Genomic DNA, 55,488 nt, shown 5'->3' on the forward strand with positions numbered 1-55,488 from the left:
ATGGACGAGCCCTGCTCGGCCCTGGACCCGATCTCCACCGCCGCGATCGAGGACCTCATCCACGACCTGAAGTCCGACTACACGATCGTCATCGTCACCCACAACATGCAGCAGGCCGCCCGCGTCTCCGACGACACCGGCTTCTTCAACCTGCGCGCCACGGGTGAGCCCGGCCAGCTGGTGGAGTTCAACCCCACCAAGAAGATGTTCACCAACCCGGACAACGAGTCGACCGAGTCCTACATCTCCGGCCGTTTCGGCTGAGCCGCCGCCCCTCCTCGCCTCCCCGGCCCCCTCCACCCGTCCGCGGTGGTGGGGGTCGGTGTGCATGCGGGGGGACTGGGATACGACCCACCACATTCGTGGTTCTCGAGGGTAGGAACCACGAATGTGGTGGGTCGTATCCCCCTGCCCCTGCCCCTGGCCCCCGGCCTGTGGATGACCGGATGCGCAGGAGCGGCGCAGGGCGCAACCTGGGCGGGTGCCCCGCCCCGTCCCGCCGCCCGTGTCGTGGCACCCAGGTGTGCCCGGGGTGGAGCGTGCGTACCGGTCCGACCTCACCGGCCGGGGAGGGCCGACGCCCAACGAGGCCCGAGGGCCGCGCTGGGTGTCGGTGGGACGCGGGTGCTTCCGACCGGTGGAACCGGCCCCCTCCGTCCTGCAACGCATCGCAGATGCCTCCTACCGGCTGCCGTCGGCGCCCTCGGGCATCACGGGCTGGGCAGCGCTGCGGTGGCTGGGCGCCACCTGGTTCACGGGCGTGGACGTCGGCGGCGAGCTGCGACCGGTCCCGCTGGCGACCGCCGGGTCGACCGTCCGCCCCCGGTGTGGGGTCGTGGTCAGCGAGGAGCGCGTGGGAGCCCACCAGCTGGTCGAGGTGCTGGGACTGAGGGTGACGGACGCGCTGCGAAGCACGGTGTACGAGATGCGGCACGCCCCGAACCTGGCCGGCGCCGTGGAGGCAGCGGACATGGCCGCCACGTCCGACCTGGTCAGCCGAGACGAGCTCGCCCTCGCAGTGGCCGCTCATCGGGCCTGGACCGGTGTGGAGCAGGCGAGGCGGGCCCTGGCCCTCATGGCCGAGAACTCCTGGTCCCCGGCCGAGAGTCGCCTCCGTCTGCGCTGGCTCCAGTGGTCGGGTGAACGTGCGCTGCTGTGCAACCAGCCTGTCTTCGATCTCCAGGGCCGGCACGTCGGTACGCCGGATCTCCTCGACGCCCGAGCCGGGGTGCTCGGTGAGTACGACGGGGACGACCACTGGAACCGGGAGCGTCGGCGGGGTGACCTCAGTCGACTCGACAGGTTCCAGGACCTGGGGCTGGAGGTGGTGACCTTCGTGGCGGGTGAGTCCGACCGTGACGTGGCCGACCGGCTGCGCGGCGCCTATGGGCGGGCGGCGCTGCGTCCCGCCGCTGACCGGGCGTGGACGCTCCGCGCGCCCACCTGGTGGCAGCCCACCACCACCGTCGCCCTGCGCCGCAGCCTCGAACCCGCCCAGCGAAGGCGCTTGCTCGGGCGTCAGCAGCCTGCTGCGTGAGGTCGGTCGGAGGCGGTGGCCTGGGTACGACCCACCACATTCGTGGTTTCGGGCGGGCAGAACCACGAATGTGGTGGGTCGTACCCCGACCCGTCCGCCCGCCCGGTCGTCAGGGACTGCCCGAGCCTCAGGGCAGGCCGACGAGGCTCAGCACCCCGTACGCGAGGGCGGCGAGGAGGGCGGAGCCGGGGAGAGTGAGGGCCCACCCGATCGCGATGGAGCGCGCGACGCCCCAGCGGACGGCGGTGAGCCGCCGGGTCGCCCCGGCACCGACCACAGCGGAGGTGATCGTGTGGGTGGTGGAGACCGGGGCGTGCAGGGCCGCCGCGACGTACATGACCGAGGCGGCCACCGACTCGGCGGCGAACCCGCGGGGCGGGTCGAGGTCGATGATCCGGCGGCCGAGGGTGCGCATGATCCGCCAGCCGCCGGCCCAGGTGCCGAGCGAGATCGCCGTCGCGGCGGCCAGCACCACCCACAGCGGCAGGTCGCCGGGCTGCGCGTACCCGCCGACGATCAGCGCGAGCACGATGACGCCCATCGTCTTCTGCGCGTCCTGCAGCCCGTGACCCAGCGCCATGGCGGCCGCCGAGAGGGTCTGCGCCATCCGGAAGCCGCGGTAGGTGCGCTGGGGCGCCGAGCGTCGGAAGACCCACATCAGCGCCACCATCACCAACATGGCCAGCGCGAAGCCGACCAGTGGGGAGAGCACCAGCGGCACCACGACCCGGCCGAGCACCACGCCCCAGTGCACCAGCGAGCCGCTGACCAGCGCGGCGCCGAGCAGACCGCCGATCAGCGCGTGCGAGGACGAGGAAGGCAGACCGCGCCACCACGTCCCGATGTTCCACGCGATGGCGGCGAGCAGGGCGGCCATCACGACGGTCAGCCCGTGCGAGGCGCTGCCGCTGGGGGTCACGACCTCGGAGATCGTCACGGCGACGGCCTGCCCGAGCAGCGCGCCCACGAAGTTCATGACGGCGGCCAGCGCCAGCGCGACCCGCGGGGTCAGCGCCCGGGTGGAGACCGAGGTCGCCACCGCGTTGGCTGCGTCGTGGAACCCGTTGGTGTAGTCGAACACCAGCGCGATCACGACCACGGCGACGATGATCGCCAGGTCCACCTCAGGACTCCTTGACGACGATCTGCTCGACGATGTTGGCGACCCGCTCGAACGCGTCGATCGTGTCCTCCAACGACTCCACGACGTCCTTCAGCTTCAGCACCTCCAGCGGCGCGTACTCGCCGGAGAAGAGGTGGGCCAGCAGCCGGCGGTGGTTGCGGTCGCCGGTGTTCTCGAGCCGGTTGATCTCGATCCAGTACTCGTCGAGGTCGCGCAGCCCGCGCAGCGACGGCATGGCCGCGGCGGTCACCTCGGCGCACCGGCCGATCACGTCGACCTGGTCGGTGAGCCCGGTCGGCAGGTCCACCACGCCGTAGAGCAGCATCCGGTCCACGGCGTCGTCGATGCCGTCCATGACGTCGTCCAGCGCCGCGGCGAGACGGTAGATGTCCTCGCGGTCGAAGGGCGTCACGAACGTCGAGTTCACCTTGCGGATGAGCTCGTGGGTGCGCTCGTCGGCGGCGTGCTCGGCCTCGCGCATCCGCGCCGCCACGTCCTCACGGTCGGCACCGGCGGTGACCATCTCGGCGAGCAGGCCGGCGCCGCCGACCAGGTGTCGGGCGGAGTCGGTGAGCATCGTGTAGAAGGCGCCCTCGACCGGGCGGAACCGCAGACCCACGAGCCACTCCTCGTCCACAGGCACGCCGGGGGTGCGCGCTCACCCCGAAGGGTAGGGCGGACGACGGCCGGGCAGCCAACCAGCGGGCCGCCGGCGTCCGCCCCACCACCGCGGGACGTGACGGCCGTCTCAGGCGTTCTTGGCCGACCCGCGCCGGCGCCGCTGCCGCTCGATCAGCGTCTCCTGGAGGTGCACCTCGCCCTGGCTGCGGGTCCACTCGCCGTCGGCGCCGAGGACCCAGGCGTCGGTGTCGGCGTCAAAGGCGAGGTCGAGCACCGCGGCCACCTCGGCCAGCGAGTGCGCGTCGGGCAGCCGGACGAGCACCTCGACGCGACGGTCGAGGTTGCGGTGCATCATGTCGGCCGAGCCGATCCAGCACTGCGGCTCCCCGCCGTTCTCGAACCAGAAGACGCGGCTGTGCTCGAGGAACCGCCCGAGCACCGAGCGCACGGTGATGTTCTCGCTCAGCCCGGGCACGCCGGGACGCAGCGAGCAGATGCCGCGCACCAGCAGCTCGACCGGCACGCCCTCGCGCGAGGCCAGGTAGAGCGCGTCGATGATCGCCTCGTCGACCACCGAGTTGGCCTTGAGCCGGATGCGGGCCGGGCGCCCGGCCCGGTGGTGGCCGATCTCGGTGTGGATGGCCTCGACCAGGCCCGAGCGCACCGAGTCGGGTGCGACGAGCAGGTCGTCGTAGGAGGCGTTGCGCGACCAGCCGGAGAGGTTGTTGAACAGGTGCCCGACGTCCTCGGTGATCTGCTCGTTGGTGGTGAGCAGGCCGAGGTCCTCGTACATCCGGGAGGTCTTCGGGTTGTAGTTGCCGGTGCCGACGTGGGCGTAGCGGCGGATGCCGTCGCCCTCCGAGCGGACCACCAGCGACAGCTTGCAGTGCGTCTTCAGGCCGACGAGGCCGTAGACGACGTGGCAGCCGGCGTGCTCGAGCTTGCGGGCCCAGCGGATGTTGGCCTGCTCGTCGAAGCGGGCCTTGATCTCGACGATCACCAGCACCTGCTTGCCGGCCTCGGCGGCGTCGATGAGGGCGTCGATGATCGGGGAGTCGCCCGAGGTGCGGTACAGCGTCTGCTTGATCGCCAGCACGTGCGGGTCGGCGGCCGCCTGCTCCAGGAACCGCTGCACCGAGGTGGAGAACGAGTCGTAGGGGTGGTGCAGCAGCACGTCGTGGCGGCGCAGCGACTTGAACACGTCCACCGGCGCGGCCGACTCGACCTCCGCCAGCCGCGGGTGCGTGGTGGGCACGAACGCCGGGTACTTCAGCTCCTCGCGCGGCAGGTCGGCCAGCCCGTGCAGGCCGCGCAGGTCGAGCGGGCCGGGCAGCCGGAAGACCTCCGGCTCGGAGATGTCGAGCTCGGAGACGAGCAGCTCGAGCACGTCGTCGTCGATGGACTCCTCGACCTCGAGGCGCACCGGCGGGCCGAAGCGGCGGCGCAGCAGCTCTTTCTCGAGCGCGGCGAGCAGGTTCTCGGCGTCGTCCTCCTCGACCTCGAGGTCCTCGTTGCGGGTGACGCGGAACGTGTGGACCTTGAGGATCTCCATGCCGGGGAAGAGCCGGTTGAGGTGCTCGCCGATCACGTCCTCCAGCGGCACGAACCGCTGGTTGCCCAGCGGCACGAAGCGGCTGAAGATCGGCGGCACCTTGACCCGCGCGAAGTGTTCCTTGCCCGTCTTCGGGTTGCGGATGAGCACCGCGAGGTTGAGCGAGAGCCCCGAGATGTAGGGGAAGGGGTGCGCCGGATCGACGGCCAGCGGCGTGAGGACGGGGAAGATCCGCTCCTTGAACATCCGCTTGCAGTACTTCTGCTCGTCGCGGTCCAGCGCGTCCCAGCGCAGCAGCTCGATGCCCTGCTCGGCCATGCCGGGCAGGACCTCCTCGGTGAAGACCTTCGACTGCCGCAGCGTCAGCTCGTGCGCGGTGGACCAGATCTGCTCCAGCACCTCGCGGGGCATCAGGCCGGACGCGGCACGCACCGCCACGCCCGCGGCGATGCGCCGCTTCAGGCCGGCCACGCGGACCATGAAGAACTCGTCCAGGTTCGAGGTGAAGATCGCCAGGAACCGGCAGCGCTCCAGCAGCGGCAGCGAGTCGTCCTCGGCCAGCTCGAGCACCCGCTGGTTGAACCGCAGCCACGACAGCTCGCGGTCGAGGAACCGGTCGTCGAACTCACCGATCTCGCTCACCGCCTCGTCGTCGGGCACGTACGGGGGCTCGACGTCGAACGGCTCGTTCGGGGCGGCGTCGGCGTTCTCCACGATCTCGGCGGACATGGGCCCATCCTTCCACCTCGCACCGACGTCGGGCAGCCGCCGTCGGGGGTGGCGGACGGAGTCGGAGGACCCGTCGTCCAGCGTTCACCGGGCGTTCACGGCGGGCGGGTGAAGGTGCTGCCGACTCGGCGGAGGGCCCTCGGGAGAGGGCTTGAGGGAGAGGGGAGCGGGAGAGGGGAGGGGGAGAGGGTCAGAGGGACGGGCGCCAGCGCCGCAGCTCGCGGGTGAACTCCTCGGCGTCGACCATGGAGCGGTCCACGCTCATCGGCTCCAGGCCCGGGCCGGAGAGGTCGACCCGCCACTGCCGGGTGCCGGGTTCGCCGACCATCTCGACGCGGGTGGCGCTGTCGTAGGCGTCGAAGCGGCCCACGTCGTCGCGGTGCTGCACGGTCACCACGCCCAGGCTGTCGATGCGGACGGCGGCGGCCGGGCGTCGCACCACGAGCGCGACCACGAGCAGCACGAGCGCGAGCGCGGCGGAGCCGGCCAGCAGCGGGTCGCCCGAGACGGCCTCGGCCGGCGGCTGGGACCAGTCGGCCAGGAACGCCGAGTACACGGCCACGCCGGCCGCCACGGCCGCGAGCACGAGCAGCAGGGAGCCGAGCACGTTGCTGCGCTGGCCGGAGACGGCCACGGAGGCCTCGCCGGGGTCGGCGGAGGCAAAGGTGGAGGCAGGGGCAGAAGCCGGCACGGCGGACGAGGCGTGCGCACCGACGCTGCCGGCGTCCTGCGAGCCCGCGGCACCGGCGGGGCGCTCCAGGCCGCGCGGCCCGAGCCCGGCCTCGGCGGCGCGCAGGCGGGCGGTGACCTCGGCCAGCTGGGCGCTGAGCTCCTCCAGGCGGCGCTCGGCGGCGAGCCGGTCCTGGTAGGCGCCCTCGACGAGCTCGTGGGCGTGCCGGACGGAGGACTCGACGGCCTGGCGGTCGAGCTCGCGGGCGGCGAGCGCGTCCTCGGCCTCGCCACGCAGGCGGGCGGACTCGGCCGCGGCGTTCTCGGCGGCGACCCGGGCGGCCACGGCCGCGGCCAGCTCGTCGGCGTGCCGCTGCTCGGCGGACGCGATGTCCTCGAGCGCCTCGACGGTGCGCTGCTCGGCGGACTCGCGCTCGGCCTGAGCGCCGGCGGCGGCCTCGGCCGCGGCGCGGGCGGCCTGCTCGGCCTCGCCGCGCAGCCGGGCGGCCTCCGCGGCGGCGGTCTCCGCGGCGGTGCGGGCGTCGTGCGCCTCGCCGGCCAGGCGCGCCTGCGCGGCGGCCTCGGCCTCGGCGGCCGCGCGTCCCTCGTGGGCCATCCGGGCGGCGTCGGCCTCGTCCTCGGCGGCGCGGTGGGCGGTGGAGAGCGCGGCGGCGGCCGCCGCGGCGGCCACGGCCTGCTCGCGGGCGGACTCCTCCGCGGTGCGCCGCTCGGCCTGCGCGGCCTCGGCGGCCCGCGCTGCGGCCTCGGCGGCCTCCTCGGCGGCGCGGCGCTGCTCCTGCGCTGCGCGGGCGGCCTCGGTGGCGGCGGTGGTGGCCTGCTCGGCGGTCTCGCGCACGGTGGCGGCGACGCGGGCGGCCTCCTCAGCGGCGCTGCGGGCGTCGTGCGCCTCGCTCGCCAGCCGCGCCTGCTCGGCGGCGCCGGCCTCGGCTGCCTCGCGGCCCTCGTGGGCGAGCCGGGCGCGCTCGGCCTCGGTGCTCGCGGCCTCGCGGGCCTGCGTCAGGTCGAGCGCGGCCACGCGGGCGGACTCGCCCTGGGCGGCCGCGGCCTGCTCGGCGGCGTGCCGCTGCTGCTGGGCGGTCTCGGCGGCCTCGGCCGCGACCTGCGCGGCGGTCTCGGCGACCTCGCGGGCGGCCAGCGCGGCGGTGGCGGTCTCGGCGGCGGCGCGGGCGGCGTCGTCGGCCTCGGTGCGGCGGCGGGCGGAGTCCGCCGCCGCGGCCTGCGCGGTCTCGTGGGCGGCGTGCGCGGCGGCGGCCGCCTCGGCCTGCTCGAGCGCGCGCTCGTCGGCGGCCTGGCGGGCGGCGTGGGCCGTCTCCGCGGCGTGCTCGGCCTCGGCGCGCTGGGCCTGGGCGGCCTCGGCGGCGGCGACGGCCGCGGTGGCGGCGGCCTCGGCGGCGAGTCGGCCGGCGTGCGACTGCTCCGCCTCGTCCGCGCGGGCGAGGGCGGCCTGCTCGGCGGCCTCGCGGGCGGCGTGGGCCTCGGTGGCGGCCCCGGCCTGGACGGCGGCGGCCGACTCGGCCTGCGCGCGCGCCTCGATCGCCTCGGCGGCGGCCTGCTCGGCGGCCTCCTTGGCGGCGGTGGCCTCGGCGGCGGTGGTCTCGGCGGCCTCGCGGGCCTGCGCGGCAGCGGCGGCGCGGTCCTCGGCGGCCCGGGCGGTGTGCTCGGCGTTCTCGCGGTCGGAGTGCGCCTGGGTGGCGGCGCCCGCGTGCGCGGCGGCGATCTCCTCGGCGGCGAGTCGGCCGGCGTGGGCCTGCTCCGCCTCGTCCGCGCGGGCGTGGGCGGCCTGCTCGGCGGCCTCGCGGGCGGCGTGGGCCTCGGTGGCGGCGTGGGCGGCGTCGGTGGCGCGCTGCTCGGCCTCGCGCTGGGCGTCGGCGGCGGACGCGGCGGCCTGCTCGGCCTCGGCCCGGGCCTGCTGCGCGGTGGCCAGCGCCTCGGACGCCTCGGCGGCGCGGCGCTCGGCCTCCTCGCGACGCTGGGTCAGCTCGCCGACGGAGGCCTCGACGGCCTCCCGGGCGCGGACGCTCTCGGCCAGGGCCTGCTCGGCGGCCTCGCGGGCCTGCTGCGCCTGCTCGGCGGCGCGGGCGTGCTCGGCGGCGGCCTCGTCGGCGGCGGCCCGGGCGCGGGCGGACTCGGCGGCCGACTCCTCGGCCACCAGCCGCTCGGCGGCCTGCTCGCTGGCGGCCTGCTCGGCGCTGACCCGCAGCCCGGTGGCGCGCTCGGCGGCGGCGGTCTGGGACGCGATCCGCGCCTCCAGCTCCTCCAGCGTCGGGGCGTCCGCGGGGGACTCGCCACGACGGCGGCGCCAACGGCGGGCGGAGTCACCCGGAGCAGGGTCGAGGGGCGGCTGCGAGGGGCTGTTCATGGCGGCCTCAGGCTATCGCGACCGGCCCTGCGACCCCGCTTCCCCCGCCACCCTCGTCGGGGGTGGGCGGGGGTGGGCGGAGGCCCGAGGGGATACGACCCACCACATTCGTGGTTCCGGGGCCTCAGAACCACGAATGTGGTGGGTACCCCGGCCCCGCCCGCCTCCGACCCGGCCCCATCCCGCCCGCGACCCGCCCGCCACGAGACGGCGCAACAGGCGGGGGAGCGGTGCGCAGGGGGTGCCGGGGTGGCGGCAACGGACGCCGGCAGGCGGCCCGTTCCGGCGCAACCCAAGCCGTCGACGGGCGGCACCGGCGCGAAACACCGCGTTCCTAGCGTCCTCGTCACTCGCAGCGGGCCGAACGAGGCCCACCCCGATGCAGAGAGGCACGCACCGTGACGGAGAAGTTCCACCTCGGTTGGTTCACCAACTTCGCCCCGCCGATCTGGGAGGGGGCCTTCAGCGGCGACATCGGCAGCACGTGGGCCGACGGCCGCTTCTACATGGACTTCGCGAAGGCGCTCGACCGGGCCGGCTTCGACTACATGATGCTCGAGGACTCCTCGATGGTCTCCGACGCCTACGAGGGCACCTCGCGCGCCGACCTCAAGCACCACCTCTACGCGCCCAAGCACGACCCGCTGGCGCTGGCCCCGCTGCTGGCCTCGGTGACGACGAACCTCGGCATCGTGTGCACCGCCTCGACGAGCTTCTACCCGCCGTACCAGCTGGCCCGGGCCATGTCGACGCTCGACCACCTCTCCCGCGGCCGCATCGGCTGGAACATCGTCACGTCCTCGGAGGACCGCGCGGCCCAGAACTACGGCCTCGACCACCTCTACGAGCACGACGCCCGCTACGACCGTGCGGACGAGTTCGTCGAGGTCGTCGACAAGCTGTGGTCCTCGTGGGAGCCCGACGCGCTGGTGATGAACCGCGAGACCGGCCACTACGTCGACCACACGAAGGTGTCGACCATCGACCACAAGGGCCAGTTCTACTCGGTGCGCGGCCCGCTGAACACGCTGCCCTCGCCGCAGAGACGCCCGGTCATCTGCCAGGCCGGCGGCAGCCCGCGGGGACGCCAGTTCGCGGCCGAGCACGCGGACACGATCATCACCCAGTCCCGCGGGAAGGAGCGGATGAAGGCCTACCGCGACGACATCCGCGCCCGCGCCGAGCACGCCGGCCGCAACCCCGACGACGTCAAGCTGCTCTACATCGTCAACCCGGTGCTCGGCGAGACCGACGCCGAGGCGCAGGAGCGCCGCGCGGCAGCCCTCGCGCAGACCGACAAGAACGTCGAGCGCGCCCTGGCCCACCTCTCCGCGCTCACCGAGGTCGACTTCTCCCAGTTCGACCTCGACGCCCCCCTGACCCAGGACGTCGAGACCAACGGCCACCGCACGACCCTGGCCGAGTTCCTGCGCCTGGGCGAGAACGGCGCCAAGACCCTGCGCGAGGCCGCGGCCGGCTGGAACATCAACGCCGTCGACCTCATCGGCTCGGTCGAGACGGTCGCCGACCAGATGCAGGAGACGATGGAGTTCGTCGGCGGCGACGGCTTCCTCATCTCCGGCCCGATGACCCGGCAGTACATCAGCGAGGTCACCGACGGCCTCGTGCCCGAGCTCCAGCGCCGCGGCCTGACCCGCACCAGCTACGAGCACACCACCTTCCGCGACAACCTCCTGTCGTACTGATGGGTGCGCCGATGGGCAGCTCGCAGCGCATGCGCCTGGCCTGGTTCGTCAACTACCTGGTGCCGGGGTGGAACATCCCGTGGTCCGGCAACGCGGGCGCCGAGTGGATGAACGGGGACTTCTACGTCGACATGGCCCGCCGCCTCGACGCGGCCGGGTTCGACGCGATGATGCTCGAGGACGGCAACTACCTCTCCGACGCCTACGGCGGCACCTTCGAGGCGGAGCTCAAGCACACCGTCCGCGGGCCCAAGAACGACCCGCTGCCGCTCCTGCCGGTGCTCGCGGCCGCCACCGAGCGGCTCGGGTTCATCGCCACGATGTCGTCCAGCTTCTACCAGCCGTTCCTCCTGGCGCGGCTGGTCACGACGCTCGACCACCTCACCGGCGGCCGGGTCGGCTGGAACGTCGTCACCTCCTCCAGCCCGCTCGCGGCGCAGCAGTTCGGCATGGACGCGCTGCCCGACCACGACGAGCGCTACCTCATCGCCGAGGAGTTCGTGGACGTGGTGAAGAAGCTCTGGCGCTCGTGGGACCGCGACGCCGTGGTGATGGACAGAGCGACCGGCACCTACGTCGACCACGAGAAGGTGCGGCCGATCCACCACCACGGCACGTACTTCGACGTCCGCGGGCCCCTCAACGCGCTGCCCCCGCTGCAGGACCTGCCGCCGATCTTCCAGGCCGGCGGCAGCCCCACCGGCCGCGAGTTCGCGGCGCGCTCGGCCGACGTCATCGTCAGCTCGGCCAAGGGCATCGACGACATGCGCGAGTACCGGGCCGAGGTCCGTCGCCGGGCCGAGCTGAACGGCCGCAACCCCGACGACATCAAGATCCTCTTCATGATCTCCCCGTTCCTGGAGGAGTCCGACGAGCTGGCCCGGCGCCGGCGCGAGGAGCGGCTGGCGATCACCGACGAGCGGGCCGAGCGGCGGCTGCTGATGATGAGCGACGAGATCGACTTCTCGCAGTTCCCGCTCGACCAGCCGTTCCCGACCGACCTGTCGACCAACGGCAGCCAGTCGCTGCTGAAGCAGTTCGCCCAGTGGGCCGGCGACCGGCCGCTGCGTGAGGCCGCGGCCGGCGACGAGTTCGAGGCCTTCCCGGCGTTCGGCACGCCCGAGACGGTCGCCGACGAGATGGAGCACGCCTTCCGCGAGGTCGGTGGCGACGGCTACCTCATCTTCGCCGGCGGTGGCGGGATGCTCACCCGCCGCTACGTCGACCAGGTCTGCGAGGGCCTCGTGCCCGAGCTGCGCCGCCGCGGTCTCGTCTGGGACGCCCCGCCCGCCGGGCTCGGCCTCAACGAGCGGCTCGCCTACGACCAGCCCGCCCCGGACCAGCGCGCCGCCGCGTCCGCCTGACCCTCATTCCCCGTCCGTAGATCCACGAGAGGACCCCTCAGCGCCATGTTCCACCTCGGATGCTTCGTCTCGTTCCGCCCGCCGGTGTGGAACAACCCGCTCTTCGACAACGCCGACGCCGAGTCGTGGCCGGAGGGCGACATCTACCTCCACCTGGCCAAGCAGTACGACAAGGCCGGCTTCGACTACCTGATGTTCGAGGACTCCTCGATGGTCTCCGACATCCACGGCGGCACGATGGAGGCCGACCTCAAGCACTCCCTCTACGCGCCCAAGCACGACCCGGTGCTGCTCGCCCCGCTGCTCGCGGACGCCACCAAGGGCCTCGGCATCATCACCACCGTCTCGACCAGCTTCACCCCGCCGTTCATGCTGGCCCGCTCGATGAGCACGCTCTCGCACCTCTCCTCGGGGCGGATCGGCTGGAACATGGTCACCTCCTCGGAGGACCGCGCGGCGCAGAACTACGGCATGGACGCGCTGCCCGACCACGACGAGCGCTACCAGCGCGCCGACGAGTACGTGGACGTGGTGAAGGGACTGTGGGGCACGTGGGACCCTGACGCCGTGGTGCTGGACAAGGAGACCGGCACCTTCGTCGACCACGAGAAGGTTCGCACCCTCGACCACGAGGGGGAGTACTTCAAGGTCCGCGGTCCGCTCAACGCGCTGCCGCCGTTCGGTGGTCAGCCGGTGCTGTGCCAGGCCGGTGCGAGCCCCCGCGGTCGCGACTTCGCCGCCCGCAACGCCGACACCATCATCGCCAGCGCGCAGGGCCAGGAGGCGATGAAGGCGCTGCGCGACGACATGCGCGAGCGTGCCGAGAAGTTCGGCCGCGACCCCGACTCGCTCAAGGTGATGTTCGTGGTCACCCCGATGCTGGGGGCGGACGACGCCGAGGTGGCGCGGCTCAAGCAGCTGGCCGAGCGCCCCGACGACGTCCGGGTCGAGTCGACCCTGGGCCACCTCTCCTGCCTGACCGAGAACGACTTCTCCACCTTCGACCTCGACGCCGTCGTACCGGAGGTGACCACCAACGGTCACCGCTCGACGCTGGAGAACTTCCTCGTCCGCGGCCAGGGCAAGACGCTGCGCGAGATCGCCTCGACCTGGGGCCTGGACTGCGTCCCGCTCGAGGGCACCCCCGACGCCGTGGCCGAGCGGATGGGCGAGGTCATGGACTTCGTCGGCGGCGACGGCTTCCTCATCACCGGCCAGGTCAGCCGCGCCCACATCGACCGGATCGCCGACGGGCTCGTCCCCGCTCTCCAGGCCCGTGGCCTGACCCGCACCGAGTACACCGGCACCACGATGCGGGAGAACCTCATGGCCTTCTGAGCTCGGTACTCATCGGTGCGGGCCGAGGGGGTACGACCCACCACATTCGTGGTTTGGACTGCCCGAAACCACGAATGTGGTGGGTCGTATCCCCTAGCCCAGGCCCCCAGGGGCCCCGACCCCGCTCAGTACACGAGCGCCTGGACCCCGTCCGCGAGGACCTCCTCGGCGAACACCGCCGCACCGCGGATGGTGACGCCGGGGAGGGTGTCGGCCTCGCCGATCTCGCGACGGGCGGCGCACTGCCCGCAGATGGTGACGGTGCCCATCTCGAGCACGATCGCGATGAGCTGGTCGACCTCGGTGGCGTACTTCAGCGACAGCGACCGGCCGTGGTCGGGGGTGCCCCACCAGGCCGACTCGCCGGTCAGCCACAGCGACACGTGGGCCCCGGCGGCGGCCGCCGCCGCGGCGACGGTGAGGCCCTGGTTGGCGCGCTCGGCGTCCTGGGGGCCGGCAGTGACCTTGAGCACGAGCGATCGCATCCGCCCAGCGTAGGGGCGTGCGGACAAGGTCCGAGCAAGGGACCAGCGATCCTTTACGTGTCGGCCGGACGCAGCTGGGTAGACACCTGTGCAGTGGACGACGTCGTCCACGACGACAGCCGAGATCGACGGCGCCCGCGTGATGCTCCGCGGTCGCCTGCACATGGGGGAAGCAAGCGTGGCCGAGGAGTCTGCGCGCCCGAGCCTGTTCACCGGGCTCCGGCGCGACATCCAGGGTGTCCGCGGTCTCGGCGTCAGCCTGGTGGTGCTCGGGCACCTCACGGCCTGGCCCCCCGGCGTCTTCGCGGCCCTCGACATCTTCTTCGTGCTCTCGGGCTACCTGATCACCACGATCCTGCTCACCCAGCTGCCGAAGTACGGCGCGAGGATGCTGCCGGTCTTCTACCTGGGCCGCGTCCGGCGCCTGTTCCCGATGGCGCTGCTCGTGCTGGCCCTCACCGTGCTGGCGACGTGGTGGCTCTACTCCGGAGTGCGCGCCGGCGACGTCCTGACCGACGCCACCTGGGCCGCCTTCTTCGCCGTCAACTGGCACTTCGCCGCCGACGGCACCGACTACTTCTCGCCGCAGTCGGAGTCCCCGCTGCTGCACTACTGGTCGCTGTCGGTGGAGGAGCAGTTCTACGTCTTCTGGCCGGCCCTGGTGCTCCTGGGCATCGCGCTCGGCGCCCTGGCCCTGCGGCGCCGCCAGAAGAGGCAGGACGCCGGCAGCGCCGCTGCGTCCGCCCTCGAGCCGGCCACGGAGAACCGCCTGCGCGGCGGCTGGCCGACGCTGCTCGTGCTCGGCGCGCTCACGCTCGGCACCTTCGCGTTCTCGCTGTGGCACTCGGCCGCCAACCCGACGACCGCCTACTTCAACACCTTCGACCGCGCCTGGGAGTTCGGGGCCGGCGGCATCCTGGCGGTCGTGGCGCCGATGGTCGTCACCTGGCCGCGGCGGCTGCGGCACGCGCTGGCCTGGGTGGGGCTGGTCGGCGTGCTGACGGTGATCTTCCTGATCCAGTCCACGGTCCAGTTCCCGGCGCCCTGGGGCCTGGTGCCGGTCGCGGCCTCGCTGCTGCTGATCACCGGCGGCCTCGACGGGCACACCCGGTTCATCTGGGCGCTGGACAACCCGGTGATGCGCTACCTCGGCGACATCTCCTACTCGATCTACCTGTGGCACATGCCGCTGATCGTGCTGGGCGAGCCGTTCTTCGCCGGCCACGAGTGGGCGTTCTACGTGGTCGTGCCGGTCGCGACCCTCGTCCTGGCGTCGGGCTCGTACCACCTGGTCGAGCGGCCCCTGCGCAACGCGCGGTTCTGGATGACCGCGGCCGAGAAGAGGCGCAAGCCCCCGCGCGACCCGCGCCCGCTGGGCGAGAAGGTGCGCGGCGCGATCGGCGGCGGTGGCCTCGCCGGGCAGGCCCGAGGCTTCGCGATGGTCGGCACCGCGGTGGTGGCGATCATGGTCGCCGCCTCCGTGCTGCGCGGCCCGGCCGCGGAGGACGCCGCCGGCGCGGCCGACCTGGCCGACGCCGACCTCCAGGCCTCGATGCTGAGCTCGCTGGAGGAGGACGGGTTCCCCGACTTCGACCCCTCGCTGGCCTACCTGCGCAGCACGGACTGGGAGTCCGAGCAGGCCTCCTACGGCTGCGGCGAGACCCCGGTCGACGACCTGTCGTCCTGCCTGTTCAACAGCACCGGGAAGAAGGACCAGCCGGTGGTCGCCGTCTACGGCGACTCGGTGGCGGCCTCCTGGATGCCGACGGTGCGCACCGCCTTCGAGGCCGAGGGCTGGGCCGTGCAGCAGCTGACGCTCCAGCAGTGCGGTCCGTGGGAGCTCAAGAGCTACGTCAAGCAGGACGGGGAGGCCTACCCCGAGTGCGGCCAGCTCCACGACGCCGTGCACGACTGGCTCGACGAGAACACCCCCGACGTCCTGATCATGGCCTCCTCCATGGACCAGGCGAGCAACGCCGACCGTGCCGAGATCGGCGGCACCCACCGCTCGCTGTCGCAGTCCGCGCTGGCCGCGGCGCTGCGCCTCGTCCCGACCGACACGCAGGTGGTGGTGCTCGGCTCGCCGCCCAACCACCAGTACCTGGTCGACTGCGTGACCCGCGTCGGCACGCCCGTGCAGTGCGCGACCACCCCGAACCAGCTCTACCGCGACCACCGGGCCGGCGAGGAGGCCGCGGCCGAGGCGGCCGGCGCCGCCTACGTCGACACCCAGTCGTGGTTCTGCGTGCAGGGCCAGTGCCCGGGGTTCGTCGGCGACGTGCCGGTGACGGTCGACGGGGTGCACCTCACGATCCAGTACGCGGAGCGCCTCGCTCCGCTGCTCACCGACGCGCTGCGGCCCCTGGCCGCGGCGCTCGAGGACGACGTCGACGCCGCGGAGGGGTTGGCGTCGGCGTCGTCCTCACCCTCTTCTGCGGGTTCTGCCTCGTGACGCGGCTCCGTTAGGCTCGCTCGGTGCCTATCGAGCTGCCCCCGAACCTGCACCTGAACTGCGCCCCGGTCGTCTGGCTGCTGGGCACGTGGCGCGGCAACGGCCACGGCGACTACCCGACCATCGACGGGTTCTCGTTCGCGCAGGAGATCACCTTCCAGCAGGACGGTCGCCCGTTCTTCCACTACTTCGCCAAGTCCTGGATCGTCGACGAATCCGGCGAGAAGGTGCGCGACGCCGCGCAGGAGACCGGCTTCCTGCGGTGCCCCGAGCGCGGCAAGGTCGAGCTGCTGCTCAGCCACTCCAGCGGCGTCAGCGAGGTCTGGTACGGCAACGCCGACGACGGCAAGATCGAGATGCGCACCGCGGGCGTCTCCTTCACCGAGACCGCCAAGGAGATCACCGGCGGCCACCGCCTCTACGGCAACGTCGACGGCGACCTGCTCTACGCCTACGACATGGAGGCGATGGGCCAGGAGCTCCAGCCGCACCTGTGGGCGCGCCTGCAGCGCGCCTGACCCGCCTGCAAGGATGGCGGCGTGGCGGACGACGACCTGCGTGACCGGCTCCGGGGGAGCGGCTACCGCCTGACCCCGCAGCGCGAGCTGATCCTGCGCGCCGTGCAGTCGCTCGAGCACGCGACGCCCGACGAGGTGCTCGCGGAGGTCCGCCGGCACGCCTCGGCGGTCAACGCCTCCACCGTCTACCGGACCCTCGAGGTGCTCGAGGAGCTGGGCCTGATCCGGCACGCCCACCTCTCCGACCGCGCGCCGACCTACCACGTCGTCGACGACCACGAGCACTTCCACCTCGTCTGCCGCACCTGCCGCAGGGTCACCAGCGTGGACGCCGGCGCGGCCGGTGCGTTCGCCGCCCTCCTGCGCGAGCAGCACGGCTTCGAGGCCGACCTGGGCCACCTCACCGTCTTCGGCCACTGCACCACCTGCACCGACTGACCCCCTCGGTGGTCGAGCAGCGACGAGCCCTGGCGAGGAGCGCACGTCGAGACCCCCCGGAACACCCGCACCCCACCCGGTCGTTAGGAGAGACATGCTGAGCCCCCTCCTGTCCCTGCCCGGCGCGGTCGCCGGCGACGGCGTCGACGCCCCCGTGGCGGCGCACTACGGCTCGTTCAACGGCGAGCAGCGCACGCTGGTCGGCGGCGAGGGGTTCGTGGACCTCTCGCACCGCGAGGTGCTGCGGATCAGCGGCCCGGACCGGCTGACCTGGCTGCACGACCTCTCCACCCAGTTCTTCCGCGACCTCACCCCGGGCCGCTGGACCCACGCGCTGATGCTCTCGGCCAACGGCCACGTCGAGCACGCCTTCACCGGCGTGGACGACGGCGAGGCGTTCACCCTGCACACGGAGCCGGGTCGCGGCGCCGCGCTGCTGGACTGGCTGACCAAGATGCGCTTCTGGAGCAAGGTCGAGCTCGAGGACCTCACGGGCGAGCTGGCGGTCACCTGGCGCGCGAAGCCGGACCTCGACCAGGAGGCCGACCACGCGCAGGGCTACGAGCTCGTCCCCCGTGACCAGCTGGCGACCTACGCGGCCGCGGCCGGCCCCGCGGCCGGGCTGTGGGCGTTCGAGGCGCTGCGCATCGAGCGCGGCGAGCCCCGCCTGGGCATCGACACCGACGAGCGGACCATCCCCAACGAGGTCGGGTGGGTCGGCCCCGCCGTCCACCTCGACAAGGGGTGCTACCGCGGCCAGGAGACCGTGGCCCGCGTGCACACGCTGGGCCGGCCGCCGCGACGGCTGGTGATGCTGCACCTCGACGGCACCGAGAACCGGCTGCCGGCGCAGGGCTCGCCGCTCACGGTGGCCGGCGACGAGCGCGGCAAGGAGGTCGGGTTCGTCGGCTCGTCCGCCCGCCACCACGAGCTCGGCCCGATCGCGCTGGCCGTGGTCAAGCGCAACGTGGCCACCGACGCGACGCTGGTCGTCGACGGGATGCCCGCCGGCCAGGAGGTCGTCGTCGACCCGGAGGTCGGGCTGCACGTGCGGCCGAACCTGCGCGGCTGACGTCCCGGGAGCACCACCAGCATCCCCCTCCCCGCTCCGAGCGGGTGGAGATTCCTGCCGAGCGAGGGAGATGGCTCACCCGCGCGGTGGGAAGCGGGAGGACGCCCCGGGCCGTTGTGCCCGGGGTCCGTCCCGTTCTCGGAGGTTTCTCGCATGTCCCTCGCCGCCCAGGCGCCGTCACGTCCCGCCGCCCGTCCGACCCCACGGGCCCCTGAGGCCGGACGCCCCCAGTGGGGCGTCCTCACCGTCGGTGTCGTCGCGCTGCTGGCCCTCGTGGTCGCCGCCTGGACGACGCAGGGCTGGCCCCAGGCCGCGCTCCTCGCGCTCGGGGCGGGCCTCGGCTTCGCGCTGTTCCACGCCCGGTTCGGGTTCACCTCGGCCTGGCGGCAGCTGGTTTCGGTCGGCCAGGGCCGCGGGCTGCGGGCGCACTCGCTGCTGCTGGCGCTCACCACCGTGCTGTTCGCGCCGGTGCTCGCCATGGGTCTCGCGCCCGTGGCCGGCTCGGTCTCGGGCAACGTCGCGCCGGTGGGCGTCAGCCTCGTGGTCGGGGCGTTCGTCTTCGCGGTGGGCATGCAGATCGGTGGCGCCTGCGCCTCCGGGACGCTGTACGCGGTCGGGTCCGGCCAGACCTCGATCCTGCTGACCCTCGGCGGCTTCGTGGTCGGCGCGACCGTCGGCGCCGCGCACCTGGGCTGGTGGGCTCGGACGCCGAACATCGGTGCCGTCAGCCTCGCCGACGTGTTCGGCTCCTACGCGGCCGGCGTCGTGGTGACCCTCGTGGTGCTGGCGCTGATCGTGACCGTCACGATCGTGGTCGAGCGCCGCCGCACGCCCCCGCCGATCGGCCCCGTGCCCACCGCCCGCGGCCTGGCCCGCGTGCTGCGCGGCTCCTGGCCGCTGTGGGTCGGCGCCGCCGCGCTGGCCGTGCTCAACCTCGGCGTCCTGCTCGTCTCGGGCAGCCCGTGGGGCGTGACCACCGCGTTCGCGCTGTGGGGCTCCAAGGCCGCCGGTGCGCTCGGCATCGCGGACCCGTCCACCTGGACCTTCTGGTCCGGCGACCGCGCCGACGTCCTCGCCGGCTCGGTGCTGGCGGAGTCCACCAGCCTCACCGACCTGGGCATCATCGTCGGCGCCATGGTCGCCTCCGCGCTGGCCGGCGCGTTCACGCTGCACCAGCGCGTCCCGGGCCGGCTCGCGCTCGGTGCCGTGGTCGGCGGCCTGCTCATGGGCTACGGCGCCCGCTTGGCCTACGGCTGCAACATCGGCGCCTACCTGGGCGGCATCTCCAGCCTCAGCCTGCACGGCTGGGTGTGGGGCGCGGTGGCGCTGGTCGGCACCGTGCTCGGCGTGCGGCTGCGGCCGCTGTTCGGGCTCAGCCGCCCGCAGTCGTCCGACTCGGTCTGCTGACCCGCCCACCCACGGCGCCGACGGGGCCGGGGCGAGCGCTCAGCCCCGGCGGTACATCACGTGCGTGTCCTCGGGGGCGTGGGTGAAGCCCAGCTTGCCCTCGTAGACGCGGACGGCGGCGTGGTTGTCGGACTCGACGTAGAGGATGACCTCGTCCACGCCCAGCCCGTGCAGGTGGTGCAGCCCGGCGTTGGTCAGCACCGCGCCGAGGCCACGGCCCTGCGCGTCGGGGGAGACCCCGACGACGTAGACCTCGCCGGTGGCGGCGTCGTGCTGCTTGGTCCAGTGGAAGCCGAGCAGCGCCCCCTCGACGGGGCCCTCGCCCTCCACCCCGGCCGGCCGCGGGGTGACCTCGCGGGCCATCAGCAGCCCCGGCGAGGAGAACCATGGCTCGGCCATCCGCTCGGCCAGGTTGGCGGCGTCCATCGACCCCTGCTCGGGGTGGTGGGCGAACGCGGCGGCGTTGACGGCCAGCAGGTCCTTCGGGTCGGCGGGGTCGAGCGCGTCGAAGCCGCGCACCACCACCCCGTCCGGGACCTCCAGCGGTGGCAGCGGCTCGCTGGCCGGGCGGCGCATCACCCACAGCTCGCGCACCCGCTCGAACCCGTGGTGGGCGGCCAGCGCCCTCGCGGCGGGGTGGTCGGCGTGCGACCAGGCCGCCAGCGGCCCCTCGACCCCCTCGAGCAGCCGCCCCAGCAGCCGGGCGCCCACGCCGCGTCCGCGGTGCTCGGGGTCCACGACGAGGGTGACCTCGCCGCCGGTCAGCAGCGAGAAGCCCTCGTCCTCGACCAGGGCGGTGACCTCCTCGGGGTGGTGCCGCAGCGTCATCCGGGTCGCCTCGTCGAGCGGCGCGGTGCCGTCGGCGCGCTCCGCGGCCAGGGCGAGGGAGTCGATGCGGGGGTCAGCCATGGGTCCAACCTAGGACGCTGCCACTACCCGGCGTGGTGAGGGGCTGCTGCTTCTCCGGCCCCCCAAGGTCGCTGGTCGAGGAAGGACGAAGTCCTGTCGCGAGACCCGGACGCCCCCACGAGCCGGAGCGCTGGGAGCGTCCGGTGCTCCTCGCGCTCCGCGTTCCGGCCGGCGCGCGGGGTTCTCCACAGCCCGCCGACCCCGGAGGGTGCCCGCCGACCAGCGGGGCAGCCTCCAAGCATGGACGACGAGGACCTGCGCACGTGCCTGCGCGCGCTGCAGCGGCAGTGCGGGGTGGTGACGCTCCAGCAGCTGCGCGACCACGCGCCGGCGCAGCGACCACTGGCGCGCGCGGACGTCGCCCGGTGGGAGCGAAGGCGGCTGCTGAGACGGGTCCACCGAGCGGTGTGGGTCGACCACACCGGCCCGCTCACCGACGAGCAGACCTGCTGGGCCGCGGTGCTCGCGGTCGGACCGGCGGCCCTGCACCTGGAGTCGGCCACCGACCTGTCCCACCGCCCGGTCGAGGTGGCCGTCGACGAGTCCCGACGTGTGCGGCCTCCGGTGGGCGTCCGACTGCATCGGGTGCGTGGACTCGGCCAGCGCGTGCGCGCGGCGGCATCCCCACCGCGGGTGCGGGTCGAGGAGGCCGTCCTGGGGCTCGTGGAGCACGCGGACGCTGCCACCGCGGTCGTCCGTCTGCTCAGCGACGCGGTCGGCGATCGCAGCAGCACCCCGGCCCGTCTGCGGCACGCGGCGCGTCGACGCCGCAGGCTCCGGCACCGACGACTCGTGCTGGCAGTGCTGGACGACGTCGAGGCGGGCGCCTGCTCGGTGCTCGAGCGTGCGTACCTGCACCGGGTCGAGCGGGCGCACGGTCTGCCCGCCGGCTCTCGGCAGGCCCCGAGGCCGGGCGGGCGGGGTCTGCAGGACGTCACCTACGGCGGCGGGATCGTGTCAGTCGAGCTGGACGGTCGGCTCGGCCACGCCGGCTGGGTGGCGGGCGTGCGGGACGCCCGCCGCGACCTCGAGGACGCCGCCACCGGCCAGCACCGGCTGCGGCTGCGCTACGCCCAGGTCCTCGACGACCCCTGCCGGACCGCCGGGCTGCTGGGCCGCGTGCTCACGCACCACGGCTGGCGGGGTGCGGTGCGAGCCTGCGGGCCGGGCTGCCCCGCCGCGTGCGCCTGAGAGCGGTGGTCGAGGTAGGACGAAGTCCTGTCGCGAGACCGAGGCCCAGAAGCAGACGAGGCGCCAGGTGACCGTGAGGTCTCCTGGCGCCACGTGCTGGAGGGGAGGCGCGGGGCCCGCGTGCGGGCCGCTGGGGTGCGTCCGTGTCAGGCAGGCCTGGTGATCAGGCCGAGCGATCAGGCGTCGAGCGCGAGGTCGTCGGTCAGGCGCATGTCGGACTCGGCGCTCTTCGCGTCCTTGGTCGGCAGCACGAAGCGGTAGCCGACGTTGCGGACGGTGCCGATGAGCGTCTCGTTCTCGGGGCCGAGCTTGGCGCGCAGCCGGCGGACGTGGACGTCGACGGTGCGGGTGCCACCGAAGTAGTCGTAGCCCCAGACCTCCTGGAGCAGCTGCTGGCGGGAGAACACCCGGCCGGGGTGCTGCGCCAGGAACTTCAGGAGCTCGAACTCCTTGAAGGTGAGGTCGAGCGGGCGGCCACCGATCTTGGCGGTGTAGGTCGCGTCGTCGACGAGCACCTCGCCGGAGCGGATGACGTGGGCCTCGGGGTCCGCCGCCTCGCGGGTGGCGGTGAGCTTGCCGATGGCGAGCTTGATGCGCGCCTCGAGCTCGGCGGGGCCGCAGGTGTGCAGCACGACGTCGTCCATGCCCCAGTCGTGGCTGACGACGGCGAGGCCGCCCTCGGTCGTGACCAGGATGACCGGGACGTCCGTCCCGGTCGTGCGGATCAGGCGGCACAGGTCGCGGGCGTGGGCCAGGTCCTGGCGTCCGTCCACGAGCAGGAGGTCGGACTCGGGGGCCTCGAGCAGGGCCGAGCCCTCAGCGGGCAGGATGCGGACCTGGTGACCCAGGAGCGCGAGACCGGGCAGGACCTCGGCGGAGGGCTGCAGGGCGCTGGTGAGAAGCAGGAGAGTGCTCACGCGGGTTCTCCTCCCATCGGGTGTGGGTGGCTTCCGAAACGCAACGTTGGGCCTCGGTCTGTTGACTGCTGGTGAATATTAACGAAACGAGGGCGTCACATTGGAAGGGCTGAACCGATGAATGAGACGCAGATCATCACTGTCAGGTACTGGGCAGGTGCCCGGCACGTTGCCGGGACGGACGCCGATCACCTGTCTGTCACAACTGAGTTGACGCTCGTGCAGGTGCTCGCACGGGCCGTCGCCGAGCACCCCGGCACGACCCTGTCGGACGTGGTGAAGGCCTGCTCAGTGCTGGTGGACGACCTTCCGGTGGGGTCCCGCGACCCCGCCTCCGTGACGGTCTCGCCGGGCCAGGTCGTGGAGGTGCTGCCGCCCTTCGCGGGTGGCTGAGGACCTCCGTCCCGGCGGGAGGGGCGCCGAGTCCCGCATCGTGGACGCGGCGGGGCCCCGTCGTCCCGGACCACCGGCCCTGTCGGCATGACGCGCGCTCCCGGTGTTATGGTCGGTCGGGCTCGGCGAGCTCCGGCCGGGTCGGTCGGCCGGCGCAATCGGCCCGTGACGTGACTCGCCCCCGGCCGCCTGCTGGCGGGTCCGGGGGCGAGTGGTGACGTGACGGGTCCTGGTGGACGCCGGCGTCAGAGGTGTGCGGCGGTGCGGGCGACCTCGTGAGTCTCAGTGACGCGGACGCCCGCACCGTCATCCCCCTGCCCGTCGCGGAACGCGCGACCCACGGCGAGAGCCAGGGGCCAGGGCAGGAGCACCCAGAGGACGGCCAGGGAACCGAGGGCGACAGCCCAGTTGAGCGTCAGGTCCATGGTCGTGCTCCTCCTCCGCGGTGCTGGGGTGTGATGCGGATAACAGATTGTTACCCGGCAGTTCAGTGGTGGAAACCCTTCGTGCTGAGTCTTTACGCGGCCCACATGAAAACGTTCTCGTCGTCCTGTGGGGGCCCTGTGACCTCGGTTTTCATCCGATTGCCGGACACCGATGTCAAGGTGTGCTAGCCGCGTCAGGCAGCCCCGATCACTCCGTGACCGCCGGTGGTGTCGTCCGAGCCGAAGCGCGGGTGGAGGGCGATCGGGGTGACGGTGAGGTCGTGGGCGTCGTGCTCGTGGCCGCGGGCGAAGGCGCGTCCGACCGCCACGGCGAGCGGGAACGGGACGACCAGCCAGAGCAGCAGGGCCAGTGCGACGAGGAGCGGGGTCATGACTACGAGCATGGGTGTGCTCCGTGAAGGCTTCGGCAGGCGCCGATAAAGGTTTGCGCAAGACGCGCGCCGCTGGACGCCGTGGAAGACATGCGTGCTCCTCGTGGTTGCATCCGGCATGACCTCTGGAGTGGTGATCGCTGTCGTGGCCGTCGTCGTCGCCGTGGCCTTCGGGGCCTACCGCGCGATGACCGACGGTCGGTTCCGTGGCACCCGGCAGATCCCGCAGGACGCCGGCGCGGCCGACTCCCCGGTGCCCGCTGCCGCGTCCGCCGTCGACGAGGTGCCCGCCGAGCCGGCCAACGCGTGGACCCACGTGCTCGCCGCCATCCCGGACGCCGAGCTGGGGGAGCGGGCCACCCTCGTGCAGTTCTCCAGCGCCTTCTGCGCCCCGTGCCGCACGACCCGACGCGTGCTGGGTGAGGTCTCGGAGGTCGTGCCCGGCGTCGTGCACCTCGAGGTGGACGCCGAGCAGCACCTCGAGCTCGTGCGCGAGCTGGACGTCACCCGCACCCCCACCACGCTCATCCTCGACTCCGCCGGTGCCGAGTCGACCCGCGCCGCCGGCGCACCCCGCAAGGAGACCGTGCTCGGTGTCCTCGCGGACGTGGTGGCTGACTGAGCTCTCCCGGATCGCGGAGCGCGGCACGTACCTGGTGCGTCCCGCGCTCCGCGTTTGCCTCACGAGGCGCCCTCGGTCGTCACCGCGGTGACCTGCCAGGAGCCACGCTGCCAGCGCATCTGGAAGGTGTACTTCGCGCGCAGTGCCGCGGCAGTCTCCACGATGCCCCTGGCGTCCACGAAGCGCTGCTCGGGGACGCGCATGGTCCCGTTCACCGCGAAGTTCTGCTCGGGGGTCTGGCTCCAGGTGACCCGCGTGAGCACCCAATCGTCCATCTCGATGCTGCCGCCATGGCTGTAGCGATGGTCGATGGCGTCAGCGAAGTCCGCGCAGGTGGCGCACCCGCGGCTGCTGATCGAGCGGAGCGCGGTGGTGTCACCGCTCCGAGCCGCGTCCGTGAACGTGTCGAGCCAGAGCTGGGCGAACGCCATGGCCCCCTCCGGAGACTCCTCGGCCCACGAATCGACTGTCGTGTCTGCGCTGGGCGTGGCCTCGCCGATGGAGGCCGGCGCGGTGGGGGTTGACTCGGCGACGACCGGGTTGCGGCCGTCGGAGGAGCAGGCGGAGAGCGTCAGGGAGCTGGTGAGGGCCACGGCGGCCGCGAGCGGTCGGAGGGTCATGGCCTGCCTTCCCGGGTCAGCCCCGAGCCATCCGGCTTATGGAGAACCGTGATCGCGGAGTTCCGGACGCACCTGGTGCGTCCCGCGCTCCGTGTTGATGTTGCGCGGGCTGGTTCGGGTCACTCGCGGGTGTAGGTGACGCCGGTGGCGGTGAGTCGTGGGGTGGCGGTGCGGACCTGGAGGGTCTGGGCGGGGCTGGTGGACTCGACGGTGCCGTCGACGTCTTGCCAGATGCCTCCGTCGACGCGCCAGCGGGCGGTCCAGGTGGTGGTGACGGCGAGGTCGGCCTGTTGGGCGGTCTCGTATTGGTGGGAGACGTAGGCGGTCATCGGGAGACCGGGGTCGTAGGCGCGGCCGGGGTCGGTGGCGGTGACTGAGGCTCCGTCGCCGAAGGTCCAGGTGAACTGGGCGGGCGTGATGTCGAGGTCGATGGACCGGCCGAGCAGGGTGACGGTCTCGGTGAACGGTTCGGCCTCGGTGTGGACGAGGGTGTCGATGTTGACCAGGGTCTCGCCGTCGGGTGGCTGGATGACCAGCTCGCCGCGGGGAAGGTCCACCCGCTCGAAGGCTCTCCGGATGAGAGCCCGAGTGATGACCGGTTGCGCCGGCGTCGCGGTCTCAGCGGTGTCCCCGAAGCACTGCGTGCCTTGGTACGCGCTCCGGTTGCCGGTGACGGCGTAGACCTCGTAGACGTACCCGGTTTCTCCGCACTCCAGCGGGCCGACGCAGCCCGACCAGTCCGGGAGCATGGCCGCTGCACTGGTCGCGCAGACGATCCGGTACTCGTAGGTCGCCGAAGAGCTGGACGCCGGCTGCGCCGGCGAGCCTGCCTCTGTGGACTGGGACGCTTCTTTCACATCGACAAGGAAGCTGTTGTCGTCGGCGTCTACGTCATCGCTTGCCTGAGCAGGGGGTGTCGCTATCCCGATCACGGCTACCGCGGTAAGTCCGCCAAGCATCAATCTCCGTGCACTCATGCCACCGTCTCCAGCGAGGTGAGCCGCCAGGCGCCGCCGGACCAGGTGACCTCGAAGCTCAAGGTGTTCTGCGAAGCCTTGTTTCGATCGATAGACGAGGTGCTGCTCGACTTCACTGACTGCTGCGGGATGTCGATGTTGGCGGCAATCGCCAGCCGGTTCTTACCGATGTCGCTGGGCGCCCCCGCCTCTGTCAGCTGCCAACCGGTGGACTTCATCCAACCGCCGGCCCCGTACGTGTCATCGATCGAGGAGGAGATCGAGACGCAAGCGACGCAGCCCTTGCCCGATGCCTCTCTCAGGTCGCCTGTGTCACCGGAGAGCTCTGCTTCGTTCAGGAGATCCAGCCAGTGGTCGACGAACGCCACCGCACCCGCGTCAGTCTTCTCCTCCCAGGGCTCCGCCATCTCCTCGGTGGGCGTGGGGTCCACGCTGGAGGAGGGGGCGCTGGGGGTGGGGTCCGCGACGACGGGGTCCGGGTCGTCGGAGGAGCACGCGGAGAGCGTGAGGGCGCTGGTGAGGGCCACGGCGGCCGCGAGCGGTCGGAGGGTCATGGTCTGCCTTCCCGAGAGGTGGCGCCTCGGCAGTGGGCGCGGTCTTTACCGTGGCAGTCCTTCCCGGGTCAGGCCAGCCCGAACCATCGAGCCTGTGGAGAACCGTGATCGTGGAGTTCCGGACGTGCCTGGTGCGTGTGGGGCTCCGCGTTGATGTTGCGTGGGCTGGTTCGGGTCAGTCCTGGGTGTAGGTGGCGCCGGTGGCGGTGAGTCGTGGTGTGGCGGTGCGGACCTGGATTCTCTGGGCGGGGCTGGTGGACTCGACGGTGCCGTCGACGTCTTGCCAGGTGCCTCCGTCGACGCGCCAGCGGGCGGTCCAGGTGGTGGTGACGGCGAGGTCGGCCTGTTGGGCGGTCTCGTACTGGTGAGACACGTAGGCCGTCATCGGGAGACCGGGGTCGTAGGCGCGGCCGGGGTCGGTGGTGGTGAGTGAGGCTCCGTCGCCGAAGGTCCAGGTGAACTGGGCCGGCGTGATGTCGAGGTCGATGGTCCGGCCGAGGAGGGTGACGGTCTCGGTGAACGGTTCGGCCTCGGTGTGGACCAGGGTGTCGATGTTGACCAGCGTCTCGCCGTCGGGTGGCTGGATCATCAGCTCGTTGCGGGGGAGGTCCACCCGCTGCAATGCGCGGCTGACCATGGCGGTGGTGATGACGGCGGCCTGCGGGTCTTGAGCGGTCGCCTCCTCGAGGGTCAGGCAGGACGTCCCCAGTGGGTCGAGGCCGTCCGGCCGGACTGCCAGTACCTCGTAGAGGAGGCCGCCTCCGCCGCACTCCATGGGCGTGACGCACTCGTTGCTCTCGGAGCCGACGTTGGCGCAGATAGGACGCAGACGGGTTTCGATGGCCGAGCTGGAAGCGGGGCTGGTCTCCGAGCTGGAAGAGGACTCGGCTGCACTCGTCTCGCAGTGGATGTCGATGTTGTACGCGTTCTGGCCTGCGGTGGCCGCGTCGATGCAGCCCTCCTCGGCTGAGGCATGAGTGCCGAAAGGCTGACCGACGACAAGGCTGGCGGCTGTCAGCACAACAGCGGCTGCGAGACGCCTCATGCCGGGAAGTTCCAGTCAGCCATCGACCACGTGTCCCCGGTCCACCGGACGGTGGCGATGAAAGTCGCCATCCCTCCCGGGTAGTTGGTGCGCTCGCCGTCGGCGACCACGACCTGGGGTGTCTGCCGGAGCCTGACCGCGAGGGTTCGTTCCTTGGCGGTTGACGTCACGTCGCCGAACGTTGGGTTGATCCAGCCGCGGGATTTGATCGAGCCGCCGCCGCCGTAGATCGCCTCTGTTGTCTCCACGAGGTTCGCGCAGGTCGCGCAGCCCGACGAGCTCAGCGACTCGAATGCCTCGGTCTGGCCGCTTGACTGCATGGCGTTGAAGGCCTCCAGCCACGCGTCGACAAGCGCCTCGGCGCCGGCGCGGTTCTGGGTCTCCCACGGCTCCGCCGAGTCCTCGGAGGGCGTGGGGTCTGCGCTGGAGGAGGGGGCGCTGGGGGTGGGGTCCGCGACGACCGGGTCCGGGTCGTCGGAGGAGCACGCGGAGAGTGCGAGGGCGCTGGTGAGGGCCACGGCGGCCGCGAGCGGTCGGAGGGTCATGGTCTGCCTTCCCGAGAGGTGGCGCCCCGGCAGTGGGCGCGGTCTTTACCGTGGCAGTCCTTCCCGGGTCAGGCCAGCCCGAACCATCCAGCCTGTGGAGAACCGCCGGGAAGCATCTGGAGCCGGGTGGTGTTCTCGTGTCGAGAGAGTGACAAAGGGCCCGACATTTGCCCCGCGTCAGGCGTACAAGGCCGTACAAATCTCAGCATGCAGACGATAGTCTCAGCATGCGGGATCTCGATTCGGCCCAACCGGAAAGCCGTGCCACAGTTCTGACCATGCTCACGACCTGGCTGACGAAGCGACGCGCAGTGGACCACTGCCGCGTCCAGGCGTCCCTGTGTCGAATGCGCTGACGCGCCGCCTCTGACCCACGACGCACCCTCCGCGGGTGCCGGCAGAGCAGCAGCGCCGGTCGCGCAGCGATCCCACCCGGCCACGTCCGGGTCGGAAGCGGCATGCGCCCCGAGATCGCCCTCGCACGTCGCAGCTCGCCCGCCGACGTCCGAGTAGCAGCGCCGGACGAGGCGCAGCGGGCTCCCGCTCGTCTGCCACCAGGCAGGCACCAGCTCAGGAGAGACATGTCCACGCTCGAGGCCCCGGTCAGCCGGGGAACGCAGCAGCAGGGCCAGCGCGGCGTCGACCCGCGCGCCCCCCAGTTCAACGCCATCGTCACCGCGGTGGTGCTGGTCGCGATCCTCGTGACGCCCACCCCGGTCGCGATCGCGCTGACCGCGCTCCAGGCGGCGCTGTTCGCCACCGGCGCGATCCGCGGCGTGCAGAAGACCCCGCACGCCTGGGCGTTCCGCACCTTCGTCAAGCCGCGCCTCAGCGCCCCCACCGAGCTCGAGGCGCCCGAGCCGCCGCGGTTCGCCCAGGCGGTCGGCCTGGTCTTCACGGTGGTCGCGCTGGTCGGGTTCGCCGCCGGCGTCCTGCTGCTCGCCCAGGTGGCGATCGGCTTCGCCCTGGTGGCCGCCACCCTCAACGCGGTCTTCCGGTTCTGCCTGGGCTGCGAGCTCTTCCTGGTCTACAAGCGTGCCCTCGCGGCTCGCATCGCGTGACACCTGCCTGACACCTCGCCGGAGACGGCACCCACCCCACACAGTCCCTCGCGCCGAGCACGGCGCGACAAGAAAGGAATCACCATGAGCCGCGAGAACGTGCTGGTCACGGCCCAGTGGGTCGAGGACCACCTCGACGACGCCAAGATCGTGCTCGTCGAGGTCGACGAGGACACCTCGGCCTACGACAAGGGCCACATCAAGGGCGCGATCAAGCTCGACTGGACGACGGACCTGCAGGACCAGGTCGTCCGCGACTTCGTCAACAAGCAGCAGTTCGAGGAGCTCCTCAGCAGCCGCGGCATCGCCAACGACGACACCGTCGTGCTCTACGGCGGCAACAACAACTGGTTCGCCGCCTACGCGTACTGGTACTTCAAGCTCTACGGCCACCAGGACGTCCGCCTGCTCGACGGTGGCCGCAAGAAGTGGGAGCTCGACAGCCGCGAGCTGACCGACGAGCTGCCCGAGCGTGCTGCCACCACCTACACCGCGCAGGACCAGGACCGGTCCATCCGCGCCTACCGCGACGACGTCGTGGCCGCCATCGGCGCCCAGAACCTCGTCGACGTGCGCAGCCCCGACGAGTACGCCGGTCGCCTCCTCGCCCCGGCCCACCTCCCGCAGGAGCAGGCGCAGCGCGCCGGCCACATCCCCACCGCCGCCAACGTGCCGTGGTCGAAGGCCGCGAACGACGACGGCACCTTCAAGTCGGACGCCGACCTGAAGTCGATCTACGAGGCCGCCGGCGTCGACTTCGGCAAGGACACCATCGCCTACTGCCGCATCGGCGAGCGCTCCTCGCACACCTGGTTCGTGCTCAAGGAGCTGCTGGGCCAGGAGAACGTCAAGAACTACGACGGCTCCTGGACCGAGTACGGCTCCCTCGTGGGTGTCCCGGTGGCCCTGGGTGACGAGAAGGGCGACGCCTGATGTGCGGCGCGACCGAGGGCGGTCTCTCCCTCGACGGCGTGGACGTCAAGAAGGAGGCCGTCGTGCAGGGCCAGGTGGTCCGCGACGGCAACCCCGTGCCGAACGCCTACGTGCGGCTCCTCGACGCCTCCGGTGAGTTCACCGCCGAGGTGCCGACCTCGGCCTCCGGCCACTTCCGGTTCTTCGCCGGCAACGGCGACTGGACCCTGCGCACCCTGGCCCCCAAGGCCGAGGTGACCGACAAGAAGGTCGTCGCCTCCGTCGGCTCCGTCGCCGAGGTGACCATCAGCCTCTGAGGCGCTGCGCCTCCCGTCACGGCCCGTCGTCACTCCCCAGCGGGGGAGGGGCGGCGGGCCGTGTCACGTCCGCGGCCCCGTGTTGCGCGGGTGCAGGTGTTCCCCGACATGGATGAATAACTGAAACGTGCGCACTGCCGAAACATACCCATGGTGGTATTCCGAGTACTGATGGCTGCACGACCGTGCGCCCTGCTCCCGGGAGTCTCACATGAAGAAGCTGATCGTCGGCCTGCTGATGGCCGTCCTGATGTCAGCCGGCCTGGTGTCCACCACCGTCACGTCCGCGTTCGCGGGCTGCACGCCCACCGAGTACGTCACCTGTGGCACGCCGACCGTCCACAGCACGTCGGTGCCGATGAAGAAGGCCAACATGGCCAAGATCCGCGTGCGGATCTCCACGGGCCAGAAGAAGGCCAAGGCCGTCGGCTGGCTCTACGTCACCGTCACCCAGGGCGACACCGTCCGCACCAAGCGCGTCCGCTACAACGGCAACGGCTCGCCCCGCACGTTCGTCTTCAACAAGCTCGCGGCCGGCACCTGGAACTACACGGTCACCTTCGTCTCCGAGAAGGACAGCCGCTACAAGAACGCCGTCGACTCCGGCAAGGCCAAGGTCAAGGGCAAGAAGAAGGCCCGCGGCTGATCTGAGTCTCCCGGTCGACCGCCGCGTGGGGTCGGGGCGCCTGCCTCGGCCTCGCGCGGGGTTCGGGACGAGGCGGGGTGCGGTGATCGCACCACGTGGACGGCGGCGGTGTGCTGAGATCGCGAACGTGAAGAAGTGCGTCGTCTCGTTCCTGCTGCTGCTCCTGACCTCCGCCGGCCTCGTGGTGCTGTCGGGAGCGCCCGCGACAGCAGAATGCCCGTACACAAGCTGCGGCACCCCGGTGGTTCGGTCCGCGTCGCTCCAGGCCAAGGCGCGCAATCGAGCCATCATCGTGGCAAGGCCGGTGATGGGCCGCTCGGCTGAGTATCCGGGCGTCCTGGTGGTCACGCTCGTGAACTCGCGGGGCAAGGTGAAGACCAAGTCGGTGCGATATCGGGGCGACGGTACTCGGCGGACCATCTATGTCGACGGCCTGCGGCGTGGCCGCTGGAGCTACACGGTGATCTTCCTGCCGGAGGACTCGACGCTCAGGTGGGCCACTGCCTCGGGAACCACCAAGTGGGTCAAGGGCCGCAAGCGGGCCCGCAGCTGAGGCTGTCCGTCAGGAGAGACGCGACTCACCCGTCCGGTTCGAGGTTTCTACGCACCATCCGCCTGGATCAGGGTGGGCCGCTCCCAGGGCTCGCACGAGGCGACAGAAGGATGGTCTGACCTGCGGCGACACCACAGTGCGTGAGGCGAGCCGAGCGCCCGGGCCGGCCACCCCATTTGTAACGTTCATGTTTCCGATTGGGTGGACGAGTGAACATCAGGCGTCGATATCGGCCTGACATCATCCGGAGTCCGAACACGGTCGATTTTCTGTGGTTAGATCGCCTCTGCCACTACGACCCGGCGCCTGCTCCGGCGCCAGGACCTGGGAGTCTCACATATGAAGAAGCTGATCGTCGGTCTGCTGACCGCCCTGCTCATGAGCGCGGGCCTCGTCGCGACCACCTCCACCACCGCCACCGCGGCGTGCCCGTACACCGAGTGCGGCAACACCGCCGTGAAGTCCAAGGGCGCCAGCGCCAAGCGCGCGAACGTCGCCAAGATCCTCGTCCGCGTCGTCCAGGGTCGCCGCGTCGCGGCCCGCGCCAAGGGCTCGATCGTCATCACCCTGGTCAAGCCCAACGGCCTGACCAAGACCAAGACCATCGCGTTCAAGGGCACCCGCAAGCGCTTCGCGGTGAACATCCCGCGCCTGCGCAAGGGCAACTGGGCCTACACCGTCTCCTTCGTCCCCAACGAGAACAACTTCTTCAAGGGTTCGTCGAGCAGCGGCACGGTCGGCGTCAAGGGCAAGCGCGCCCGCGGCTGAACGCCTGTCGCCTAGCGACCTCGTGCGAGGCGGGTCCCTCCCCGGAGGGGCCCGCCTCGTGCTGTGCTCGGCGGCTCGCGAGCCTGCCGCCGTCACGTTCCACAACGATCCGGACTCAGCCCGCGACGATCCCCGTGTTCGTCGCCACCGCCGGCTGTCCCTGACCTAGGTTGACCGCATGCTGCTCCGCCCCTGGCGTCTGATCGTCGGCGTCCTGGTGCTCCTCGTCCTCCTCGTGGTGGCCTGGTACGTCTACCTGGCCATCACCATCGCCACCGACCTCAACGCCGCTGTCGACGACGCGGACCGCGCGCGCTCCGTCGCCTCTCAGGGCGACGTCGATGCCCTGGACGCGCCGCTGGCCGACCTCGCCGAGCACAGTACCGCCGCCGCCGACCGCGCCAACGGCGTCTCGTGGGGCGTGCTGACGCACCTGCCCTTCGTCGGTGACGACGCCCGCGGCGTGCGTGCGGCCGCGACCGTGGCCAGCGACCTGTCCGCCGGCGGGCTGGACGACCTCCTCACGGTCGCCGACCAGATCGACGCGCTCGCCCCGCAGGACGGCCGGATCGACGTCGCCGCGGTCGAGGCGCTCCAGGAGCCCCTGGCCAACGCCGACACCCAGCTGCAGGACGCGCTGGCCACGCTCGAGGCCGAGGACTCCTCCGGGTACCTCGGCCGGCTGAAGGTGCAGTTCGACTCCCTGACCTCGCAGGTACGCACCGCGTCCGAGGCCGTCGGGTCCGCCAACACCGCCGCCCAGGTGCTGCCGACCATGCTCGGCGCCGACGGCCCGCGCACCTACCTGCTCATCTCGCAGAACAACGCCGAGGTGCGGGCCACCGGCGGCCTGCCCGGGCAGGTGTCGGTGTTGAAGGTCCGCAACGGACGCATCGAGCTCACCCGCACCGTGGCCGGCAACAGCTTCGGCCGCCGCGACAGCCCGGTGCTGCCCCTCACCGACGCCGAGCAGAGCGTGCTCGGCACCCTGTTCGGCACGTTCTTCCTCGACGCCAACTTCACCCCGGACTTCCAGCGGGCCTCGGAGATGTGGACGGCGCGGTGGGAGGAGACCTACCCCGACACCCCGGTCGACGGCGTGCTCAGCCTCGACACCGTGGCGCTCTCCTACCTCATGGAGGGCATGGAGCCCGTGGAGGTCGACGGCGTCGAGCTCACCAGCGACACGGTCGTCGACGAGCTGCTCAGCAACGCCTACGCCCGCTATGAGAACCCGGCCGACCAGGACCGGTTCTTCGCCGAGGCCGCCGCCGCGATCTTCTCCCGCGTCACCTCGGGTGCGGTCTCGCCGCAGACGCTGCTGCCGAACCTCGTGGAGGCCGCGGACGAGGGGCGCGTGCTGATCTCCAGCACCGACCCCGAGGTCAGCGACCTCCTCGCCGGCACCGACGTGGCCGGCGTCAGCCTGGACGCAGAGGACGAGGACCCCGTACCCGACGCGCCGACCATGTACGTCGCGCTCAACGACTCCACCGGCGCGAAGATGTCGTACTACCTGCGGGCCGACACCCAGGTGAGCGCGGCCTACTGCACGGGCTCCCAGCAGGCGTACACCGTGACCGTCAGCCTGACGTCGACGGCGCCGCGCGACGCGGCCGACCTGCCGAGCTATGTCACCGGAGGCGGCGTGTACGGCGTCGAGGAGGGCAACACCTCGACCCGCGTCCAGCTGTACTCGCCGCGCGGCGGGGCGATCGGAGACGTGGAGATCGACGGCCAGACTGCCGATGGCGACCTCCGTCAGTACGGCGACCGGGTCGTCTCCGAGCAGCCGATCGAGCTGGCTCCGGGCGACACCGCCCGTATCACCTGGCGCGTGGTCTCCGGTGAGGACCAGCCCGGCGACACCCGCCTGTGGGTCACCCCGACCATCGACGGCCCCGCCGGCTTCGAGACCGTGGGATCGGCCTGTGGCTGACCCGGTCTCCTGCTCGCACACTCTTGTCATCCGGCAGCCCGCGCGCGACGACGCACGCACGGCCGCCCGCTCGACCCGCACCACCACAGGGAGGCTCTCGTGGAGCTGAAGGACTACCTGCGGATCCTCCGCGTCCACTGGCTGCTCATCGTGCTCACCACCGTGGTGGTGACCGGCGCCGCCGCCGCGTTCACGGCGCTGCAGACGCCGATGTACACCTCCAGCACGAAGATCTACGTGGCGGTCACCTCCGCCGACGACACGTCGCAGGCGGTGGCAGGCAACACGTACTCGCTCTCGCGGATGAACTCCTACCAGGACTTCGCCACGGGACGTTCCCAGGCCGACCGGGTCATCGACGAGCTCGGTCTCCAGGACTCGCTCTCGACCGGCGAGCTCGTGGGCGAGGTGCAGGCCTCGGTCGTGGCCAACACGACCAACCTGGTGATCACGGTGAGCGACCCGTCGCCGCAGCGCGCGAAGGACCTGGCGCAGGCCTACGGGCTCACGATGCTGGACCGCATCCGCGAGGTCGAGACCGAGGCCGGCCAGCGCAGCGCCCTGGTGCGTGCCACCGTGATCGAGGAGGCGGAGGTGCCCGCGGCCCCGTCGGCTCCCCAGCCGGTCCGCAACATCGGGCTGGGCCTCGTGCTCGGCCTGCTGCTCGGTGCCGGTCTGGCGGTGCTCCGCGACGTGCTCGACACCAGCGTGAAGCGTCCCGACGACATCGAGGCCTTCGACGTGCCGACGCTCGGCGCCGTGCCGTTCGACCAGGCCGCCCGCAAGTCGCAGCTCGTCACCGACCTGCCGGCCCACTCGCCCCGCACCGAGGCGTTCCGGGTGCTGCGCACGAACCTCCAGTTCATCGACGTCGACGCCGACAACCGGATCTTCGTCGTCACCTCCGCGCTGCCCGCCGAGGGCAAGACGACCACCGCGGTGAACCTCGCGCTGACCCTGGCGCAGGGCGAGCAGAAGGTGCTCCTCATCGAGGGGGACCTGCGCCGGCCCAAGGCCAGCGCGCCCCTCGGCCTGGACAACGCGGTGGGCGTGACCTCGGCGCTGGTCGGCAAGATCGGCTGGAAGGACGCGGTGCAGACCCACGCCAGCGGCCTCGACGTGCTGGCCAGCGGCGCGGTGCCGCCGAACCCGGCCGAGCTGCTCCAGTCGCAGGCGATGGCCACGCTGCTCACCGAGATCAAGGCGCTCTACGACGTCGTCATCATCGATGCCCCGCCGCTGCTGCCGGTGGCCGACGCGGCCCTGCTGGCCAAGCAGGCCGACGGCGCGATCCTGGTGGCCCGCTTCGGCAGCACCACCCGCGACCAGGTGGCCAGCGCGGTGGAGCGGATGCGCACCGTGGGCGCGCACATCTCCGGCTCGGTGCTGAACATGACCCCGGCCAACACCCGCCGCTACGGCTACGGGTACGGCTACGGGTACGGCTACGCCCCGGACGCCGGCCGCCGCAAGGCGCTCGAGCCGAAGGACTGAGCGCAGGCGCACACCCGAGCAACAGGCAGGGCCCGACCTCACTGAGGTCGGGCCCTGCGTTGTAGTGCGGGTGCTGTGCTGCTGGGGGCAGCTCAGGGCCGGTCGAGCACCGCGCCGGAGGCGATGGTCTCGCTGCCGCGGCCGTAGTCGTCCTGGAGGCGGCAGATGTCGTCCTCGCCCAGGTAGGAGCCGAGCTGGGTCTCGATGACCACGAGCAGCTCGTCGTGCATGTTGGTGATGCGGTGCGGCTGCAGGATGTCGACGGTGATCGACTCGCCGGTGCGGACGATCACCTCCTCGCCGTCCACGATGGCGGTGCAGGTGCCGGCAGCGATGGTCCAGACCTCGGCACGGTGGTCGTGCGTCTGGTAGCTGAGCCGCTGGCCGGGGTTGACCTCGATGCGCTTGATCTTGAAGCCGTCACCCTCGTCGAGCACGTGCCAGGTGCCCCACGGGCGTACGTCGAACTCACCGATCATGGTGTTCTCCTAGGTTGGAGGGGCCCGTCCCGCCCCTTCGTGTCACCCAAACTAGAGAACGTTTCCCCATACGGTGCAGGGTATGCAGGATTTTACCTTCGACGCAGGCCGCGGATCGCGGGACGCACGTCCACCAGGTAGACCAGCACGGCGATGACGAAGCCGATGCCGAACAGCGAGCGCACGCCGAACAGGAACATCACCGGCACCGCGAGCGCCAGGATGGCCACCCAGGCCAGCTTCGAGAGCTTGCCGGCGGCCTCGTAGGCCTCCGCGGGGAAGGTGATGGCGGTGACGAGGGCGAAGATCGTCACGGCGAGCACGACCAGCGAGAGCAGCGACCAGAGGTCGTTGGTGAGCCCGGTGAGGAACATGGTGGAAGCGTAGCCAACGCCCAGATGCCCGGGCCCGGTCACGGTGCAGGCCCGGAAACGCGACAGGGCCGGGCCGTCCGCTCGTGCGGACGACCCGGCCCGTGCAGGTACCGGAGCGGCGAGGTGTCAGTCGCCGACCTTCTTGGCGGCCTCGGTGACGGCCGTGGTGGCGGCCTCGGCGGTCTTGGTGGCCGCGGTGGTGGTGGCCTTGGCCGACGAGGTCGCCGGCGCGGAGGCCTTCTTGGCGGTCGTCGTGGTCTTCTTCGCGGCGGTCTTCGCGGTGGAGGTGCCGGTCGAGGAGGTGCTCTTCGCCGCGGTCTTGGCGGCGGCGGCCTTCTTGGTGGCGGGCGCCTTCTTCGCCGGGGCCTTCTTGGCCGCCGTCTTCTTGGTCGTCGTGGTGGCGGCCTTGGTGTTGGACGAGGCGGCCTTCTTGGTCGTCGACGCGGCCTTCTTCGCCTGGGTGGCGGTGGTCTTGGCCTTGGCGGTGGTGGTCTTGGCGTCCTTCACGGCCTCCTGGGTGGAGTCCTGGGTGCGGATGCGCTCCACGAGCACCTGGCCGCGCTTGGCGAAGTCGCCGTAGACGGCGGTCGCGGCGGCGGCGCTGTCGTCCACGAAGGTCTGCACCCTGCCCGGGAAGGCCTTGGCGTCGGTCTGCAGGTCCGCGACGCGCTTCTCGATCTGCTCGCGGCGGGCCTTGGCCTCGGCGGTGAGGGTCTCGACCTGGGTGTTGACCACCGACATGGCCTGCTCGCGCAGGGCGGCGGGGTCGAGGTCGAGGTCCGAGACGCTCTTCTGCGCGTCACCGAGCTTGGTCTCGGCGTCGCCCTTGAGGTCGGTGAACTTCTTCTGGCCCTCGGCCAGCTTCTTCTGCCCCTCGGTGACGTAGGGGGTCACGTAGCCGCGGACGGTCTCGACGGCCAGGTCGAGCACGCCGACGCCGGCGTAGAGGGTCTTGGTGGCCTCGGCCTTGAGGTCGAGGTCCTTGAGGTCGATGGTGGGGAACTTCGCCATGATGATCACTCCTGTGACGGCTGGGCGGCGCGGGTGGCTGCTGAGGGGGAGGGGTGCGGGGGATCAGTCGGTCTCGTCGGACGCGGCGGCCGGCTCGGCCGCGGCGTTCATCGCGAGGAAGGACTGGTAGACGTCGAGAAGCGACTGCTTCTGCCGCTCGGTGAGCTGGGTGTCGCCGAGGACGGACAGCTCCACGGAGCCGCCGACGCCGTCGTCCGGGCTGACGATGCCTGCCCGCACGTAGAGCTGCTCGGCCGAGATCCGCAGTGCCTTCGCGAGCTGCTGGAGGACCTCGGCGGAGGGGCGTCGCAGCCCACGCTCGATCTGGCTCAGGTACGGGTTGGAGACGCCGGCCTGCTCGGCGAGCTGACGCAACGAGAGCTGCGCACCGGTGCGCTGCTCCCGCAGGTACTCCCCGAGGGACTCGACGGTCTTGCCGACCTTCGTCTTTGCCATGCCTCCACGGTGCTAGCAGTTGCTAGCAAAATCAAGCCTGCTTGCTAGCAGTGTGATGCGGCTAACGCCCGTGGGTCTGCGGTGCCGGGGGTTTCGCGACAGCTGCTGCGCAACGTCCTCCACCACCGGCAGGCGCACACCGGCTAGCGCTAGCAGGCAGGCAGCACGGTGGTGACGGTGGTGCCGCGGCCGAGCGCGGAGTCGAGGGTGACGGTGCCACCGTGCCGCTCGGCCACGCTGGCGACGATCGCCAGGCCGAGGCCGGAGCCGGGGCGGCGCAGGGCGGTGGGGTTGCCGCCGCGGTAGAACGCCTCGAAGAGCCGCTCCTGCTCCTCGGGGGCGATGCCGAGGCCGTCGTCCGTGACGACGAGACGGACGGTGCCGCGCTCCGGCGCCGACAGCGCCACGCGGACGCTGCCGCCGGGGTCGGTGTACTTCACGGCGTTGCTGACCAGGTTGGTCACGAGCTGCTCGAGCTCGGCGGTGGCGCCGGGCACGACCACGGGCACCGGCGGCACGTCGAGGGAGAGTGTCACCTCGCCGCGGGTGGCGGGCTCGGCGAGCAGGTCCCCGGCGGCGCGCACGAGCGAGGCCAGGTCGACGGGCGCCATCTCGATCGGTGCCTGCGGCTCGCGCAGCGCGGTGAGGGTGAGCAGGTCGTCGACGACACGACGCATCCGCACCGACCCGCGGCTCATGCCGCGCAGGAACACGTCGGCCTCGTCGGGCAGGTCGAGGTCGTGCAGCAGCTCGAGGTTGCCGACCACCGCGGTCAGCGGGGTGCGCAGCTCGTGGCACAGGGTGCTGACGAGGCGGGTGCGGTAGGTGTCGACCGCCTGGAGCCGCTGGTTGGCCTCGCGCTCGCGCTCGAGCGCGCACACGGTCTCCAGGGCGGCACCGAGGTCCTGGCCGATCGCTGCGGCCGCGTCGGTCTCGACGGGGCTCCACTCCGGCCCGCCGACGGGGCGGGAGATCACGAGCACGCCCAGGCAGTCCCGGCCGGAGCCGAGCGCCACCAGCAGCGAGGAGCCGATGCCCCGCTCGCCCTGCTCGTCGCGCAGGAAGGCGGCCAGCTCGGCGTCGAGCCAGTCGGGCAGCGGCGCGTGCTGGTCCTTCTCGTGGGCGGCGAGCACGATGGGCGCCTGCTCCATCCAGATCCGCGGGGCGGCCGCGCGCAGTCGTGCTGACACCTCGTCGGAGACCTGCCGGGGCAGGCCGTCGAAGCTGCGGGCGAGGCTGTCGCGGGCGGGAGCGGTGGGGTCGTTCGGGTCCAGCGTGAGCACCCAGGTGCCCGAGCCCTTGAAGCCGGCGATGAGGGCGGGGTGGACGGCGGCGAGGAACCGCTCCCGGTCGGCGCGGGCCGGCACGGCGCGGACGAGGCGGCGCGCCGCGTCCGCGAGGGCGACCCGCTGGCGCAGCGCCTCGCGCTCGTTCTCCACGATGATCGCCCGCTCGGCCTGGGCGGCGTAGCGCTCGAGGATGCGGCGCTGGGTGGGGCCGGGGAGGCGGCCGTCCAGCGGGGCGTCGACGGAGAAGACGCCGATCAGCTCACCGGCGTCGTCACGCAGTGCGGCGACGAGCGCGTCGTGCGGGTCCCAGGCGGGCTGCGCGGGGGCGCCGTCCTCGACCGGGACGGGTGCGCCGCCGGCGTCCTCGATGATCGCCCAGTGACCGTCGAGGTCGGCGGAGCGGTACTGCTCGGCGGAGAGGTAGTAGAAGCGGCCCCAGCGCTCGCCGAGGGCCCAGACGGGGTCGAGCACCTCGACGGGGTCCGGCTGGGACAGGTGTTCGCGCAGCTCCTCGGGGCCGGTGTAGGCGATGGTGATCAGCTGGTCCCCGCGCACGACGGAAAGACACGCCACCTCGAAGCCGATCAGCTCCGCGACGGACTCGGTCATGAGCTGCACGACCGAGCGGGCGGAACCATCCGCCCACGTCTTCCCGAGATTCAACCTAGAGGTCCTTCCACCGCCGGCCCCCCAGCGTCCTCGCATCGTATGCCCCCGCCTCGACACGTGTGGGGGTATCCGTGGAGGACATCGGCACGGCCGTGCCCCTGGTGAGGCGAACGGCACATCGGTTCACCGACCGCCACGGCCTGCAACGACTCGAGCCGTGCCGCACACTCGGGGGATGACGCCCGCGCTGGTCCTGGTGATGCTGCTGCTCAGCATCACGGCCATGCCGTACGCCCAGTGGGCCGGCGTCGTGGCGGTGGCGTTCTTCTCGGGGCTCTGGATCCTCGCGAACGGTCCGATGGAGGGCGCGGTGCTGCTCGTGGTCGCGCCCACCCACGGACTCACAGCCGGGGACCTCGTCGGTCTCGCGGGCCTCGCCATCGCCGGTGGGCGAGGCTGGGTGCTGTGGCGGGGGCGTGCCGAGGTGGCGCCGGCCTCAGCGGCTGCGGACGAGGGAGCGGACGAGGCGGGGCCCCGCCCCGATCACGGGAAGATGCCGTAGCTGACCGACGACATGCCCTGGAACGGGATGTACGTCAGCACGACCTGCCCGCCGTCGTCGTTGCTCAGCACCTGCGGCCCCGGGTTCGCCGGGTCGTCGATCGTGGTCTGGGCCTCCCAGCCCTTCGCCTCCAGCCGGCTGATCGCGTCGCTGACGGCCTCCTCGGCCGAGGCGTCGGTGCTGATCAGCACCGCGAAGGACACGTTCTTGCCCTTGCCGTCGCGGCTGGCGCTCTGCATCTCGCCGTCGATGAGGTCCACGGTGTCGCGGGGGAAGTCCTGCGGCAGCCCGTCCTCGGCGAGCACCTCGGTGTCGTCGGTGTCCACGAAGTCCGACGGGATCGCCTGCGCGGTCGACTCCGCGTCCGGCTCGTCGGAGGACGAGCATGCCGTCAGTGCGGCCAGCGGCAGCGCCAGGGCGAGGCCGGCGGCGGCGAGGTGGATGCGGCGGTGGCGCTGGTGGGAGCGCTCGAGCACGCTGCCTCCCCAAAATTCGTGGTGACGGACAGGTCTATTCAACCCCACGACCGCCCCGCGCGCCCGCCAAGCCCCCGATGACACCCAACCGTGATGTGCCCCGCCGCCGGTGATCGAGGAACGCCGAAGCCGCCCGCCGCTGGTCGAGGAAGGACGAAGTCCTGTCGCGAGACCGAGGCGACGATGCAGCCTGGCCGCTGGTCGAGGAAGGACGAAGTCCTGTCGCGAGACCCAGGCCCCTCACACGCAGACCCGCAACCCACCGACGGGCTTGCCGCCCCCGAACAGCACGTGCTCACCGACCCGCAGCGCACCGTGCCGGTCGACGTCAGCACCGTCGAGCCACCCGAGCCGATCGAGCAGCCCCGCCATCAGCACGGGGCGCGCGCGGTCGCCGCCGTCGTCGATCTTCAGCGCGATCGAGCGCCCGTCGCGCAGCGCCAGCACGTAGACCGCCTCGGCGCCCAGCTTCCCGATCGCCCCGGGCACGGCCGTGAGCAGGCGCCGCTCGTCGCGCTCGGTGCCGGAGACCAGCTCGGGGTGGGTGCGGATCGCGTCCGCGACCCGGCTCATCGGCCCGTGGCTGGCCAGCGCCAGCTCGGAGAAGGCCCTCGCCAGGCCCACCAGCGAGGTCGCCAGCAGCGGAGCCCCGCACCCGTCGGTGGCGGCGTGCGCGATCGGCTCGCCGGTCAGCCGCTCGAAGGTCGCGTCGATCGCCCGCTGCAGCGGGTGCGTGGGGGAGAGGTAGTCGTGCGTCGACCAGCCGTTGGCCACGCAGGTGGCGAGCATGGCGGCGTGCTTGCCGGAGCAGTTCATCTGCACGCGGCTCGGGCCGCCGTCGGCACGCAGGACGAGGTCGCGCACCCGCGGCTCCAGCGGGTAGTCCTCCGGGCACTGGAGGTCGTCCTCGCCCAGGCCCGCACCGGCCAGGATCTCGCGCACCACCTCGACGTGCATGGCCTCGCCGGAGTGCGACGCGCAGCCCAGGGCGAGCTGGTGCGGCGGCAGGTCGAGCCCGGCCTCCACCATGCCCAGCGCCTGGAGCGGCTTGCTGCTCGAGCGCGGGTAGACCGGCCCGGTGACGTCGCCGGCGGAGAACACCGTCTCGCCCTCGGGGTCCAGCGCCACGACCGAGCCGTAGTGGCGGCCCTCCACCAGCCCGGAACGGACGATCTCCACGACGGGCACCGGTGCACTCATGGGGGCACCGTAGACGGGGACCCCGGTGGTGGGGGTAGGTGAGGCGGGGCCTGGGTCTCGCCACAGGACTTCGTCCTTCCTCGACCAGCGGCGGGCGGCACCGGTGGGCGGTCGGGTGCGGGGGTCTCGTGGCTCAGCCGTGGCCGGCCTCGCACCTCGACCACCGGTCGCCGGGGCCTCGGTCTCGCGACAGGACTTCGTCCTTCCTCGACCAGCGGCCCAGGCTCCGGCCTTCCTCGACCAGCGGAGGAGACCTTCATCGAGAGGGATGACTCACCCGCCCCAGCACCCCAAACTCGACCAAGTCTGTATACATTGAGCCGGTGAGCACCGCCCCTCAGTACTGCCCCACGCCCCGCGAGCTCGACGACCTGGAGCTCCTCGTCTCCGGGGCCCTCGCTCCCCTCGCGGGCTTCGACGAGCCGGGCAGCCCGATCACCCTGACCCTCCCCGACGACGTGCAGGCCGCCGCCACCGAGGCCGGCGCCGTCGAGCTCGTCGACCCCGAGGGCCTCCCGCTGGCCCGGGTGAGCATCCCCGGCGGCCAGGTCGAGGCGCTGACGCACGCGCAGTACGGCCCGTTCCGCCGCTACTACCTGACCCCTGCGCAGGCGCGCGAGCAGCACGCCGGCCGCACCTGGGTCGCGGTCACCGACGCCCTCACTGAGGAGCAGGTCGCCACGCTCGCCGGCCACGGCCCGGTGGCGCTGGTCGCCCTCGTCGGCGCCGGCACCCCGGACCTCTCCGCGGTCGCGCTGATCAAGGCGACGCTGCTGGCCGCGGCGCAGCTGCCCGACGCGGTCGTCGTCGCCGTCCCGCTCGCCGCGCGCGAGTCCGGCGACGCCGAGACCGACCACGCCCTCGGCCTCGCGGTGCTCGCCACCTACGCCGGCGGCGACACCGTCATCGGCCTGCCGGAGGCGGGGGAGGACGACAGCTACGCGGACGACGTCGCCGCCGTCGTCGCGCACGACCAGCCCGCCCCGTCCGAGCAGGGGCTGGTTCTCTTCTTCACCGGCCTCTCCGGCTCCGGCAAGTCCACCCTCGCCCGCGCCCTGATGGACAAGATCCTCGAGCAGGGCACCCGCACGATCACCAGCCTCGACGGCGACGTGGTGCGCCGGAACCTCTCCAAGGGCCTCACGTTCTCCAAGGAGGACCGCGAGACCAACATCCGCCGCATCGGCTGGGTGGCCGCCGAGATCGCCCGCCACCACGGCCTCGCGATCGTCTCCCCGATCGCCCCGTTCGACTCCACGCGGCAGGACGTGCGCGGCATGGTCGAGGACGCCGGCGGCGCGTTCTTCCTGGTCCACGTGGCCACCCCGCTGGAGGAGTGCGAGCGCCGCGACCGCAAGGGCCTCTACGCCAAGGCCCGCGCCGGCGAGATCCCCGAGTTCACCGGCATCTCCAGCCCCTACGAGGTGCCCACCGACGCCGACGTCGTGGTCGACACGACCGGCCGCACCATCCCCGACGCCCTCGACGACGTGGTCACCGCGCTCGCCGAGTCCGGCTACCTCGACCTCACCACCACCCCGCTGGCCGAAGAGGGGGATTCGTCGGTGGTCGAGGTGCGAGGAGCGCGAGCGACGAGCCACGAGACCCCCGCACCCGACAACGACGCTGAGCCCCTCAACGTCCTCATGGTCTGCACCGCGAACATCTGCCGCAGCCCGTTCATGCAGCTGCTGGGGCAGCACCTGGCCGGTGACGACCTGGTGATCCGCTCGGCGGGCACGATGGGCTTCGACGCCAGCGAGATGGACGAGACGATGGCCTCGACGCTCGTGGCCCGTGGCGTGAGCGAGCAGGCGATCGCGGACTTCCGCTCCCAGCCGGTGACGCGGCAGCTCGTCGAGCAGGCCGACCTCGTCCTCACCGCCGAGGCCCGCCACCGCCAGGTGATCCTGGACGAGAACCCCGCCGCGTTCCGCAAGGTGTTCAGCCTCGGCCAGTTCGTGCAGGCCGCCGAGGCCAGCAGCGGGCTCACCGGCGCCGAGCTGCTGGCCGCGGTCGCCACCAAGCGCGGTGCTGCCAGCGCGGACCTCGACGTCGCCGACCCCTACCGCCGCGGTCCCGAGGCCGCCGAGCAGGCGGCCCAGCTGATCGAGGGCTGGCTGCGCACCGCGGTCGGCTCCCTCACCGGGAAGGCGGACGCCTGATGGACCCCATGGAGCTCCTCACCTGGACGGCCCTCTCGGTCGTCGTCGCCGGCTTCGTGGTCGGCGTGGTCGTCGGCCTCACCGGCATGGGCGGCGGCGCCCTGATGACCCCGGCGCTGCTCTTCCTCGGCGTCGGTGGCGGCGAGGCCGCCACGGTCGTGACGGCCGACCTCACCGCGGCCGCGGTCTACAAGACCGGCGGCGCGGCGATGCACTACAAGGAGGGCTCGCCCAACCTGAAGCTGGCGGGCTGGCTGATCCTCGGCTCGGTGCCGATGGCGTTCATCGGCCCGTTCCTGGTCAAGCGGCTCACCACCGACCCCGACCAGCTGGACTACGTCCTCAAGGTCGCCATCGGCTTCGCGCTGCTCTTCGCCGCGCTCACCTACGCGCTGCGGCTCTACATCAACCTCAAGCGGGTGCGCGCCGGCGGCGACCCGGGCGATCCCGACCCGAAGATCCGGCCCATCCCCACGCTCCTCGTGGGCGTGCTGGGCGGCCTCCTCGTGGGCGTCACCAGCGTCGGCTCGGGCTCGGTCATCATGATCGCCCTGCTGATGCTCTACCCGGGTCTCTCCGCGGTGAAGCTGGTCGGCACCGACCTCGTGCAGGCCGTGCCGCTGGTGCTGGCCGCCGCCATCTCCAACATCGCGATCCACGGCCTCGACTGGGAGCTCACCATCCCGCTCATCGTCGGCTCCGTGCCCGGCACCCTTCTGGGCGCCAAGATCGCCCCGCACGTGCCGCAGTCGCTCATCCGCCGCGGCATCGTGGTCGTCCTGGCGATGTCGGGCGAGGCGCTGCTGGACAAGTCCGGCTGGGCGCCGCTGGGCGAGGACACCTACAACCCGTGGCTGACCGTGGCCACCGGCCTCGTCGTCGTGGTGCTGCTGCCGGTGGTGTGGGGCTTCCTGCGACGCCGAGAAGGGCTGCCGTTCCGCGGCCTGCCGACCGTCTCCGAGCTCGACACGTGGAACTACGCCGGCTCCCCGGAGCAGCGGGAGCGCGAGAAGCGCGAGTAGACCCCGTCAGCCGGCCACCGGCCGGCACGGCACCACAAGCACCAGCCAGAGCACGACCCAGCGCGGGGCGCGGGACCTCAGGAGAGGTCCAGCGTCCCGCGCTTGTCGATGAGCTCGCTGAATGCGCCCTGCATGTAGTCCACGTAGGACGCCAGCGGGTGCAGCCCGTCCGCCTTGGTCGGCGTCGTGGCGACGAACGCCGGGCACTGGTCGGCGATGCAGAACAGGTCCTTGGTGTCGAGCACCGTGCCGCCGAACTCGGGCAGCTCGTCGCGCATCTTGGCGCGGTACTTCTTCCAGTCCTTCTTCACCGTCGTCGCGCAGTCGGCCGGCTCGCTGAGCGAGGTGTAGCACTCGGCCGGGTTGCCGGTCATCGGCGGCGGCATCACGAAGACGACCTTGCTGTCGGCCGAGAGCGCCTTCAGCGTGGAGGTGACGAACGGGATGCGCTTGTCCTTGCGCAGGTTGATCGTCATCAGCACCAGGTCGGGCTGGGTCTGCTCGATGTAGTCGAGGGCGTCGCTGACGCGGCTCTGGCAGCCGGCCCGGTCGGCGCGGCTGAAGCCGCGCACCTGGGAGACGTTGCTGGAGAAGCTGCAGCCGCTGGTGCCGAGGTCGGTGACCTTCCAGTCGTCGACCAGCGGGTCGCCGGAGGCGTGCAGGTCCTCGAAGGCGGTGGCCAGCCACATGGTGATGGAGTCACCGATCAGCACGGCGCTGTGCTCGGCGTCGTCGGCGCCGCTGGTGCACTGCTCGGGCGTGAGCGCCTCGTCCACCTCGTTGCAGGAGCTGGGGAACACCGGCGCGATGCGGTCGGCGCGCGGGGCGTCGCCGATGGCGGGGTCGAGGTCGTTCGGCCAGCTGGTGGCCTGCACCGAGTCCAGCAGCGCCGACTGGAGCTGCACGGTGGAGGAGTCGTCGCCGTTGGCGAGCTTGCGGTCGACCTCGGCCTGGGCTTCACCGAGGGCCAGGAAGGTCTTGCTGTCCACGCCCGGCGGGATGGGCCGGACCAGGATAGGGACGGTCAGGCACATGGCCATGAGGACCGGGGCGGCGCCGTAGAAGAACTTGTTCCTCAGGTCGGGGTGGATGCCGGTGCGGAAGTCGCGGAACGGCTCCTCGACGAAGTAGAAGATCAGCGTCGAGAGGCCCACGGTGCCGCCGAGCACGGCGAGCCAGCGGAAGAGGTCGTCCTGCGGCAGCAGCACGCCCATGATCACCACGAGCGGGAAGTGCACGAGGTAGACCGAGTAGGAGATGTCGCCGAGGAACGTGGAGGCGCGGTTGGTCAGCAGGACGTTCCGCACGTGCGCGGTGCCGATGCTGCCGGCGGCGATCACCAGGGCCGAGCCGAGCACGGCGGGCGCGGCCCAGGGGCCGGGGAAGCCGTTGGTGCTGGGCGTGATGAACACGGCGACGGCGATGATCGCGACACCGGCCACCGACAGCACCTCGGCCCAGCCGCGCGGGATCTTGCGGACGTGGGGGAGGAAGCACGCCAGCGCAGCGCCGGCCCCGAGCTCCCAGGAGCGGCTCAGGGTGGAGAAGTACGCGGCGGTGGGCTCGGCGGCCGTCTGGTGCAGCGAGTAGGCGAACCCGGCCAGGGAGAGCACCACGGCCATGGCGCCGACGGTGAGGTCGCGGGTGCGGTCGGAGAGACCGTGGGCGGCGAAGCGGCGCTGGAGCAGGATGACGGCCAGCAGCACGAGCACCGGCCAGACGACGTAGAACTGCTCCTCGACCGAGAGCGACCAGTAGTGCTGGAGCGGCGACTCACCGTCGCCGGCCTCGAAGTAGTTGGTGCCGGCGCTGGCGAAGTGCCAGTTGGCCAGGAAGATCGCTGCCCACCCGCCGTCCACGAGGACGTTGTGGGCACGCACCCCGCCGAAGACGAGCTGCGCGGCCACGATGGTGAGGCCGATGACCAGCAGGCCGGCCGGGAGGATGCGGCGGGCGCGGAGCTTGTAGAAGGTGTAGAAGTACTGGCCGACGCTCTTGGTGCCGGCGGTGCGCAGCAGGCGGCCGGTGATCAGGTAGCCGGAGATGACGAAGAAGACGTCGACGCCGACGAACCCGCCGTGCGGCCAGTCGAGCAGGTGGTTGAGCACCACGACGCCCACGGCGATCGCACGCAGGCCCTGGATGTCGAGACGTTTGCCGGACGGCTTCTTCGCCGGTGTCCCCGTCGCCGGGGCGGGCCGCGTGCCGACGCGGCTGGTCTCTGTGCGGTGCTCGCCCGTGGGCAACGTTCGGCTCCCTGGTGCTCGGCTCTCCCCGCGGCCCTGCCACGCCGGGGGCTGTGCTCCGCAGGACAATACGGGGAACCATGACGATTCCTCGGGTCGGCGCGTTTGCCTAGGGAGGCGAACGCGCCTACCAGCGTCAGGACCGGCAGTAGGCGACGAGCGCGTCGTCCATGTTGCGCGGGAGGTATCCGGTGGCCTTGATCTTCTCCAGGGACAGAGCGCTGTGGACGGGGCGCGGTGCCAGGTTCTTGCCCTGGCCGTACTCGGCGGTCGACACCTCGGCGACGTCGTCGGCGCTGCGGCCGCTGAGCTCGAAGACGCGCTTGGCGATGTCGGCCCAGGTCACGATGGGCCCATCGCTGGTCACGTTGTAGGTGCCGAAGGGGGCTCGCGTGCTGACGAGGTGTCGGATCGCGTCGGCCAGGTCGGAGGTGAAGGTGAGCCGCCCGTGCTGGTCGGCGACGACGCCGGGCGAGATGCCGCGCTCGGCCAGGGACTGCATCGTGCGCACGAAGTTCTTGCCCTCGCCGATGACCCAGGACGTGCGGATCAGGTAGTGGCGGGGCGCGCCTGCCACTGCCAGGTCGCCGGCCGCCTTGGACTGGCCGTAGACACCCAGGGGAGAGAGCGGCTCGGCCTCGGTGTGCGTCTCCTGGCTGCCGTCGAACACGTAGTCCGATGACACGTGCACCAGGGTGAACCCGTGTTTGCGGCTCAGCGCGGCGAGCGTGGCGGGCGCCGATGCGTTGGCCAGCCACGCTCCGGGCCGTCCCCCGGGGGTCTCGGCGTCATCGACGGCCGTCCAGGCCGCTGCGTTGATGACGACGTCGTGGTCGCGCCAAGGGAACGCGGCCACGGCCTCGGCGTCCGCGAGGTCGAGGTCGGCTCGCGTCAGGCCGACCGCGTCAGGCAGGGCAGCCAACAGTGCTTGCCCGAGCTGACCACCGGCGCCCAGGACGACCGGGCGACGGGCCGGGAGAGGTGTCACGTCCTCCAGCGAGGGGTTCTTGGTGTCCTTCTCGCTGATCTCCGCCTCGTCGAGCGGTATGGGCCACGGAATCGCGGCTGAGGCGTCACCCAGGTGGAGGGCGGGGTAGGCGATGCCTGGCCGCCAGTGGTCGTTCACCAGGTAGCTATAGAGCGTGTTGTCCTCGAGCGCCTGGTAGCTGTTGCCGACGCCGCGAGGCACGAACACCGCGACCTCCGGGTCGAGCTCGAGGCTGACTGTGGTGCCGAAGGTGTCGCCCTCCCGCATGTCGACCCAGGCGGCGTAGACGCGGCCGGTGCCGACCGAGACCATCTTGTCCCACGGCTCGGTGTGGATGCCGCGGGTGGCGCCACGGTGCGCGTTGAACGACATGTTGTTCTGCACCGGCCCGAAGTCAGGCAGGCCGAGTGCCGTCATCTTCTGCCGCTGCCAGTTCTCCTTGAACCAACCACGCGCGTCGCCGTGCACCGGCATGCGGATGACGAGCAGGCCCGGGATGTCGGTGGTCTCGACGCTCAGGTCGGCCACGGTCACTGCCCCTGCTTGGCGTAGGTGGCTTCGACCGACTGCTTGTGGGGACGCCACCAGTCCTCGTGCGCCACGTACCACTCGATGGTGCGTGCCAGGCCCGACTCGAAGTCGGCGAACTGCGGAGCCCAGCCCAGCTCGGTGCGGAGCTTGGTGGAGTCGATCGCGTACCGCAGGTCGTGGCCGGCGCGGTCGGTGACGTGGTCGAAGTCGTCGTCCGCGCGTCCGAAGTGCCGCAGGATCTGGCGGACGACGTCGAGGTTGTTCTTCTCGCCGTCGGCGCCGATGAGGTAGGTGTCGCCGATGCGGCCGTGGTTGAGGATCGTCCACACCGCCGACGAGTGGTCGTCGGCGTGGATCCAGTCGCGCACGTTCTGTCCGGCTCCGTAGAGCTTGGGTCGGCCGCCGTCGATGACGTTGGTGATCTGGCGGGGGATGAATTTCTCGATGTGCTGCCAGGGGCCGTAGTTGTTCGAGCAGTTGCTGATGGTCGCCTGCACGCCGAACGAGCGGACCCAGGCGCGGACGAGCAGGTCCGAGCCGGCCTTCGTCGAGGAGTACGGGCTGGAGGGGTTGTACGGCGTCGCCTCCGTGAAGCGGGCCGGGTCGTCGAGCTCCAGGTCGCCGTAGACCTCGTCGGTGGAGATGTGGTGCAGCCGGACCCCCGCGCGGCGTACGGCCTCCAGGATCGTGAACGTGCCGATGAGGTTGGTCTGCACGAACGGGGACGGGTCGTTCAGCGAGTTGTCGTTGTGCGACTCGGCCGCGTAGTGGACGACGGCATCGTGCTGGTCGACGAGCGGAGCGACGACCTCGGGGTCGGCGATGTCGCCGACGACGAGCGAGACGCGATCGGCGGGGAGGCCGGCGATCGACTCCCGGGATGCCGCGTAGGTCAGCTTGTCGAGAACGGTGACCGAGGCGTCGGTGTGCTCCACGAGATGGTGGACGAAGTTGGAGCCGATGAAGCCGGCCCCACCGGTCACGAGGATGCGCTGCATGGTGGCGATCCTAGAGACGGCCGCAGGTTCTGGATGACAGCCCCGTGAACTGTGGCCAGCGGCACCAGGGAACCGGCGTGGGGAATGCCGACCCTGACTAGGGTGTCCCGCATGCGCGGAATCATCCTGGCCGGCGGCACCGGCTCTCGCCTGCACCCGATCACGCACGGGATCAGCAAGCAGCTCGTGCCGGTCTACGACAAGCCGATGATCTACTACCCGCTGTCGACGTTGATGCTGGCCGGCATCCGCGACGTGCTCGTCATCAACACTCCCCACGAGGCGCCCATGTTCCAGCGGCTGCTGGGGGATGGAAGTCAGTTCGGCATCAGCATCACGTACGCCGTGCAGCCGAGCCCTGACGGGCTGGCCCAAGCGTTCACGATTGGTGCGGAGCACGTGGGCAACGAGCCTGTGGGCCTGGTGCTCGGCGACAACATCTTCTACGGCGCGGGCCTGGGGTCTCAGCTCCGGAGATTCCAGGACCTCGACGGTGCTGCGGTCTTCGGGTACCAGGTGGCAGATCCGACCGCCTACGGCGTGGTCGAGTTCGACGCCGACGGCATTGCGATCTCACTGGAGGAGAAGCCGGCGAAGCCGCGCAGCAACTACGCGGTGCCGGGCCTGTACTTCTACGGCCCCGACGTCGTGGGCTACGCACGGGGGCTGAAGCCCTCGGCTCGCGGCGAATTGGAGATCACGGACCTCAATCGGATCTACCTGGAGCAGCGCAGGCTGCAGGTCGAGATCCTCCCGCGTGGCACGGCCTGGCTGGACACCGGCACGTTCGATTCGCTCAACGACGCCGGCAACTTCGTCCGCACCATCGAGCACCGGCAGGGCATGAAGATCGGGGCGCCGGAGGAGATCGCGTGGCGGTACGGCTGGCTCTCGAACGAGGACCTGGCCGAGCGGGCCGCACCTCTCGTCAAGAGCGGCTACGGCCAGTACCTGCTCGACCTCCTCGGCTGAGGCACCGCCTACCGGTCACCAGCGGTCGAGCAAGGCTCTGGTGGTCGAGCAGCGAGGAGCGTGGCCGGAGGTTGAGGAGGGCGCGCAGCGCTCGTCTCGAAACCAGCGACGAGCGCACGTCGAGATCACCCGCCCCGCCAACGTTAAGAGCCGTCAGTCCCGCCCGTAGATGTCCCGGGTGTAGACGCGGTCGTCCACGTCCTCGAGGTCCTCGTGCTTGCGGTTGGCGATGATCACGTCGCACCGCTTCTTGAACTCGCTCAGGTCGCGCACGACCTCGGAGTTGAAGAACAGCTCGTCCTCGAGCGTCGGCTCGTAGATCACGACCTCGACGCCCTTGGCCTTGAGTCGCTTCATCACGCCCTGGATGGAGGACATGCGAAAGTTGTCCGAGCCCTCCTTCATCACCAGCCGGTACACACCGACGGTCTGCGGGCGCCGGCGCAGGATGTCGGCGGCCACGAAGTCCTTGCGGGTCGTGTTGGCGTCGACGATCGCACCGATGAGGTTCTGCGGCACCTCGGCGTAGTTGGCCATGAGCTGCTTGGTGTCCTTCGGCAGGCAGTAGCCGCCGTAGCCGAAGCTGGGGTTGTTGTAGTGCGAGCCGATCCGAGGGTCGAGCCCGACGCCCTCGATGATCTGCGCGGTCGAGAGGCCGTGGGTGGCGGCGTAGGTGTCGAGCTCGTTGAAGTACGCGACCCGCAGGGCCAGGTAGGTGTTTGCGAAGAGCTTGATCGCCTCGGCCTCGGTCGAGTCCACCAGCAGGACGGGCACGTCGGTCTCCTCCGCGCCCTCGAGCAGCAGGTCGGCGAAGCGCCTGCCATCCTCGGCACGGTCGCCCACCACGATCCGCGAGGGGTGGAGGTTGTCGTAGAGCGCGCGGCCCTCACGGAGGAACTCGGGGCTGAAGACGATGTGCGCGCCCAGGTGCTCGCCGCGCATCTTGGCGGTGAAGCCGACGGGCACGGTGGACTTGATGACGATGACCGCGGTCGGGTTGACCGCCCGCACCTGCTTGATGACCGACTCGACGGACCCGGTGTTGAAGTAGTTCGTGTCCGGGTCGTAGTCGGTGGGCGTCGCGACGATCACGAACTTGGCGCCGGCGTAGGCCGAATCCCCGTCGGACGTGGCGGTCAGGCTGAGCTCGCGGGTGGAGAGGTAGTCCGTGAGCTCGGCGTCGACCAGCGGTGACTCGCGGCGGTTGACCATGTCCACACGCGCTCCGTCGAGATCCACCGCCCACACCTCGTGGTGCTGGGCGAGGATGACGGCGTTGGAGAGGCCCACGTAGCCAAGTCCTGCGACGGCGATCTTCATGCCCACAGCCTAGGTCTGGGATGTGTCAGCGTGGTGACGAACGGCGGACCGGCACGTGTTGCGTGAGGGTTCGCGTGACATGAGTAACGTGAATTGTGGCCTCAGGTTCGGACCTACTCGTGCGGCACGGCTACAGTGACGCCTGCTTCCCAACAGGAGAGGTCCATCAAGCATGCCCGACAGCCACGCCGACTACCGGCTGAGTCAGCTCGACCAGCTGGAGGCGGAGTCGATCCACATCATCCGTGAGGTCGCCGCCGAGTTCGAGAAGCCCGTCCTGATGTTCTCGGGCGGCAAGGACTCGATCGTCATGCTCCGTCTCGCGGAGAAGGCGTTCTACCCGGCCAAGATCCCGTTCCCGATCATGCAGATCGACACGGGCCTGGACTTCCCGGAGGTCATGCAGACGCGTGACAACTGGGTCGACCGCCTCGGTCTCAACCTCGTGGTCGCCAGCATCGACGACGCCATCGCCAACGGCGTGGTGGTCGACGACGGCAAGACCAGCCGCAACCGCATGCAGATCGGCACCCTGCTCAACGCCATCGAGGAGAACGGCTTCACCGCCGCCTTCGGTGGTGGCCGCCGCGACGAGGAGAAGGCCCGCGCCAAGGAGCGCGTCTACTCCCACCGCGACGAGTTCGGCCAGTGGGACCCCAAGAACCAGCGCCCCGAGCTCTGGAGCCTGTACAACGGCCGCCTGCACGAGGGCGAGCACATGCGCATCTTCCCGATCTCCAACTGGACCGAGCTGGACGTGTGGTCCTACATCGCTCGCGAAGAGATCGAGATCCCGAGCATCTACTACAGCCACAAGCGCCGCGTATTCAAGCGCAACGGCATGTTGATGACCGAGACCCCGCTGAACCCGTGCAAGGACGGCGAGGTCGCCGAGGAGCGCGACGTCCGCTTTCGCACCTGCGGTGACATCACCCTCACCGGCTGCGTGGAGTCCACCGCGGGCACCATCGAGCAGATCATCGAAGAGATCGCGGTGGCCCGCGTGACCGAGCGCGGCGAGACCCGCGGTGACGACAAGTTCTCCGAGGCCGCCATGGAGGACCGAAAGAAGGAGGGCTACTTCTGATGGCCGAGGACATCACGGACGTCGTCGAGAACGTCACGACGCATATGGACCTCCTGCGGTTCGCCACCGCCGGCTCCGTGGATGACGGCAAGTCGACCCTCATCGGTCGCCTGCTGCTCGACTCCAAGTCGATCTTCGAGGACCAGCTCGAGGCCGTGGAGACCACGTCCAAGGGCAAGGGCTACGACTACACCGACCTCGCGTTGCTGACCGACGGTCTGCGCTCCGAGCGCGAGCAGGGCATCACCATCGACGTGGCCTACCGCTACTTCGCGACGCCCAAGCGCAAGTTCATCATCGCCGACACCCCGGGCCACGTGCAGTACACCCGGAACATGGTCACCGGTGCCTCCACCGCCGACCTCGGCCTCGTGCTCGTCGACGCCCGCCAAGGCCTCACCGAGCAGTCCCGCCGCCACGCGGTGATCCTGTCGCTGCTCCGCGTCCCGCACCTGGTGCTGGCCGTGAACAAGATGGACCTGGTGGACTACTCCGAGGAGGTCTTCACCAAGATCCACGACGAGTTCACCCAGTTCGCGACGAAGCTCTCCATCCCCGACCTGACGGTCATCCCGATCTCGGCGCTGGCCGGCGACAACGTGGTGAACCGCAGCGAGGCGATGTCCTGGTACTCCGGGCCCACGCTGCTGCACCACCTCGAGAACGTGCACGTCGCCTCAGACCGCGACCTCATCGATGCCCGGTTCCCCGTGCAGTACGTGGTGCGCCCGAAGAGCGACGAGTTCCACGACTACCGCGGCTACGCCGGCCAGGTGGCCGGTGGCGTCATGAAGCCGGGCGACGAGGTCGTCGTGCTGCCCAGCGGCATGACGTCCAAGATCGCCGGCATCGACCTCTTCGACCAGGAGATCACCGAGGCCTACCCGCCCATGTCGGTGACCGTCCGGCTCGAGGACGACGTGGACGTCTCCCGCGGCGACATGATCGCCCGCGTGAAGAACGCTCCCAGCCCGTCGCAGGACATCGACGCGATGGTCTGCTGGATGACGACGACGCCGCTGAAGAACCGGCAGAAGCTCGCCATCAAGCACACCACGCGCACCGCTCGCGCCATGGTGAAGGACATCCAGTACCGCCTGGACGTCAACACGCTGCACCGTGACCAGGAGGCTGGCGAACTCGGCGTCAATGAGATCGGCCGGGTGCAATTCCGCACAACAGTACCGCTGCTGTGTGACCCGTACTCAAAGAACAGGTCTACGGGGTCCTTTATCCTGATCGATGAAGCGACCGGCGTGACTGTCGGGGCTGGCATGATTCTCTGAGATGCCAGTTCTTGACTGCGCCGGCCGGCGAATACTCTACATTCATGTTCCGAAGGCGGCCGGAAGCGCGGTGGAGGGGCTCCTTAGGTCATATGGGCAGGTCTCGGGCCTGCGTCATCACGGGCCATTCGGTGAATTGCCCTGCAGTCCGCAACATTTTCATGGCAGTTTGTTAGAACACATCTATTCAGCTCACGTCACCGAACCAGTATCACCGTTCGACTACGTGTTCATGACTGTGCGTGACCCTATCCGTAGGTTTGTCAGTGAACTCACGTACGGAACACGTCATCGGAACCCGGTGCGCCAGAAAGTCGAGGACCTGGCCCCAAAGAATTGGGACCGTAGAGCACTATCGCTCATTCGGTCATATGGCAGTGACCCGTATATGCGTGACAACCATTTACGCCCGCAGCATGAATTCGAGGCCTTCGCCCCTGAAGTCTTCAGAATCGAAGATGGACTTGAGTCGCTGAAGGCGAAGCTGGATTTCGTATGTGGAATTGAAGGTTCATTGCCGACGTCAGCCGTCAATGCGTCCCGGCAAGTCAAGTTAAGCCTTGGGCCAAAGGTGGTAGAAGCTTTGACTGACCTCTATCAGGAGGATTTTCTTCGATATTCCTACCCGCCACCTAATCAGTAGATCCAGTGAAACTTCTAGCGAGATTATGGCGCGGAAGTGAGTATTTTGTCCCGACGGCCCTGTCCGCCCTCGCTCCATTGGTTGCAATCCCCGTAATCATTTC

Annotated in this window: 54 protein-coding genes (1 of these 54 cut by a window edge); 29 read left to right on the forward strand and 25 right to left on the reverse strand. The window is 71.1% G+C overall.

Features of this window, described 5'->3' with window-relative positions; translation table 11 throughout:
• Both pstB and M8316_RS12515 read left to right on the forward strand, forming a co-directional pair.
• A protein-coding gene (pstB, locus tag M8316_RS12510) for a phosphate ABC transporter ATP-binding protein PstB (RefSeq protein ID WP_250055044.1) crosses the window boundary here: on the forward strand, window positions 1–264 show its 3' portion. The gene continues 516 nt to the left of window position 1, outside the view; only the last 264 of its 780 coding nucleotides appear in the window; the start codon falls outside the window, past its left edge; it ends in the stop codon at window positions 262–264.
• 373 nt (window positions 265–637) lie between these two features.
• Complete coding sequence (locus M8316_RS12515) at window positions 638–1,537, forward strand: hypothetical protein (RefSeq protein ID WP_250055046.1); 900 nt, start codon at window positions 638–640, stop codon at window positions 1,535–1,537.
• Between the two features lie 127 nt (window positions 1,538–1,664).
• Here M8316_RS12515 and M8316_RS12520 read toward each other — a convergent pair whose 3' ends face one another.
• The 4 genes from M8316_RS12520 to M8316_RS12535 all read right to left on the reverse strand — a co-directional run bounded on the left by M8316_RS12520 (window position 1,665) and on the right by M8316_RS12535 (window position 8,611).
• Window positions 1,665–2,660, reverse strand: a complete 996-nt coding sequence (locus tag M8316_RS12520) for an inorganic phosphate transporter (protein ID WP_250055047.1) — start codon at window positions 2,658–2,660, stop codon at window positions 1,665–1,667.
• Between the two features lies 1 nt (window position 2,661).
• Window positions 2,662–3,279, reverse strand: a complete 618-nt coding sequence (locus M8316_RS12525) for a DUF47 domain-containing protein (RefSeq protein ID WP_250055048.1) — start codon at window positions 3,277–3,279, stop codon at window positions 2,662–2,664.
• Between the two features lie 129 nt (window positions 3,280–3,408).
• The gene (locus M8316_RS12530; RefSeq protein WP_250055049.1) at window positions 3,409–5,562 is read right to left on the reverse strand and encodes an RNA degradosome polyphosphate kinase; all 2,154 of its coding nucleotides are present in this window, start codon (window positions 5,560–5,562) and stop codon (window positions 3,409–3,411) included.
• 190 nt (window positions 5,563–5,752) lie between these two features.
• On the reverse strand, window positions 5,753–8,611 hold the full coding sequence (locus tag M8316_RS12535) for a hypothetical protein (RefSeq protein ID WP_250055050.1): 2,859 nt from the start codon (window positions 8,609–8,611) through the stop codon (window positions 5,753–5,755).
• A 398-nt stretch (window positions 8,612–9,009) separates the two neighbouring features.
• Here M8316_RS12535 and M8316_RS12540 point away from each other — a divergent pair, with 398 nt between their 5' ends.
• From M8316_RS12540 to M8316_RS12550, 3 genes are read left to right on the forward strand one after another with little or no spacing between them, the layout of a single operon-like run.
• Window positions 9,010–10,317 (forward strand): NtaA/DmoA family FMN-dependent monooxygenase, encoded by a 1,308-nt coding sequence (locus tag M8316_RS12540; protein ID WP_250055051.1) that lies wholly within the window; start codon window positions 9,010–9,012, stop codon window positions 10,315–10,317.
• Window positions 10,318–10,328: 11 nt separating this feature from the next.
• A complete protein-coding gene (locus M8316_RS12545) occupies window positions 10,329–11,681 on the forward strand; it encodes an NtaA/DmoA family FMN-dependent monooxygenase (protein ID WP_250055052.1) in 1,353 nt (450 codons plus the stop codon).
• Between the two features lie 45 nt (window positions 11,682–11,726).
• The gene (locus tag M8316_RS12550) at window positions 11,727–13,019 is read left to right on the forward strand and encodes an NtaA/DmoA family FMN-dependent monooxygenase (RefSeq protein WP_250055053.1); all 1,293 of its coding nucleotides are present in this window, start codon (window positions 11,727–11,729) and stop codon (window positions 13,017–13,019) included.
• Window positions 13,020–13,144: 125 nt separating this feature from the next.
• Here M8316_RS12550 and M8316_RS12555 read toward each other — a convergent pair whose 3' ends face one another.
• Window positions 13,145–13,504 (reverse strand): DsrE family protein, encoded by a 360-nt coding sequence (locus tag M8316_RS12555; protein WP_250055054.1) that lies wholly within the window; start codon window positions 13,502–13,504, stop codon window positions 13,145–13,147.
• A gap of 178 nt (window positions 13,505–13,682) precedes the next feature.
• Between M8316_RS12555 and M8316_RS12560 the strand changes: the two genes are divergently transcribed.
• The 5 genes from M8316_RS12560 (at window position 13,683) to M8316_RS12580 (ending at window position 19,391) form a co-directional block, all read left to right on the forward strand.
• A complete protein-coding gene (locus tag M8316_RS12560; protein ID WP_250055056.1) occupies window positions 13,683–15,956 on the forward strand; it encodes an acyltransferase family protein in 2,274 nt (757 codons plus the stop codon).
• Window positions 15,957–15,979: 23 nt separating this feature from the next.
• Window positions 15,980–16,474, forward strand: a complete 495-nt coding sequence (locus M8316_RS12565; protein ID WP_250055057.1) for a heme-binding beta-barrel domain-containing protein — start codon at window positions 15,980–15,982, stop codon at window positions 16,472–16,474.
• A 21-nt stretch (window positions 16,475–16,495) separates the two neighbouring features.
• The gene (locus M8316_RS12570; protein ID WP_250055059.1) at window positions 16,496–16,912 is read left to right on the forward strand and encodes a Fur family transcriptional regulator; all 417 of its coding nucleotides are present in this window, start codon (window positions 16,496–16,498) and stop codon (window positions 16,910–16,912) included.
• Between the two features lie 94 nt (window positions 16,913–17,006).
• Window positions 17,007–17,984 (forward strand): CAF17-like 4Fe-4S cluster assembly/insertion protein YgfZ, encoded by a 978-nt coding sequence (gene ygfZ / locus M8316_RS12575; protein WP_250055061.1) that lies wholly within the window; start codon window positions 17,007–17,009, stop codon window positions 17,982–17,984.
• Between the two features lie 153 nt (window positions 17,985–18,137).
• Window positions 18,138–19,391, forward strand: a complete 1,254-nt coding sequence (locus M8316_RS12580; RefSeq protein ID WP_250055062.1) for a YeeE/YedE family protein — start codon at window positions 18,138–18,140, stop codon at window positions 19,389–19,391.
• A gap of 39 nt (window positions 19,392–19,430) precedes the next feature.
• On the opposite strand, the gene mshD is transcribed toward M8316_RS12580, so the two are convergent.
• Window positions 19,431–20,300 carry a mycothiol synthase gene (gene mshD / locus M8316_RS12585; protein ID WP_250055064.1) on the reverse strand — a complete coding sequence of 290 codons (870 nt, stop codon included), beginning with the start codon at window positions 20,298–20,300 and terminating at the stop codon, window positions 19,431–19,433.
• Between the two features lie 240 nt (window positions 20,301–20,540).
• Here mshD and M8316_RS12590 point away from each other — a divergent pair, with 240 nt between their 5' ends.
• Window positions 20,541–21,491: a hypothetical protein gene (locus M8316_RS12590; RefSeq protein WP_250055065.1), complete on the forward strand. Its 951-nt coding sequence runs from the start codon at window positions 20,541–20,543 to the stop codon at window positions 21,489–21,491.
• A 176-nt stretch (window positions 21,492–21,667) separates the two neighbouring features.
• Here the strand turns inward: M8316_RS12590 and M8316_RS12595 are convergent, their stop codons facing one another.
• Window positions 21,668–22,408 carry a response regulator transcription factor gene (locus M8316_RS12595; RefSeq protein ID WP_250055066.1) on the reverse strand — a complete coding sequence of 247 codons (741 nt, stop codon included), beginning with the start codon at window positions 22,406–22,408 and terminating at the stop codon, window positions 21,668–21,670.
• Between the two features lie 117 nt (window positions 22,409–22,525).
• Here M8316_RS12595 and M8316_RS12600 point away from each other — a divergent pair, with 117 nt between their 5' ends.
• Window positions 22,526–22,801, forward strand: coding sequence for a MoaD/ThiS family protein (locus M8316_RS12600; RefSeq protein WP_250055067.1), 276 nt, complete (start codon window positions 22,526–22,528; stop codon window positions 22,799–22,801).
• Window positions 22,802–23,046: 245 nt separating this feature from the next.
• Here the strand turns inward: M8316_RS12600 and M8316_RS12605 are convergent, their stop codons facing one another.
• Complete coding sequence (locus M8316_RS12605; protein WP_250055068.1) at window positions 23,047–23,226, reverse strand: hypothetical protein; 180 nt, start codon at window positions 23,224–23,226, stop codon at window positions 23,047–23,049.
• 194 nt (window positions 23,227–23,420) lie between these two features.
• A complete protein-coding gene (locus tag M8316_RS12610) occupies window positions 23,421–23,618 on the reverse strand; it encodes a hypothetical protein (RefSeq protein WP_250055069.1) in 198 nt (65 codons plus the stop codon).
• Between the two features lie 118 nt (window positions 23,619–23,736).
• On the opposite strand from M8316_RS12610, the gene M8316_RS12615 reads away from it, so the two are divergent.
• Entirely contained in the window at window positions 23,737–24,240 is a 504-nt protein-coding gene (locus M8316_RS12615) for a thioredoxin family protein (protein ID WP_250055070.1), read from the forward strand.
• Window positions 24,241–24,299: 59 nt separating this feature from the next.
• Here M8316_RS12615 and M8316_RS12620 read toward each other — a convergent pair whose 3' ends face one another.
• The 4 genes from M8316_RS12620 to M8316_RS12635 all read right to left on the reverse strand — a co-directional run bounded on the left by M8316_RS12620 (window position 24,300) and on the right by M8316_RS12635 (window position 27,166).
• The gene (locus tag M8316_RS12620; protein WP_250055071.1) at window positions 24,300–24,860 is read right to left on the reverse strand and encodes a DUF6318 family protein; all 561 of its coding nucleotides are present in this window, start codon (window positions 24,858–24,860) and stop codon (window positions 24,300–24,302) included.
• A 119-nt stretch (window positions 24,861–24,979) separates the two neighbouring features.
• Window positions 24,980–25,417, reverse strand: a complete 438-nt coding sequence (locus M8316_RS12625) for a hypothetical protein (protein WP_250055072.1) — start codon at window positions 25,415–25,417, stop codon at window positions 24,980–24,982.
• A 416-nt stretch (window positions 25,418–25,833) separates the two neighbouring features.
• Window positions 25,834–26,391, reverse strand: a complete 558-nt coding sequence (locus tag M8316_RS12630; RefSeq protein WP_250055073.1) for a DUF6318 family protein — start codon at window positions 26,389–26,391, stop codon at window positions 25,834–25,836.
• A gap of 175 nt (window positions 26,392–26,566) precedes the next feature.
• Window positions 26,567–27,166 (reverse strand): hypothetical protein, encoded by a 600-nt coding sequence (locus tag M8316_RS12635; protein WP_250055075.1) that lies wholly within the window; start codon window positions 27,164–27,166, stop codon window positions 26,567–26,569.
• Window positions 27,167–27,230: 64 nt separating this feature from the next.
• Between M8316_RS12635 and M8316_RS12640 the strand changes: the two genes are divergently transcribed.
• Window positions 27,231–27,368 carry a hypothetical protein gene (locus M8316_RS12640; protein WP_250055077.1) on the forward strand — a complete coding sequence of 46 codons (138 nt, stop codon included), beginning with the start codon at window positions 27,231–27,233 and terminating at the stop codon, window positions 27,366–27,368.
• Window positions 27,369–27,432: 64 nt separating this feature from the next.
• Here the strand turns inward: M8316_RS12640 and M8316_RS12645 are convergent, their stop codons facing one another.
• The gene (locus M8316_RS12645; protein WP_250055078.1) at window positions 27,433–27,981 is read right to left on the reverse strand and encodes a DUF6318 family protein; all 549 of its coding nucleotides are present in this window, start codon (window positions 27,979–27,981) and stop codon (window positions 27,433–27,435) included.
• Window positions 27,982–28,562: 581 nt separating this feature from the next.
• Here M8316_RS12645 and M8316_RS12650 point away from each other — a divergent pair.
• The 8 genes from M8316_RS12650 to M8316_RS12685 all read left to right on the forward strand — a co-directional run bounded on the left by M8316_RS12650 (window position 28,563) and on the right by M8316_RS12685 (window position 35,671).
• Entirely contained in the window at window positions 28,563–29,042 is a 480-nt protein-coding gene (locus M8316_RS12650; RefSeq protein ID WP_250055079.1) for a DUF4395 domain-containing protein, read from the forward strand.
• A gap of 84 nt (window positions 29,043–29,126) precedes the next feature.
• Window positions 29,127–29,975 (forward strand): sulfurtransferase, encoded by an 849-nt coding sequence (locus M8316_RS12655; RefSeq protein ID WP_250055080.1) that lies wholly within the window; start codon window positions 29,127–29,129, stop codon window positions 29,973–29,975.
• Window positions 29,975–30,271 carry a DUF1416 domain-containing protein gene (locus tag M8316_RS12660; RefSeq protein ID WP_250055081.1) on the forward strand — a complete coding sequence of 99 codons (297 nt, stop codon included), beginning with the start codon at window positions 29,975–29,977 and terminating at the stop codon, window positions 30,269–30,271. The genes M8316_RS12655 and M8316_RS12660 overlap by 1 nt, the downstream gene beginning before the upstream one ends.
• A 211-nt stretch (window positions 30,272–30,482) precedes the next feature.
• Window positions 30,483–30,917 (forward strand): hypothetical protein, encoded by a 435-nt coding sequence (locus M8316_RS12665; protein ID WP_250055082.1) that lies wholly within the window; start codon window positions 30,483–30,485, stop codon window positions 30,915–30,917.
• Between the two features lie 127 nt (window positions 30,918–31,044).
• Entirely contained in the window at window positions 31,045–31,470 is a 426-nt protein-coding gene (locus tag M8316_RS12670) for a hypothetical protein (RefSeq protein ID WP_250055083.1), read from the forward strand.
• Between the two features lie 339 nt (window positions 31,471–31,809).
• Entirely contained in the window at window positions 31,810–32,238 is a 429-nt protein-coding gene (locus M8316_RS12675) for a hypothetical protein (RefSeq protein ID WP_250055084.1), read from the forward strand.
• A gap of 178 nt (window positions 32,239–32,416) precedes the next feature.
• Complete coding sequence (locus tag M8316_RS12680; protein ID WP_250055086.1) at window positions 32,417–34,177, forward strand: DUF4012 domain-containing protein; 1,761 nt, start codon at window positions 32,417–32,419, stop codon at window positions 34,175–34,177.
• A 99-nt stretch (window positions 34,178–34,276) separates the two neighbouring features.
• Window positions 34,277–35,671 (forward strand): tyrosine-protein kinase domain-containing protein, encoded by a 1,395-nt coding sequence (locus M8316_RS12685; protein ID WP_250055088.1) that lies wholly within the window; start codon window positions 34,277–34,279, stop codon window positions 35,669–35,671.
• A 92-nt stretch (window positions 35,672–35,763) separates the two neighbouring features.
• On the opposite strand, the gene M8316_RS12690 is transcribed toward M8316_RS12685, so the two are convergent.
• From M8316_RS12690 to M8316_RS12710, 5 genes are all read right to left on the reverse strand, one after another.
• Window positions 35,764–36,150 (reverse strand): phosphomannose isomerase type II C-terminal cupin domain, encoded by a 387-nt coding sequence (locus M8316_RS12690; protein WP_250055090.1) that lies wholly within the window; start codon window positions 36,148–36,150, stop codon window positions 35,764–35,766.
• 92 nt (window positions 36,151–36,242) lie between these two features.
• Window positions 36,243–36,524: a DUF2516 family protein gene (locus tag M8316_RS12695; protein ID WP_250055091.1), complete on the reverse strand. Its 282-nt coding sequence runs from the start codon at window positions 36,522–36,524 to the stop codon at window positions 36,243–36,245.
• A 126-nt stretch (window positions 36,525–36,650) separates the two neighbouring features.
• Window positions 36,651–37,535 carry a hypothetical protein gene (locus M8316_RS12700; RefSeq protein ID WP_250055093.1) on the reverse strand — a complete coding sequence of 295 codons (885 nt, stop codon included), beginning with the start codon at window positions 37,533–37,535 and terminating at the stop codon, window positions 36,651–36,653.
• Window positions 37,536–37,598: 63 nt separating this feature from the next.
• Complete coding sequence (locus M8316_RS12705) at window positions 37,599–37,991, reverse strand: helix-turn-helix domain-containing protein (RefSeq protein ID WP_250055095.1); 393 nt, start codon at window positions 37,989–37,991, stop codon at window positions 37,599–37,601.
• Between the two features lie 149 nt (window positions 37,992–38,140).
• The gene (locus M8316_RS12710; protein WP_250055097.1) at window positions 38,141–39,889 is read right to left on the reverse strand and encodes a sensor histidine kinase; all 1,749 of its coding nucleotides are present in this window, start codon (window positions 39,887–39,889) and stop codon (window positions 38,141–38,143) included.
• A 235-nt stretch (window positions 39,890–40,124) separates the two neighbouring features.
• On the opposite strand from M8316_RS12710, the gene M8316_RS12715 reads away from it, so the two are divergent.
• Complete coding sequence (locus M8316_RS12715) at window positions 40,125–40,451, forward strand: hypothetical protein (RefSeq protein ID WP_250055098.1); 327 nt, start codon at window positions 40,125–40,127, stop codon at window positions 40,449–40,451.
• On the opposite strand, the gene M8316_RS12720 is transcribed toward M8316_RS12715, so the two are convergent.
• Window positions 40,433–40,927 carry a hypothetical protein gene (locus M8316_RS12720; RefSeq protein WP_250055099.1) on the reverse strand — a complete coding sequence of 165 codons (495 nt, stop codon included), beginning with the start codon at window positions 40,925–40,927 and terminating at the stop codon, window positions 40,433–40,435. The genes M8316_RS12715 and M8316_RS12720 overlap by 19 nt on opposite strands.
• Window positions 40,928–41,167: 240 nt before the next feature.
• Window positions 41,168–42,127 carry an asparaginase gene (locus M8316_RS12725; protein WP_250055100.1) on the reverse strand — a complete coding sequence of 320 codons (960 nt, stop codon included), beginning with the start codon at window positions 42,125–42,127 and terminating at the stop codon, window positions 41,168–41,170.
• A gap of 323 nt (window positions 42,128–42,450) precedes the next feature.
• On the opposite strand from M8316_RS12725, the gene cysC reads away from it, so the two are divergent.
• On the forward strand, window positions 42,451–44,292 hold the full coding sequence (gene cysC / locus M8316_RS12730) for an adenylyl-sulfate kinase (RefSeq protein ID WP_250055101.1): 1,842 nt from the start codon (window positions 42,451–42,453) through the stop codon (window positions 44,290–44,292).
• A complete protein-coding gene (locus tag M8316_RS12735) occupies window positions 44,292–45,314 on the forward strand; it encodes a sulfite exporter TauE/SafE family protein (RefSeq protein ID WP_250055102.1) in 1,023 nt (340 codons plus the stop codon). Before cysC ends, M8316_RS12735 begins: the two co-directional genes overlap by 1 nt.
• A 77-nt stretch (window positions 45,315–45,391) precedes the next feature.
• Here the strand turns inward: M8316_RS12735 and M8316_RS12740 are convergent, their stop codons facing one another.
• The 3 genes from M8316_RS12740 to rfbB form a co-directional block, all read right to left on the reverse strand.
• Window positions 45,392–47,560 (reverse strand): acyltransferase family protein, encoded by a 2,169-nt coding sequence (locus M8316_RS12740; RefSeq protein WP_250055103.1) that lies wholly within the window; start codon window positions 47,558–47,560, stop codon window positions 45,392–45,394.
• 136 nt (window positions 47,561–47,696) lie between these two features.
• On the reverse strand, window positions 47,697–49,076 hold the full coding sequence (locus M8316_RS12745; RefSeq protein WP_250055104.1) for a sugar nucleotide-binding protein: 1,380 nt from the start codon (window positions 49,074–49,076) through the stop codon (window positions 47,697–47,699).
• Between the two features lie 2 nt (window positions 49,077–49,078).
• Window positions 49,079–50,077: a dTDP-glucose 4,6-dehydratase gene (gene rfbB / locus M8316_RS12750; protein ID WP_250055106.1), complete on the reverse strand. Its 999-nt coding sequence runs from the start codon at window positions 50,075–50,077 to the stop codon at window positions 49,079–49,081.
• Between the two features lie 111 nt (window positions 50,078–50,188).
• On the opposite strand from rfbB, the gene rfbA reads away from it, so the two are divergent.
• Complete coding sequence (gene rfbA, locus M8316_RS12755; RefSeq protein WP_250055107.1) at window positions 50,189–51,049, forward strand: glucose-1-phosphate thymidylyltransferase RfbA; 861 nt, start codon at window positions 50,189–50,191, stop codon at window positions 51,047–51,049.
• Between the two features lie 153 nt (window positions 51,050–51,202).
• Here the strand turns inward: rfbA and M8316_RS12760 are convergent, their stop codons facing one another.
• On the reverse strand, window positions 51,203–52,369 hold the full coding sequence (locus M8316_RS12760) for a nucleotide sugar dehydrogenase (protein ID WP_250055109.1): 1,167 nt from the start codon (window positions 52,367–52,369) through the stop codon (window positions 51,203–51,205).
• 172 nt (window positions 52,370–52,541) lie between these two features.
• On the opposite strand from M8316_RS12760, the gene cysD reads away from it, so the two are divergent.
• The 3 genes from cysD to M8316_RS21295 are packed head-to-tail and all read left to right on the forward strand — an operon-like array spanning window position 52,542 to window position 55,385.
• Window positions 52,542–53,456, forward strand: a complete 915-nt coding sequence (gene cysD, locus M8316_RS12765; RefSeq protein WP_250055111.1) for a sulfate adenylyltransferase subunit CysD — start codon at window positions 52,542–52,544, stop codon at window positions 53,454–53,456.
• Window positions 53,456–54,742, forward strand: coding sequence for a sulfate adenylyltransferase subunit CysN (gene cysN, locus M8316_RS12770; protein WP_250055113.1), 1,287 nt, complete (start codon window positions 53,456–53,458; stop codon window positions 54,740–54,742). The genes cysD and cysN overlap by 1 nt, the downstream gene beginning before the upstream one ends.
• A gap of 1 nt (window position 54,743) precedes the next feature.
• Window positions 54,744–55,385 (forward strand): sulfotransferase family 2 domain-containing protein, encoded by a 642-nt coding sequence (locus M8316_RS21295; protein WP_372490587.1) that lies wholly within the window; start codon window positions 54,744–54,746, stop codon window positions 55,383–55,385.
• Window positions 55,386–55,488 lie beyond the last annotated feature (103 nt).

It is taken from the genome of Nocardioides bruguierae, assembly GCF_023554635.1.
Lineage (GTDB): Bacteria > Actinomycetota > Actinomycetes > Propionibacteriales > Nocardioidaceae > Nocardioides > Nocardioides bruguierae.

What these genes read in the sequence shown, in the direction of transcription:
- M8316_RS12530 (WP_250055049.1), bottom strand. Translation starts at nt 5,562, where the DNA reads ATGTCCGCCGAGATCGTGGAGAACGCCGACGCCGCCCCGAACGAGCCG.
- M8316_RS12535 (WP_250055050.1), bottom strand. Translation starts at nt 8,611, where the DNA reads ATGAACAGCCCCTCGCAGCCGCCCCTCGACCCTGCTCCGGGTGACTCC.
- M8316_RS12545 (WP_250055052.1), top strand. Translation starts at nt 10,329, where the DNA reads ATGGGCAGCTCGCAGCGCATGCGCCTGGCCTGGTTCGTCAACTACCTG.
- M8316_RS12550 (WP_250055053.1), top strand. Translation starts at nt 11,727, where the DNA reads ATGTTCCACCTCGGATGCTTCGTCTCGTTCCGCCCGCCGGTGTGGAAC.
- M8316_RS12555 (WP_250055054.1), bottom strand. Translation starts at nt 13,504, where the DNA reads ATGCGATCGCTCGTGCTCAAGGTCACTGCCGGCCCCCAGGACGCCGAG.
- ygfZ (WP_250055061.1), top strand. Translation starts at nt 17,007, where the DNA reads ATGCTGAGCCCCCTCCTGTCCCTGCCCGGCGCGGTCGCCGGCGACGGC.
- M8316_RS12580 (WP_250055062.1), top strand. Translation starts at nt 18,138, where the DNA reads ATGTCCCTCGCCGCCCAGGCGCCGTCACGTCCCGCCGCCCGTCCGACC.
- mshD (WP_250055064.1), bottom strand. Translation starts at nt 20,300, where the DNA reads ATGGCTGACCCCCGCATCGACTCCCTCGCCCTGGCCGCGGAGCGCGCC.
- M8316_RS12590 (WP_250055065.1), top strand. Translation starts at nt 20,541, where the DNA reads ATGGACGACGAGGACCTGCGCACGTGCCTGCGCGCGCTGCAGCGGCAG.
- M8316_RS12600 (WP_250055067.1), top strand. Translation starts at nt 22,526, where the DNA reads ATGAATGAGACGCAGATCATCACTGTCAGGTACTGGGCAGGTGCCCGG.
- M8316_RS12605 (WP_250055068.1), bottom strand. Translation starts at nt 23,226, where the DNA reads ATGGACCTGACGCTCAACTGGGCTGTCGCCCTCGGTTCCCTGGCCGTC.
- M8316_RS12610 (WP_250055069.1), bottom strand. Translation starts at nt 23,618, where the DNA reads ATGACCCCGCTCCTCGTCGCACTGGCCCTGCTGCTCTGGCTGGTCGTC.
- M8316_RS12615 (WP_250055070.1), top strand. Translation starts at nt 23,737, where the DNA reads ATGACCTCTGGAGTGGTGATCGCTGTCGTGGCCGTCGTCGTCGCCGTG.
- M8316_RS12620 (WP_250055071.1), bottom strand. Translation starts at nt 24,860, where the DNA reads ATGACCCTCCGACCGCTCGCGGCCGCCGTGGCCCTCACCAGCTCCCTG.
- M8316_RS12630 (WP_250055073.1), bottom strand. Translation starts at nt 26,391, where the DNA reads ATGACCCTCCGACCGCTCGCGGCCGCCGTGGCCCTCACCAGCGCCCTC.
- M8316_RS12635 (WP_250055075.1), bottom strand. Translation starts at nt 27,166, where the DNA reads ATGGAGTGCGGCGGAGGCGGCCTCCTCTACGAGGTACTGGCAGTCCGG.
- M8316_RS12640 (WP_250055077.1), top strand. Translation starts at nt 27,231, where the DNA reads ATGGCCGAGCTGGAAGCGGGGCTGGTCTCCGAGCTGGAAGAGGACTCG.
- M8316_RS12645 (WP_250055078.1), bottom strand. Translation starts at nt 27,981, where the DNA reads ATGACCCTCCGACCGCTCGCGGCCGCCGTGGCCCTCACCAGCGCCCTC.
- M8316_RS12650 (WP_250055079.1), top strand. Translation starts at nt 28,563, where the DNA reads ATGTCCACGCTCGAGGCCCCGGTCAGCCGGGGAACGCAGCAGCAGGGC.
- M8316_RS12655 (WP_250055080.1), top strand. Translation starts at nt 29,127, where the DNA reads ATGAGCCGCGAGAACGTGCTGGTCACGGCCCAGTGGGTCGAGGACCAC.
- M8316_RS12660 (WP_250055081.1), top strand. Translation starts at nt 29,975, where the DNA reads ATGTGCGGCGCGACCGAGGGCGGTCTCTCCCTCGACGGCGTGGACGTC.
- M8316_RS12665 (WP_250055082.1), top strand. Translation starts at nt 30,483, where the DNA reads ATGAAGAAGCTGATCGTCGGCCTGCTGATGGCCGTCCTGATGTCAGCC.
- M8316_RS12675 (WP_250055084.1), top strand. Translation starts at nt 31,810, where the DNA reads ATGAAGAAGCTGATCGTCGGTCTGCTGACCGCCCTGCTCATGAGCGCG.
- M8316_RS12680 (WP_250055086.1), top strand. Translation starts at nt 32,417, where the DNA reads ATGCTGCTCCGCCCCTGGCGTCTGATCGTCGGCGTCCTGGTGCTCCTC.
- M8316_RS12690 (WP_250055090.1), bottom strand. Translation starts at nt 36,150, where the DNA reads ATGATCGGTGAGTTCGACGTACGCCCGTGGGGCACCTGGCACGTGCTC.
- M8316_RS12695 (WP_250055091.1), bottom strand. Translation starts at nt 36,524, where the DNA reads ATGTTCCTCACCGGGCTCACCAACGACCTCTGGTCGCTGCTCTCGCTG.
- M8316_RS12700 (WP_250055093.1), bottom strand. Translation starts at nt 37,535, where the DNA reads ATGGCGAAGTTCCCCACCATCGACCTCAAGGACCTCGACCTCAAGGCC.
- M8316_RS12705 (WP_250055095.1), bottom strand. Translation starts at nt 37,991, where the DNA reads ATGGCAAAGACGAAGGTCGGCAAGACCGTCGAGTCCCTCGGGGAGTAC.
- M8316_RS12710 (WP_250055097.1), bottom strand. Translation starts at nt 39,889, where the DNA reads ATGACCGAGTCCGTCGCGGAGCTGATCGGCTTCGAGGTGGCGTGTCTT.
- M8316_RS12715 (WP_250055098.1), top strand. Translation starts at nt 40,125, where the DNA reads ATGACGCCCGCGCTGGTCCTGGTGATGCTGCTGCTCAGCATCACGGCC.
- M8316_RS12725 (WP_250055100.1), bottom strand. Translation starts at nt 42,127, where the DNA reads ATGAGTGCACCGGTGCCCGTCGTGGAGATCGTCCGTTCCGGGCTGGTG.
- M8316_RS12735 (WP_250055102.1), top strand. Translation starts at nt 44,292, where the DNA reads ATGGACCCCATGGAGCTCCTCACCTGGACGGCCCTCTCGGTCGTCGTC.
- rfbB (WP_250055106.1), bottom strand. Translation starts at nt 50,077, where the DNA reads ATGCAGCGCATCCTCGTGACCGGTGGGGCCGGCTTCATCGGCTCCAAC.
- rfbA (WP_250055107.1), top strand. Translation starts at nt 50,189, where the DNA reads ATGCGCGGAATCATCCTGGCCGGCGGCACCGGCTCTCGCCTGCACCCG.
- M8316_RS12760 (WP_250055109.1), bottom strand. Translation starts at nt 52,369, where the DNA reads ATGAAGATCGCCGTCGCAGGACTTGGCTACGTGGGCCTCTCCAACGCC.
- cysD (WP_250055111.1), top strand. Translation starts at nt 52,542, where the DNA reads ATGCCCGACAGCCACGCCGACTACCGGCTGAGTCAGCTCGACCAGCTG.
- cysN (WP_250055113.1), top strand. Translation starts at nt 53,456, where the DNA reads ATGGCCGAGGACATCACGGACGTCGTCGAGAACGTCACGACGCATATG.
- M8316_RS21295 (WP_372490587.1), top strand. Translation starts at nt 54,744, where the DNA reads ATGCCAGTTCTTGACTGCGCCGGCCGGCGAATACTCTACATTCATGTT.